This window comes from Actibacterium lipolyticum, from assembly GCF_900184935.1.
Taxonomy (GTDB): domain Bacteria; phylum Pseudomonadota; class Alphaproteobacteria; order Rhodobacterales; family Rhodobacteraceae; genus Actibacterium_A; species Actibacterium_A lipolyticum.
In genome coordinates this window covers 1,240,001-1,296,445 of record NZ_FXYE01000002.1, presented here as the reverse complement: position 1 = coordinate 1,296,445, position 56,445 = coordinate 1,240,001, and the positions used below count along the sequence as shown (strand labels likewise).

At 58.6% G+C, this 56,445-nt stretch carries 56 protein-coding genes and 1 tRNA gene (2 of these 57 only partly in view); 31 read left to right on the top strand and 26 right to left on the bottom strand.

All coding sequences use genetic code 11. The annotated features are described in order from the left end of the window. The 6 genes from pnp to COL8621_RS14950 form a co-directional block, all read right to left on the bottom strand. Positions 1-312: the 5' portion of a polyribonucleotide nucleotidyltransferase gene (pnp, locus tag COL8621_RS14975; protein ID WP_093968098.1), read on the bottom strand. It extends 1,827 nt beyond the left edge of the window; 312 of the gene's 2,139 nt are visible here — the first part of the coding sequence; its start codon is at positions 310-312; its stop codon lies off the left edge, out of view. A gap of 191 nt (positions 313-503) precedes the next feature. Beyond that, positions 504-773 (bottom strand): 30S ribosomal protein S15, encoded by a 270-nt coding sequence (gene rpsO, locus COL8621_RS14970; RefSeq protein ID WP_093968097.1) that lies wholly within the window; start codon positions 771-773, stop codon positions 504-506. A gap of 213 nt (positions 774-986) precedes the next feature. Continuing rightward, positions 987-1,286: a DUF5665 domain-containing protein gene (locus tag COL8621_RS14965; RefSeq protein WP_093968096.1), complete on the bottom strand. Its 300-nt coding sequence runs from the start codon at positions 1,284-1,286 to the stop codon at positions 987-989. A 65-nt stretch (positions 1,287-1,351) separates the two neighbouring features. After that, positions 1,352-2,299 carry a calcium-binding protein gene (locus COL8621_RS14960; RefSeq protein ID WP_093968095.1) on the bottom strand — a complete coding sequence of 316 codons (948 nt, stop codon included), beginning with the start codon at positions 2,297-2,299 and terminating at the stop codon, positions 1,352-1,354. A gap of 119 nt (positions 2,300-2,418) precedes the next feature. Further along, entirely contained in the window at positions 2,419-3,321 is a 903-nt protein-coding gene (locus COL8621_RS14955; RefSeq protein WP_093968622.1) for an alpha/beta hydrolase, read from the bottom strand. Between the two features lie 41 nt (positions 3,322-3,362). After that, on the bottom strand, positions 3,363-3,869 hold the full coding sequence (locus tag COL8621_RS14950) for a DUF1643 domain-containing protein (protein ID WP_093968094.1): 507 nt from the start codon (positions 3,867-3,869) through the stop codon (positions 3,363-3,365). Positions 3,870-4,209: 340 nt separating this feature from the next. Here COL8621_RS14950 and COL8621_RS14945 point away from each other — a divergent pair, with 340 nt between their 5' ends. After that, entirely contained in the window at positions 4,210-6,522 is a 2,313-nt protein-coding gene (locus tag COL8621_RS14945; protein ID WP_093968093.1) for a Hint domain-containing protein, read from the top strand. A 3-nt stretch (positions 6,523-6,525) separates the two neighbouring features. On the opposite strand, the gene truB is transcribed toward COL8621_RS14945, so the two are convergent. Genes truB through rbfA form a run of 3 tightly spaced genes read right to left on the bottom strand, consistent with a single transcriptional unit; the run spans position 6,526 to position 8,631 of the window. Further along, the gene (truB, locus tag COL8621_RS14940) at positions 6,526-7,431 is read right to left on the bottom strand and encodes a tRNA pseudouridine(55) synthase TruB (protein WP_093968092.1); all 906 of its coding nucleotides are present in this window, start codon (positions 7,429-7,431) and stop codon (positions 6,526-6,528) included. A 56-nt stretch (positions 7,432-7,487) separates the two neighbouring features. Then, positions 7,488-8,231 carry a phosphodiester glycosidase family protein gene (locus COL8621_RS14935; RefSeq protein WP_093968091.1) on the bottom strand — a complete coding sequence of 248 codons (744 nt, stop codon included), beginning with the start codon at positions 8,229-8,231 and terminating at the stop codon, positions 7,488-7,490. Further along, positions 8,218-8,631: a 30S ribosome-binding factor RbfA gene (gene rbfA / locus COL8621_RS14930; protein WP_093968090.1), complete on the bottom strand. Its 414-nt coding sequence runs from the start codon at positions 8,629-8,631 to the stop codon at positions 8,218-8,220. The genes COL8621_RS14935 and rbfA overlap by 14 nt, the downstream gene beginning before the upstream one ends. 101 nt (positions 8,632-8,732) lie before the next feature. Here rbfA and dapB point away from each other — a divergent pair, with 101 nt between their 5' ends. After that, complete coding sequence (dapB, locus tag COL8621_RS14925; protein WP_093968089.1) at positions 8,733-9,542, top strand: 4-hydroxy-tetrahydrodipicolinate reductase; 810 nt, start codon at positions 8,733-8,735, stop codon at positions 9,540-9,542. A gap of 4 nt (positions 9,543-9,546) precedes the next feature. Here dapB and COL8621_RS14920 read toward each other — a convergent pair whose 3' ends face one another. Both COL8621_RS14920 and COL8621_RS14915 read right to left on the bottom strand, forming a co-directional pair. Then, entirely contained in the window at positions 9,547-9,948 is a 402-nt protein-coding gene (locus tag COL8621_RS14920) for an NUDIX domain-containing protein (protein ID WP_093968088.1), read from the bottom strand. Continuing rightward, positions 9,932-10,108 (bottom strand): DUF1674 domain-containing protein, encoded by a 177-nt coding sequence (locus COL8621_RS14915; RefSeq protein ID WP_093968621.1) that lies wholly within the window; start codon positions 10,106-10,108, stop codon positions 9,932-9,934. The genes COL8621_RS14920 and COL8621_RS14915 overlap by 17 nt, the downstream gene beginning before the upstream one ends. A 78-nt stretch (positions 10,109-10,186) precedes the next feature. Between COL8621_RS14915 and COL8621_RS14910 the strand changes: the two genes are divergently transcribed. The 11 genes from COL8621_RS14910 to COL8621_RS14860 all read left to right on the top strand — a co-directional run bounded on the left by COL8621_RS14910 (position 10,187) and on the right by COL8621_RS14860 (position 24,039). Continuing rightward, a complete protein-coding gene (locus tag COL8621_RS14910) occupies positions 10,187-11,467 on the top strand; it encodes an RsmB/NOP family class I SAM-dependent RNA methyltransferase (RefSeq protein WP_093968087.1) in 1,281 nt (426 codons plus the stop codon). Between the two features lie 125 nt (positions 11,468-11,592). Then, positions 11,593-13,350, top strand: a complete 1,758-nt coding sequence (locus COL8621_RS14905) for a heparinase II/III family protein (RefSeq protein ID WP_235823893.1) — start codon at positions 11,593-11,595, stop codon at positions 13,348-13,350. A gap of 22 nt (positions 13,351-13,372) precedes the next feature. Then, positions 13,373-14,962, top strand: a complete 1,590-nt coding sequence (gene purH / locus COL8621_RS14900) for a bifunctional phosphoribosylaminoimidazolecarboxamide formyltransferase/IMP cyclohydrolase (protein WP_093968086.1) — start codon at positions 13,373-13,375, stop codon at positions 14,960-14,962. Between the two features lie 7 nt (positions 14,963-14,969). Further along, positions 14,970-15,440, top strand: a complete 471-nt coding sequence (gene lspA / locus COL8621_RS14895) for a signal peptidase II (RefSeq protein WP_093968085.1) — start codon at positions 14,970-14,972, stop codon at positions 15,438-15,440. A 53-nt stretch (positions 15,441-15,493) separates the two neighbouring features. Further along, on the top strand, positions 15,494-16,021 hold the full coding sequence (locus COL8621_RS14890) for a DUF3035 domain-containing protein (RefSeq protein ID WP_093968084.1): 528 nt from the start codon (positions 15,494-15,496) through the stop codon (positions 16,019-16,021). 89 nt (positions 16,022-16,110) lie between these two features. Next, positions 16,111-17,454, top strand: coding sequence for a M16 family metallopeptidase (locus COL8621_RS14885; protein WP_093968083.1), 1,344 nt, complete (start codon positions 16,111-16,113; stop codon positions 17,452-17,454). Continuing rightward, positions 17,451-18,764, top strand: a complete 1,314-nt coding sequence (locus tag COL8621_RS14880; protein WP_370804651.1) for a M16 family metallopeptidase — start codon at positions 17,451-17,453, stop codon at positions 18,762-18,764. Before COL8621_RS14885 ends, COL8621_RS14880 begins: the two co-directional genes overlap by 4 nt. A gap of 87 nt (positions 18,765-18,851) precedes the next feature. Further along, the gene (gene mutL, locus COL8621_RS14875; RefSeq protein ID WP_093968082.1) at positions 18,852-20,702 is read left to right on the top strand and encodes a DNA mismatch repair endonuclease MutL; all 1,851 of its coding nucleotides are present in this window, start codon (positions 18,852-18,854) and stop codon (positions 20,700-20,702) included. Further along, positions 20,699-21,868: a DNA recombination protein RmuC gene (locus tag COL8621_RS14870; protein WP_093968081.1), complete on the top strand. Its 1,170-nt coding sequence runs from the start codon at positions 20,699-20,701 to the stop codon at positions 21,866-21,868. The genes mutL and COL8621_RS14870 overlap by 4 nt, the downstream gene beginning before the upstream one ends. A 274-nt stretch (positions 21,869-22,142) precedes the next feature. Then, on the top strand, positions 22,143-23,555 hold the full coding sequence (locus COL8621_RS14865) for a hypothetical protein (RefSeq protein ID WP_141137899.1): 1,413 nt from the start codon (positions 22,143-22,145) through the stop codon (positions 23,553-23,555). Positions 23,556-23,646: 91 nt separating this feature from the next. Beyond that, positions 23,647-24,039: a DUF3775 domain-containing protein gene (locus COL8621_RS14860; RefSeq protein WP_093968079.1), complete on the top strand. Its 393-nt coding sequence runs from the start codon at positions 23,647-23,649 to the stop codon at positions 24,037-24,039. Positions 24,040-24,084: 45 nt separating this feature from the next. Here COL8621_RS14860 and COL8621_RS14855 read toward each other — a convergent pair whose 3' ends face one another. Next, positions 24,085-25,227, bottom strand: a complete 1,143-nt coding sequence (locus COL8621_RS14855) for a saccharopine dehydrogenase family protein (protein ID WP_093968078.1) — start codon at positions 25,225-25,227, stop codon at positions 24,085-24,087. 143 nt (positions 25,228-25,370) lie between these two features. Beyond that, positions 25,371-25,652: a DUF1330 domain-containing protein gene (locus tag COL8621_RS14850; protein ID WP_093968077.1), complete on the bottom strand. Its 282-nt coding sequence runs from the start codon at positions 25,650-25,652 to the stop codon at positions 25,371-25,373. A 100-nt stretch (positions 25,653-25,752) separates the two neighbouring features. Here COL8621_RS14850 and COL8621_RS14845 point away from each other — a divergent pair, with 100 nt between their 5' ends. Beyond that, positions 25,753-26,631 (top strand): LysR family transcriptional regulator, encoded by an 879-nt coding sequence (locus tag COL8621_RS14845; protein ID WP_093968618.1) that lies wholly within the window; start codon positions 25,753-25,755, stop codon positions 26,629-26,631. Here COL8621_RS14845 and COL8621_RS14840 read toward each other — a convergent pair. Together COL8621_RS14840 and COL8621_RS14835 are read right to left on the bottom strand one after the other, a co-directional pair. Further along, the gene (locus tag COL8621_RS14840; RefSeq protein WP_093968076.1) at positions 26,626-27,327 is read right to left on the bottom strand and encodes a response regulator transcription factor; all 702 of its coding nucleotides are present in this window, start codon (positions 27,325-27,327) and stop codon (positions 26,626-26,628) included. The two genes, COL8621_RS14845 and COL8621_RS14840, sit on opposite strands and share 6 nt — an antisense overlap. Further along, positions 27,324-29,249 carry a hybrid sensor histidine kinase/response regulator gene (locus COL8621_RS14835; RefSeq protein ID WP_093968075.1) on the bottom strand — a complete coding sequence of 642 codons (1,926 nt, stop codon included), beginning with the start codon at positions 29,247-29,249 and terminating at the stop codon, positions 27,324-27,326. The genes COL8621_RS14840 and COL8621_RS14835 overlap by 4 nt, the downstream gene beginning before the upstream one ends. Positions 29,250-29,451: 202 nt before the next feature. On the opposite strand from COL8621_RS14835, the gene COL8621_RS14830 reads away from it, so the two are divergent. The 8 genes from COL8621_RS14830 (at position 29,452) to COL8621_RS14795 (ending at position 39,516) form a co-directional block, all read left to right on the top strand. Continuing rightward, entirely contained in the window at positions 29,452-31,425 is a 1,974-nt protein-coding gene (locus COL8621_RS14830) for a long-chain fatty acid--CoA ligase (protein ID WP_093968074.1), read from the top strand. After that, a complete protein-coding gene (locus tag COL8621_RS14825) occupies positions 31,422-32,240 on the top strand; it encodes an ABC transporter ATP-binding protein (RefSeq protein ID WP_093968073.1) in 819 nt (272 codons plus the stop codon). Before COL8621_RS14830 ends, COL8621_RS14825 begins: the two co-directional genes overlap by 4 nt. Positions 32,241-32,249: 9 nt before the next feature. Then, positions 32,250-33,236: a branched-chain amino acid ABC transporter permease gene (locus COL8621_RS14820; RefSeq protein WP_093968072.1), complete on the top strand. Its 987-nt coding sequence runs from the start codon at positions 32,250-32,252 to the stop codon at positions 33,234-33,236. 3 nt (positions 33,237-33,239) lie between these two features. After that, entirely contained in the window at positions 33,240-34,316 is a 1,077-nt protein-coding gene (locus COL8621_RS14815) for a branched-chain amino acid ABC transporter permease (RefSeq protein WP_093968071.1), read from the top strand. 78 nt (positions 34,317-34,394) lie between these two features. After that, complete coding sequence (locus tag COL8621_RS14810; RefSeq protein WP_093968070.1) at positions 34,395-35,678, top strand: ABC transporter substrate-binding protein; 1,284 nt, start codon at positions 34,395-34,397, stop codon at positions 35,676-35,678. Positions 35,679-35,744: 66 nt separating this feature from the next. Continuing rightward, the gene (locus COL8621_RS14805; RefSeq protein ID WP_093968069.1) at positions 35,745-36,569 is read left to right on the top strand and encodes an ABC transporter ATP-binding protein; all 825 of its coding nucleotides are present in this window, start codon (positions 35,745-35,747) and stop codon (positions 36,567-36,569) included. A 37-nt stretch (positions 36,570-36,606) separates the two neighbouring features. Continuing rightward, a complete protein-coding gene (locus COL8621_RS14800; RefSeq protein ID WP_093968617.1) occupies positions 36,607-37,824 on the top strand; it encodes a phenylacetate--CoA ligase family protein in 1,218 nt (405 codons plus the stop codon). 51 nt (positions 37,825-37,875) lie between these two features. Continuing rightward, entirely contained in the window at positions 37,876-39,516 is a 1,641-nt protein-coding gene (locus COL8621_RS14795; RefSeq protein WP_093968068.1) for a peptidoglycan-binding domain-containing protein, read from the top strand. Between the two features lie 11 nt (positions 39,517-39,527). On the opposite strand, the gene COL8621_RS14790 is transcribed toward COL8621_RS14795, so the two are convergent. The 3 genes from COL8621_RS14790 to COL8621_RS14780 form a co-directional block, all read right to left on the bottom strand. Then, the gene (locus COL8621_RS14790) at positions 39,528-41,345 is read right to left on the bottom strand and encodes a PHA/PHB synthase family protein (protein WP_093968067.1); all 1,818 of its coding nucleotides are present in this window, start codon (positions 41,343-41,345) and stop codon (positions 39,528-39,530) included. A 163-nt stretch (positions 41,346-41,508) separates the two neighbouring features. Beyond that, positions 41,509-41,634: a type B 50S ribosomal protein L36 gene (ykgO, locus tag COL8621_RS14785; RefSeq protein WP_010141322.1), complete on the bottom strand. Its 126-nt coding sequence runs from the start codon at positions 41,632-41,634 to the stop codon at positions 41,509-41,511. Between the two features lie 71 nt (positions 41,635-41,705). Further along, positions 41,706-41,780: transfer RNA gene (locus COL8621_RS14780), tRNA-Val, on the bottom strand. Positions 41,781-41,928: 148 nt separating this feature from the next. On the opposite strand from COL8621_RS14780, the gene COL8621_RS14775 reads away from it, so the two are divergent. Next, positions 41,929-42,789: an N-formylglutamate amidohydrolase gene (locus COL8621_RS14775; protein ID WP_093968066.1), complete on the top strand. Its 861-nt coding sequence runs from the start codon at positions 41,929-41,931 to the stop codon at positions 42,787-42,789. Positions 42,790-42,791: 2 nt separating this feature from the next. Here the strand turns inward: COL8621_RS14775 and COL8621_RS14770 are convergent, their stop codons facing one another. Beyond that, positions 42,792-44,045, bottom strand: a complete 1,254-nt coding sequence (locus tag COL8621_RS14770; RefSeq protein WP_093968065.1) for a DNA polymerase IV — start codon at positions 44,043-44,045, stop codon at positions 42,792-42,794. Positions 44,046-44,160: 115 nt separating this feature from the next. Here COL8621_RS14770 and COL8621_RS14765 point away from each other — a divergent pair, with 115 nt between their 5' ends. Both COL8621_RS14765 and COL8621_RS14760 read left to right on the top strand, forming a co-directional pair. Continuing rightward, positions 44,161-45,054: an SPFH domain-containing protein gene (locus tag COL8621_RS14765; protein WP_093968064.1), complete on the top strand. Its 894-nt coding sequence runs from the start codon at positions 44,161-44,163 to the stop codon at positions 45,052-45,054. After that, positions 45,054-45,320, top strand: a complete 267-nt coding sequence (locus COL8621_RS14760; RefSeq protein WP_093968063.1) for an NfeD family protein — start codon at positions 45,054-45,056, stop codon at positions 45,318-45,320. The genes COL8621_RS14765 and COL8621_RS14760 overlap by 1 nt, the downstream gene beginning before the upstream one ends. Before the next feature lie 4 nt (positions 45,321-45,324). Here COL8621_RS14760 and COL8621_RS14755 read toward each other — a convergent pair whose 3' ends face one another. Then, positions 45,325-45,696 (bottom strand): winged helix-turn-helix transcriptional regulator, encoded by a 372-nt coding sequence (locus COL8621_RS14755; RefSeq protein ID WP_093968062.1) that lies wholly within the window; start codon positions 45,694-45,696, stop codon positions 45,325-45,327. Positions 45,697-45,801: 105 nt separating this feature from the next. On the opposite strand from COL8621_RS14755, the gene COL8621_RS14750 reads away from it, so the two are divergent. Next, a complete protein-coding gene (locus COL8621_RS14750) occupies positions 45,802-46,428 on the top strand; it encodes an NAD(P)-dependent oxidoreductase (RefSeq protein WP_093968061.1) in 627 nt (208 codons plus the stop codon). Here COL8621_RS14750 and pyrF read toward each other — a convergent pair. Continuing rightward, positions 46,425-47,156, bottom strand: coding sequence for an orotidine-5'-phosphate decarboxylase (pyrF, locus tag COL8621_RS14745; protein ID WP_093968616.1), 732 nt, complete (start codon positions 47,154-47,156; stop codon positions 46,425-46,427). The two genes, COL8621_RS14750 and pyrF, sit on opposite strands and share 4 nt — an antisense overlap. A 215-nt stretch (positions 47,157-47,371) precedes the next feature. Here pyrF and COL8621_RS14740 point away from each other — a divergent pair, with 215 nt between their 5' ends. Then, positions 47,372-48,211, top strand: coding sequence for a spondin domain-containing protein (locus COL8621_RS14740; protein ID WP_093968060.1), 840 nt, complete (start codon positions 47,372-47,374; stop codon positions 48,209-48,211). Between the two features lie 109 nt (positions 48,212-48,320). On the opposite strand, the gene COL8621_RS19040 is transcribed toward COL8621_RS14740, so the two are convergent. Then, a complete protein-coding gene (locus tag COL8621_RS19040; RefSeq protein ID WP_141137898.1) occupies positions 48,321-48,575 on the bottom strand; it encodes a hypothetical protein in 255 nt (84 codons plus the stop codon). A 10-nt stretch (positions 48,576-48,585) separates the two neighbouring features. Then, entirely contained in the window at positions 48,586-48,780 is a 195-nt protein-coding gene (locus COL8621_RS14730) for a hypothetical protein (protein ID WP_093968059.1), read from the bottom strand. Between the two features lie 332 nt (positions 48,781-49,112). On the opposite strand from COL8621_RS14730, the gene clpB reads away from it, so the two are divergent. Beyond that, positions 49,113-51,728: an ATP-dependent chaperone ClpB gene (gene clpB, locus COL8621_RS14720; protein WP_093968057.1), complete on the top strand. Its 2,616-nt coding sequence runs from the start codon at positions 49,113-49,115 to the stop codon at positions 51,726-51,728. 65 nt (positions 51,729-51,793) lie between these two features. Here clpB and COL8621_RS14715 read toward each other — a convergent pair whose 3' ends face one another. The 3 genes from COL8621_RS14715 to COL8621_RS14705 all read right to left on the bottom strand — a co-directional run bounded on the left by COL8621_RS14715 (position 51,794) and on the right by COL8621_RS14705 (position 53,472). Then, positions 51,794-52,285, bottom strand: a complete 492-nt coding sequence (locus tag COL8621_RS14715; RefSeq protein ID WP_093968615.1) for a fasciclin domain-containing protein — start codon at positions 52,283-52,285, stop codon at positions 51,794-51,796. A 56-nt stretch (positions 52,286-52,341) separates the two neighbouring features. After that, complete coding sequence (locus COL8621_RS14710; protein ID WP_093968056.1) at positions 52,342-52,830, bottom strand: fasciclin domain-containing protein; 489 nt, start codon at positions 52,828-52,830, stop codon at positions 52,342-52,344. A 195-nt stretch (positions 52,831-53,025) separates the two neighbouring features. Continuing rightward, the gene (locus COL8621_RS14705; RefSeq protein ID WP_235823928.1) at positions 53,026-53,472 is read right to left on the bottom strand and encodes a DUF302 domain-containing protein; all 447 of its coding nucleotides are present in this window, start codon (positions 53,470-53,472) and stop codon (positions 53,026-53,028) included. Between the two features lie 120 nt (positions 53,473-53,592). Between COL8621_RS14705 and COL8621_RS14700 the strand changes: the two genes are divergently transcribed. The 3 genes from COL8621_RS14700 to msrQ all read left to right on the top strand — a co-directional run. Next, positions 53,593-55,092, top strand: coding sequence for an FMN-binding glutamate synthase family protein (locus tag COL8621_RS14700; RefSeq protein ID WP_093968055.1), 1,500 nt, complete (start codon positions 53,593-53,595; stop codon positions 55,090-55,092). Between the two features lie 64 nt (positions 55,093-55,156). Then, complete coding sequence (gene msrP, locus COL8621_RS14695; protein ID WP_093968054.1) at positions 55,157-56,074, top strand: protein-methionine-sulfoxide reductase catalytic subunit MsrP; 918 nt, start codon at positions 55,157-55,159, stop codon at positions 56,072-56,074. Continuing rightward, positions 56,074-56,445, top strand: partial view of a protein-methionine-sulfoxide reductase heme-binding subunit MsrQ gene (gene msrQ / locus COL8621_RS14690; protein ID WP_093968053.1) — the 5' portion only. Its footprint extends 234 nt past the window's final position; the window shows 372 of its 606 coding nt (coding positions 1-372); it begins with the start codon at positions 56,074-56,076; the stop codon falls past the right edge of the window. Before msrP ends, msrQ begins: the two co-directional genes overlap by 1 nt.

Below are 56,445 nucleotides of genomic sequence, written 5' to 3'. Positions count from 1 at the left end.
TACGAACAGCGGGCGGATCGGACGGTCGATCAGGCGCGCGGTCAGTGTTTCTTTTTCGGTTGGGCGCGCTTCGCGCTTGAAAAAGCCGCCCGGAACTTTACCGGCAGCATAGTATTTTTCCTGATAGTGAACCGTCAGCGGGAAAAAGTCCTGCCCTGGTTTTGGTGCCTTGGCAAAGGTCACGTTTGCCATGACCGAGGTTTCGCCAAGCGTGGCGATGACAGAGCCATCAGCCTGACGGGCAACTTTGCCCGTTTCCAGCGTGAGGGTTTCGTCGCCCCACTGCATCGATTTTGTTGTTACGTTAAACATTTCGTTTCCTAACTTGGGTGCGGGACCCTCCCGATCACCCGATTGCGTACGGGGCCGTTTGCCCCGTGGTCTCTGTTCTTGTTCATCCTGCCTGCCCCTGAGACCTGGTGGGAAAGGCTGCGGACGGTCCGGCGATTGCCGGCTTGAAAAAGCAAGACGCGCCCCCCGTTGGGGAGGCGCGACTTAAGGTCTTAGCGGCGAATGCCGAGGCGTTTGATGAGGTCCGTGTAACGGGCCTCTTCCTTGCCCTTCAGGTAGTCCAGAAGTTTCCGGCGCTGAGCAACCATCATAAGAAGGCCGCGGCGGGAATGGTTATCTTTCTTGTGGGACTTGAAGTGCTCGGTCAGAGTCGTGATCCGCGAGGTCAGGATTGCAACCTGTACTTCAGGCGAACCGGTGTCGCCTTCTTTGGTTGCGTATTCTTTGATCAGGCGGTTCTTTTCTTCTGCAGTAATCGACATCGGGGTCTCCTTTGTTAAGGGTGAATGGCGCAGGCCGGGATGTCGTCCAGCAAGGCCCGTGGAGAGTCACCCGCCGGGTTTTCCAGCGGATGCGCGCGTATAGGTGAATTTTGACAAAAAGGAAAGGCCTAACCATGGCGGCGGCATGCCGCGTGCGGCCTGCCCGATGTGCCTGCCGTATCGGCCAAAGATCGGGCGGCTATTTGTGACCTGTCAGCGGGAGGGTTCCGTCCGGCTTGCCTCAATCTCTTGAGCGATGATCGTGGCCCAATCCCCGATGATCGGGATAAAGTTGATTTGCGCCAGCATGAATGCCGCGACCGACACAAGGATCGTTGCGCCAACGACCGTACCCAGACCCATCGCAAGGCCGCGCAAGAAGTTGTAGCCTAGCATCCGAAAATAGGAATCGTGGGCGACGACAAACCGGTGCTTGTTCAACTTGTCGATCTCTTCGCGCAAGATAACGATTTCTGCGGTCAGCCTGTCGGATTCTGATGGGTTGTCGGTCACGTCGAAGTGCCTTTCAGTAACGTCCGGCCGACATTATCTGCGCGACGCGCCTTCGCCAAGCCCGGTTACGCAGCAACGCCCATCGCCTGAGCCAAGGTGCTTTCGGCCACCAGCGAAACCTGCGTTGGGTCCAGATCTGCGGCACCCGTGATTTCAACCAGCGGCAAACCGTCAAGCATCAGCATGATGGTGTCGGGGTCTTCGTTGACCTCCTCAAACCACAGTTCGGGGTCGGGGTGCGCGGCGTCATCGTAAAGCACCACCAATGCGTCCTGCGTGCTGTCAAAATCTACGATCAGGGCGGGGCCCCCTTCGCTGATCCAATCGCCAAGGGTGAACACGTCAGAGCCGTCACCGCCAGTGGCATAGTCATCACTGCCCAGCACCAACAAATCGTCGCCAGTTCCGCCGTTTAGGTAATCACGCGCAGCGTCATCCGACAGCGCGCCATCGTCGCTGTTGATGCCGATCAGCGTGTCATTTCCGCTGTTGCCGTTCAAAACGTCGGTGCCGTTCCCGCCCGTCAGGACGTCATCATCGTCACCGCCCATTAAGCTGTCGTCGCCGTCGTCCCCCTGCAGGGTGTCAGCACCGGGGCCGCCGATGGCAACGTCGCCACCATCGCCGCCCACGATCATGTCATCGCCAGCGTGGCCCGTCAGCGTGTCATCGCCCGCCCCGCCGTCCAAATAGTCATCGCCAAGGTCGCCCAGCAATTCGTCGTTGCCGTCACCGCCCAGAAGCCAATCGTCGTCTTCGGCACCGTCCAGCAGGTCGTCACCATCGCCGCCGTCGATCTGATCGTTCCCCATGCCGCCATATGCAACATCGTCGCCCATATAGGCGAAGATCGAATCTGGCCCGTCGGTTCCGGCAAGCGTGTCACTATCCCCCGCGCCTTCGATTATGTTGTCGTCATCATTGTCTTCGGAATCTTTAGACGGTGTGCTGTTCGAAAAATCGATCGAAACGCTCGCCATCAGAAGACCCAGCAAACCTGCCAAGCCAAACATTTCCCTAACCCCTTCTTTCGTTCCGCGCGCCGAAGGGCGACTACGGAATGCACCAAGGTCAGGCTAAGCGCATCGCGGCCCACCGCGTATCGAAAACTGTTCAGATGGTTATCAGGGGGTTAGCCGCGCGCGTCGCGGAAATAGGGAAGGAAGGTCGCCAGCACAGCGTCTGGGTTTTCTTCCATCGCGAAATGGCCGCTGACACAGGACGCATCCTCCATCACCGGGGCCCAATGCGCCCACAGCGCCGCCGGGTCGCCGGTTTGCGCGGGAAACCCGCTTTCCGCCCACAGGAATTTCAATGGACAGGCAAGGGTGCGCCCAGCCGCGCGGTCGGCATCGTCAAGCTGACGGTCGATCGTTGCGCCGGCGCGATAGTCCGCGCACATCGCCGCGATACGGGCCGGGTCGTTTGCCTGACGCCGGTACGATGCGATGGCGTCGGGCGTGAAGCAATCCAACGACTTTTGCAGGGTCCAGCGTTGCAATGTCTGGTCGATATACCCAACCGGGTCCGCACCGATCAGGTGTTCGGGGATTGGTGCAGGCTGGGCAAGAAAGGTCCAGTGATAGGCCTTCAGCGCAAGATCCGCATTCCACGCGGCCCAGAAATCCCCGGTTGGGACGATTTCGATAATGCCGATTTTAGTCACGCGATCAGGATGATCCAGCGCAAGGCGATAGGTCACCCGGCCTCCTCTGTCGTGACCCAGAATGGCGGCCTTTTCGATGCCAAGCGCGTCCATCAACGCGACAATGTCGGTTGCCATTTCGCGCTTGGAATAGGCGCTGTGATCGGCCGTGTCTTTTGGCGCCTCGCTTTCGCCATAGCCGCGCAGGTCGGGGACGATGACGTGGAAATGTTTCGCAAGTTCGGGGGCGATTTTAACCCAACACATGTGGTTCTGTGGATAGCCGTGCAGCAGGATCAGGGGCGCGCCAACCCCTGCTTGATGCACCGAAAGGTGAATGCCGTTCACCGCAACGCGTGACTTAGTAAAACCCGGAATCCGTGATGTCATTTGCATTCCCCCCGCAGCTGCAGGTTAGGCATGCGTTTTGCTTACGTCCAGCGTTCCGGTTGCTGAGTATAGGCGATGTAAAGCGGATGTTTGGGGTGACCGGCCTTGGTTAGGCCAAGGTGGAACAGCGGAAGGTCGGTGCCGCGCAGCAGCGCCTCCATCTTTTCGCCGCGGCCAAGGTGTTCGCCGTGGGCACCCCACGCACAGATCACCTGATCGGCCCATGGGCAGCTTTCCAGAATCGCGGTGTCATTCTCTGGCCCGACAGGGTCGGCGGCTGCGCGCATCTTTTTAGGGTCGGTATCGCGCCAAGCGAAGATGTTGGTGACGCGAAACCCGCCAAACCCCAAAGCGCGCGCGCGTCGTTCACAGCGTTCAACGGTGGGGTCGTTCTGCACCTCTGTCGCGGTAGAGGGGTTCAGCATGATAAACAGCGCCTTACGCCCCTCCGGCTCCCAGATGCGGGTCAGGGTATAACGGTACCTTTCGCAGTCGGAATAAACAGCGGTGGAGGCAGCGTCGCCTTTCAGATGGGTGCGCGTGATCATGCTGCTTTTTGCGACAATCCCCCCGTGGATACAACCGCGGACCGCCACCGTGCCGAAACGCGAGGAGAATCACCCTGTTGAGTTGTGTCAAAAATTTGCGCTCAACTTATGGGCAATTCGGAAAATGGGCGGGCAAACGTGCTAAAACCTATACGAAAGAGACATATTTAGCTCAAAATACTTGTTTGTTCAGCGCAAAAACGCCGTAAATTTCCAATAGATATTTCAGCAGGCCGGGTGTGGCCGACGTGTCTGGTCAATTGTTTAGGCCACAAGTTTGAAATTCCTCATTTAGTCGCCGTGTTTTGGCGGGTTGAGGGCGTAACGAGAGCATGTTGAAGTGGTAAACAACACAAGCACGAACCCAGCGACAGAACAGGACCAGACCCTTACTGGTTCGGCGACCGAAGATAACCTTTCGGGCGGTCTGGGGAACGACATCATTTCTGGTGGCGCAGGTGATGATGTTCTGCGTGGGGACTCTGCACCTGTTGGTGCGTGGCATTACGAAGCTTTCGATTACAACTTCCTCGAAATCGCCGGGCAGGCCTTTGATATCGAAAGCGGCACCCGGATCGGGTCGGGCTATGTCACCGACTTCGATGTTTCGAACCTGACAAATACTCTTCGCGGTACGCCGGGCGCTGATCCTAATGATTTCGGCATCGTCCTGACCACCACGCTGGACGTAAGCGCGACAGGCGGCGGCACCTATCGGATCGCCACGGCGTCGGATGACGGCTCTACGGTTCAAATCTTCGATTCCAGCGGGAACTTGGTGCAGTTCACGAACCAAGACGGTTCGACCGCTGATTTCATGGACAACGATTACCATCAGGGCACAACGACCCGGTATGGCGATGTTGTGTTGGACCCGAACGAAACCTACACGATCCAGATCCGGTATTGGGAAAACGCTGGCGGTGACGAACTGACAGCCACGATTACCGGGCCAGATACGGCGGGTACCGAAAACCTTTTGACATCCAGCATGCTGGGCACACCGCCCGGCCCGGAATATAGCGTGACGGGTACGCCTGCTGGTGTGGAAGGTAACGACACCATCGAAGGTGGTGGCGGCAACGATACCATCTATGGCGACGGCGGCGATGATATCATCTATGGCGATACCGCAGGTACAGCTGACGGCGTGGTCATCTATGAAGAAAACTTCGACACAGGTGCCCCCGGTTGGACGGCCACGACGGTAACCGACAACCCCAGCCTGACAGACAACTCTGACCCATATTTCGGCTCTGTTTTGGGGCGGGTTCAGGGCACGACGACAACGAACGACGTTGAACTGTCGCGCACGGTCAACCTTGATCCCGGATATACCAGTGCGATCATCGAATTCGATTTCCACCGGATCGACAGCTGGGACAACGAAGCAATCCAGTTCTATGTCGACGGACAAGAGATCTTTTCGACCACGTTCTGGGCCAACGATTATTCTGGAATAACCTATACCAGCTCGGTCGTCGTTAACGGTGCCACCTATAACCTCACCATGGAGGCGACCGGCCCCGCTGATAATCTGGGTTACGCAGGTGGGCAAACCTATCTGGTCGACCAGACGTTCCATGTACGGATCGAGGTTGTGAATGCGCCTGATTCACTTGTGTTTGGCATTGGGTCGACCCTTGATCAGGCCATCTCTGACGAAAGCTACGCGCTTGATAACTTCATCATCGCCTCTACGGATGATCTGACGATCGATCCCTCGGCCATTGTTGCCGGCGGTGGTGCAGACACGATTTACGGTGGCGACGGCGACGATATTATCTTCGGTCAGCAGGGCGATGACTTCATTTCCGGCGATGCCGGTGAAGACCGCGTTGACGGCGGCAGCGGCGCCGACACGATCAACACTGGCGATGATCGGGATATCATCATTGCAGGTGCTGGCGATGTCGTTGACGGCGGCGAAGGCGGTGATGACTTTGACCGTTTGTTCGTCGACGATCCGGGCGCGGTCGTTACCTATGATGCCAACCCGGAAAACGGGACCGTAACGTTCAGTGACGGGTCTACGATGACCTTCACGAACATCGAAAAGGTGATGGTGCCCTGTTTCACCCCCGGTGCGATGATTGAAACCGCCCGTGGCGACGTATTGATCGAAAATCTGCGCGTGGGCGACATTGTCGTGACGCGGGATCATGGCCTTCAGCCCGTGCGCTGGATCGGTCAGCGGCTGGTCGATGGCCCGATGCTGGCGTTAAGCCCATACCTGCATCCGATCCGCATTCACGCGAACGCGCTGGGCGACGGGTTGCCCCGGCGCGATGTCATCGTTTCGCCGCAGCATCGCATGCTGATAAGCAGTGCTGCGACCCAGCTTTACTTCGCTGAAGAAGAAGTGCTGGTCGCCGCCAAGCATCTGACCCATCTGCCGGGCATTGAACGCGTGGAAGTGGCCGAGGTGTTCTATATCCACCTGATGTTCGACGCGCATGAAATCATTCGCGTTGATGGCGCATGGAGCGAAAGCTTCCAACCCGGCGAAGCGCTTCTTCACAGCGTCGATCAGGACATTCTCGAAGAGCTGTTCGAACTGTTCCCCAGCCTTGCGACGCGACATGGCCGCGAAGCTTATACCAGCGCGCGCCGCACGCTTAAGCGGTACGAAGCGTCAGTTGTTTATGCGTAAACGTTACTGGTTGAAGACCCGGCTGGGGTGAAGTTCACCTGCTTTGTAAACCCCAACGGCGACAGCTTTGCCATCCAACGATGCCCAAGCCTCGTCGCCGTATTCCACGTCAGAGGTCAGAACCATGCCGGGGTTGCCATTGCGCAACCGTGTGGCGCCTTCGGGCGTGCACATCAGTTCGGGCAAGTCGGCCAAGCCTTCTTCCAGCGGCTTCAGGTATTGATCCAGATCCGGGGATTTCGCCTGTTCTTGGATCAAATCCATCGTGATGCCATCTTCGGCGTCGAATGGGCCGGACCACAGGCGCCGCAGCTTTAGCACATGACCGTGGCACCCCAACGCTTCGCCCAGATCGCGGGCGATAGACCGGACATAACCACCCTTGCCACAGACCATATCCAACACAACATGATCGGCATCGGGGCGTGACACGAAGCTAAGTTCATCCACATACAGCGGGCGGGCGGCGATTTCGAAGTCTTCGTCGTCGCGGGCCAGTTTGTACGCGCGTTCACCATCAATCTTTACGGCGCTGAACTTGGGCGGCACCTGCATGATATCTCCGGTAAAGCCGGGCAGGGCGGCGGTAATCTGTTCATCTGTTGGGCGGGCATCGCTTTCGGCAATCACTTGGCCTTCGGCGTCGTCGGTGTTGGTTGCCTGACCCAGCCGCACAGTAAAACGATAAGCTTTCAGCGCGTCGGTGATATAGGGCACGGTCTTTGTCGCCTCGCCCAGCGCGATGGCCAGAACGCCGGTCGCTTCGGGGTCTAGGGTACCTGCGTGGCCCGCCTTTTTGGCGTCAAACGCCCAGCGCACCTTGTTGACGACCGCGTTCGAGGTAACCCCGGCGGGTTTGTCGACAATCAGCCAACCAGAAATATCGCGTCCCTTGCGGCTGCGGCCCATGTGCCCGACTCCGTTTTGATATGAGGCCCGCGTGCTATCGAAGCGGGCGGTGCCCGTCAACGGGTCTGCGGTGAAACTGTACCGATGATCGGCCCCAATGCGAAACCGGCATCACTGCGCCCGATGTCAGGCGCGTAAATGCGCGAGACATTGCCATCCAGAAACAGCGCATTTGGGGTTTTCAGTTCGTCACGAAACAACCGCCCGAATTCGTGGAATGTAACAGCGCGGTCCGAAATCGCGAAATGGACCAAGCCATCGGCCCCGACGCCAACGCCATTGCGGATATAACGCGACGTGCTGTCGACCAGAAACCGGGGGTGAAGTTTGCCGTCGATCACCAGCATTGGGCCGGATTGAGTGGCGTGAATGCACGCGGGCGGCGCGGCGACATATTCGCGGGTTTCGATCACGTCCGCTTTGCCATCGGTGATGCACAAAAGCCCGTTTGGCAGCAGGCCGAAATTCCCCGGCCCGGCGGATGCGATGACGCGGTGCTGTTCGACGCCGTCTTCGATGTACAGGCCAACGGCAGATCGGTCTTTGTGATACATCCCGGCGTTCATTGCGAAGGTCAGGGTCTTGCCCTGCTCTTGGACAAGGTTGCGCACGCGGCCAAAGCTGCCCAATACGGCACCGTCTTCATCCAAGCGGAACAGGCGAAGCTCTTCTTCGGCGGGGTTTACCGTGCAGACCGTATAGGGGGTGCCGTCATGAGTGACGGGCGCGCAGGCGGCGCTGACCAGCGATGGGCCAAAGGCGACGACAAGGGCAAGGAGAAGCCGATTAAGCCTCGTCATCCTCGTCCTCTTCCAGATCGCGGCGCACGTTATCTTGGGACAACAGGCGGCGGGTTTCGTCCATACGGTCGAATGTTTCGTCGATCTCAAACCGGATCTCGGGCGAGAATTTCAGCGTCAGGGCCTTGGACACCGACCGGCGAAGTTCCGAACGGTTGCGGCGCAGCGCAGACAACGCCTCTTCCGCGCCTTGGCCGCCAAGGGGCAGCACAAACGCGGTTGCGATCTTCAAGTCGGGCGAGGTTCGCACTTCGCCCACGGTGATCGACATGCGGTTGAGGTCCGGGTCGTGAACATCGCCACGCGCCAGAACGTCAGACAGGGTACGCCGGATCAGTTCGCCTACGCGAAGCTGCCGTTGCGAGGGGCCACCGCCCGTGTTGAACCTATTCTTTGCCATATGCCCGATCTAGGGGATGCACTGCCGCTGTGCAAGCGAGGCTTTGCCAAGCCGCCCCTGCTCGGCTAAACGGGGCCGAAGCGAATAGATGGGAGAGTGCGATGACCGATCGGCCTGGAATTGTGATTACTGGTGCCTCTGGCCGGATGGGTCAGATGCTGATCCGCACTGTGTTGGAAAGCGATGCCGCACGCCTTGTTGGCGCTGTGGAACGCGAAGGCAATGAATGGGTTGGCCGTGACGTTGGCGAAATGATCGGAGAACGCGAACTGGGTGTTTCCATCACCGATGACCCGCTAGAGGCGATGGCCAAGGCCCAAGCCGTGATCGATTTCACCTCTCCGGCTGCGACAGTTGAATTCGCGGGCTTGGCTGCGCAGGCGCGTGCCGTCCACGTGATTGGCACAACCGGCCTGACGGATGGTGACATCCAAAAAATCGGTGCCGCCGCCCGCCACGCGGTCGTTGTGCGCGCAGGTAACATGAGCCTTGGCGTGAACCTTCTGGTGCAGCTGACCAAAAAGGTCGCCGCCGCATTGGACGAAGATTTCGACGTTGAAGTGATCGAGGCGCACCACCGCCACAAGGTCGACGCGCCATCGGGCACGGCACTGATGTTGGGCGAAGCGGCTGCCGAAGGGCGCGGCATCGACCACGCATCCAACATGGACAGCGGGCGTGACGGCATCACCGGCGCACGTGAACGTGGCAAGATCGGCTATTCCGCGATCCGGGGCGGCGATATCGTCGGGGAACATGACGTTCTGTTCGCAGGCGAAGGCGAACGCGTGATCCTGCGCCACATAGCAACCGACCGCCGCATCTTTGCCCGTGGCGCGCTGAAGGCCGCATTGTGGGGGCAGGGTAAGCACCCCGGCGAATACAGCATGGCAGATGTGCTTGGTTTCTGAGGGGCTACTGTTTCCTGTCGCGTAGAAACCCAAGCGCTTGTCGGAATGTTGCGTGCCAGTCTGCGCCGGGTTCTGCGTTTAGGGGATGCCAGAAGAATTCGAACATCAGGCCGTCATCATCGGCGCAATGATGCACCCAGTTTTCCGGCAGTGGTGCGGTGGCGCAGTCGACGAAGGCCCAGATTTGGCCGGGCGCGACCATCGCTAAACCGATGTCGTTGGTCGCGGTGGCCTGTACTCCGCTTTCCTCAAAAAGCTCTCGTTTCGCTGTTTGAGGCGGGGTTTCGCCCGCGTCTGGGCGGCCTTTGATAAGTTGCAGACCAGCTTTGGGGTGGCGAAAGGCAAGAACCTCCAGCCCATCCCGCTGTCTAAGAACGACCGCGCAGACCCTAGAAATCGATGGCAATGCCCTTCTTCTCCCAATCGCCGTAACGCACGGGTTCGGGGCCGTCGCGCCCGCCCAGCTCTTTCGGGAGGGCCTTGCTGGCCTTCTTGCGGCGCTCTTCGGCTTCGGCCAAGGCGCGGATCGCTTCGGGGGTTAGGTCTTTTTTCACGTCATCGGTCATGGCATAGCGTCCTTGTGGGCTTGCTTTCCTTGATATACGCCGTGGCGGATCGGCGGCAAGCGCATAGGGGATCATCACATGGCAGAAGGCTTTGACAAAGCGCGCGGCAAGGCAGTGGAACTGCTGAACCTAGTGTTGGAAGAGCACCGGCAAATGGCCGAGCTGACCGGCGAAGATGGCCCACTGGGCGATATGGAACCGTCCGAGCGTGCTCGTGCGCAACGCCTGACCCTAACGACCCTGCGCAATATGGGCCGCGCCGATGCGATGCTGAAGCCGCTGTTGCGTAAACCGCCACCACCTGCCGTTCACAACGTCCTGCGTATGGCAATTGTAGAGCTGTTAGAGAATGGCGCACCCGCCCATGGCGTGGTGAACAACGCCGTCGCGATCCTGCGGCGCAATCGTAAGACGCAGCATTTGACCGGCTTGGCGAATGCCGTTCTGCGTAAAGCATCTGACATGACGCCCGAAGACTGGGCCGCTTTGCCGATGCAAAAGATGCCCGGCTGGCTGCGTGGCCGTTTGGAAAGCACCTATGGCCGCGCCGGGGTCGAAGCGATGGAGGCCGCCCATGCAAAGGGTGCCCCGCTGGATCTGACGGCAAAGGGCGGCAATGGCGCTGAACTGGCCGAAGCGTCGGGCGGTCAGTTGCTGCCAACCGGAAGCGTGCGTTTAAGCGGCCCGGTACAGGTATCGGCCCTGCCGGGTTATGGTGAAGGCGAATGGTGGGTGCAGGACGCGGCCGCCGCCATCCCGGCCAAGCTGTTAAACGCGCAACCCGGTGAACGCGTGCTGGATATGTGCGCAGCCCCCGGCGGCAAAACCATGCAGATGGCCGCGGCTGGGGCCAGCGTGACCGCGCTGGATATTTCCGAACACCGCCTTGCACGGCTAGAGGAAAACCTTGCCCGGACCGAATTGGAGGCGAAGATCGTCGTTGCCGACGCGCTGACGTGGCAACCCGACGAACCGTTTGATGCCATTTTGCTGGATGCGCCGTGTTCGGCCACCGGCACAATCCGTCGTCACCCTGATTTGCCCTATGTCCGCACGGGCAAAGACATCAAACCGCTGTTCGCACTTCAGGCGCAGATGTTGGATCACGCGCTAGAGATTCTTAAACCCGGCGGGCGATTGGTGTTCTGTACATGTTCGCTGTTGCCTGAAGAGGGCGAGAATCAGTTGAAAAACGCGCTGGATCGCCATGCGGGCCTTCACGTCACGCCAATCACTGCCCCCTGGGTCGAAGATGGCTGGCGCGACGAACTGGGCGGATTGCGCCTGCGCCCCGATATGTGGGGCGAAACCGGTGGCATGGACGGGTTTTACATCGCTGTGCTGCAAAAATCCGCCTAACGGGTTGTGGCAAATCCGGCCTAGTTCGCGTTTTAAGATTATTCATCGGTGACTCAGCGCGGACCAAAATGTATCGTCGTGCAAAGAGCAGGTTCAACCGCCACGACAGAGCAGTACCCGATACCATGGAAGGCGACGCCCTAACGGAAAGCTGGCCCGCACGAGGCAGCCGCTGGATGAACCGCTTTCATGCGCGGCTCTCTACGCTTGCCAAACCGGCAACCGCTTTTAACTCTCAGCCAGATCCACTTAGCATCGGGTCGTTTGCCCGTGGTCGTCAGTTGATTGGCGGCAATTTCCTATTCGCCGGTTTCTTGGTCGAAGCGCCCGATACGGTCATCTGGGATTTGCCGATGCCGTCGTCGGGCTTCGAAGAAGCGCTGCATGGATTCGTGTGGCTGGACGATCTTGCGGCGGTGGGTGACGGTGCGGCGCGCAAGCGTGCGCAAGACTGGACCACGCTGTGGATTGAAACGCATGGGCGTGGTCGCGGCCCGGGCTGGACCCCGGATTTGACCGCGCGGCGGATCATCCGCTGGATCAATCACGCGATTTTCCTTTTAAACGGCCAAGACACCGAAGCGTCCGAGGCATATTTTCGTTCGTTGGGGCAGCAGACGATTTTCCTAAGCCGCCGCTGGAAAAGTGCCGCGCCCGGATTGCCCCGGTTCGAGGCACTGACAGGGCTGATTTATGCGGGGCTTTCGCTGACGGGCATGCAGCGCCATGTCACGACAGCCGCCAAGGCGTTGGCGCGCGAATGCCGCGAACAGATAGACGAGGCCGGCGGCATCCCCACCCGCAACCCCGAAGAGTTGCTAGAGGTGTTTACCCTGTTGAACTGGGCGGCGGCTGCATTGTCCGGCGCTGGGCAGGTAACGCCCAAAGACCATGTTCAAGCGATCGAACGGATCGCTCCAACATTGCGTGCGTTGCGCCATGCCGATGGCAGCTTGGCGCGCTTTCACGGTGGCGGGCGAGGGGCCGAAGGGCGATTGGATCAGGCGCTTGCCGCATCTGGTGTTCGTGCCAGTGCGGGGGCCGACCTTGCCATGGGATACGCGCGCCTGTCCGAGGGGCGCACGACCGTGATCTTCGACGCAAGCGCGCCGCCCAAACCGGCCGTTTCGCACAACGCGCACGCATCAACGTTGGCGTTTGAACTGACGTCGGGGCGTCGCCCGGTGATCGTCAGTTGCGGTTCTGGCGCTTCGTTCGGGGCCGAATGGCGCAGGGCGGGGCGTGCGACGCAATCTCATTCTGTGCTGGCGATTGATGGCTGCTCTTCCTCGCGCTTGGGAGAGACGCGGCGTCTGGGCAATACCACACGGGAGCTGTTGGCGGACTCGCCCAAAGAGGTGGTGGTGGAAAGGACCGGTGGGTCCAAGGGGCAATCCATCAACGGTTGGCTCGATGGGTACGCGCGGACACATGGCCTTATTCATGCGCGCCAGCTTGACCTAAGCTTTGATGGCCGCAGCCTAAGTGGCGAGGACACGTTAGGTGCCTTTTCCGCGCCGCATCGCAAAGCCTTCGACCGGGCGATGGACGGTGTCAAACTGGCCGGCGTTCCGTTTTCGGTTCGCTTTCACCTGCATCCAGATGTTGATGCGGCGTTGGATATGGGCGGATCGGCGGTTTCCCTTGCGCTGAAAAGCGGTGAAATCTGGGTTTTCCGCCATGACGGGCACGCCGACCTTCGGCTGGATCCAAGCTTTTACCTAGAAGCGGGGCGATTGAAGCCGCGTGAATCGCTTCAAATTGTCCTTTCTTCGCGTGTGTTGAACTATGCGGCGCAGATCAACTGGACGCTCGCCAAGGCTCAGGATACACCGCAGGGCGTGCGGGACCTGGTTCAGGACGAAGGCCCGCTGCCCGACTGAACAGAACAGGAAGCTGCCCTTCATGACCGACCTCGTGCCTATCCGCCGTGCGCTTATTTCCGTATCCGACAAGACTGGGCTGATCGATTTCGCCCGCGCCCTTGATGCGCGTGGGATCGAATTGCTGTCCACCGGTGGCACGGCAAAGGCGCTGCGCGAAGCGGGGCTAAGCGTTAAGGACGTGGCCGATGTCACGGGCTTTCCTGAAATGATGGATGGCCGTGTGAAAACACTGCACCCCAAAGTGCATGGCGGCCTGCTGGCCCTGCGCGACAACGAAGAACATGTTGCCGCGATGTCCGAACATGAAATCGCGCCGATCGATCTGCTGGTTGTGAATCTTTACCCGTTCGAAGCAACGGTTGCGGCTGGTGCCGCATATGACGACTGTATCGAAAACATCGACATCGGTGGCCCCGCGATGATCCGCGCCGCTGCTAAGAACCATTCTTTCGTGAACGTGGTTGTGGATGTCGAAGATTACGACGCCCTGCTGGCAGAGCTGAACGCGAACGACGATCAAACCACTTTGGCCTTCCGTCAGAAACTGGCGCAAACCGCATATGCCCGCACCGGTGCCTATGATGCCGCTGTTTCCACATGGATGGCGTCCGCGATCGGCGAGGCTGCCCCGCGCCGCCGCGCATTCGCTGGCACGCTGGCACAGACCCTGCGTTATGGCGAAAACCCGCACCAGACGGCGGCGTTTTACACCGATGGCACGAACCGCCCCGGCGTTGCGACCGCGAAACAGTGGCAGGGTAAAGAACTGTCTTACAACAACATCAACGACACCGATGCGGCGTTTGAACTGGTTGCGGAATTCGACCCAGCCAAGGGCCCGGCTTGTGCGATCATCAAGCACGCCAACCCATGCGGCGTTGCCCAAGGCGCGACCCTGCTGGATGCGTATAAGTCGGCGTTTGACTGCGACCGTACCTCGGCCTTTGGTGGTATCATCGCGTTGAACCAACCGCTGGACGTTGAGACCGCAAAAGAGATTACCGGCATCTTCACCGAAGTCGTTATCGCCCCCGGTGCATCTGATGAAGCACGCGAAGTGTTTGCAGCGAAGAAAAACCTGCGCTTGCTGACGACCGAAGGCCTGCCAAACGTGCTGGATGGTGGTCTGACGGTGCGCCAAGTGGCCGGTGGCCTGCTTGTGCAAGACAAAGACGCTGGCTTCGTCGATATGGACGATCTTAAGGTTGTCACCGAAAAAGCCCCGACCGAAGAGCAGATGCGCGACCTTCTGTTCGCTTGGAAAGTGGCCAAGCACGTTAAATCCAACGCGATCGTATACGTCAAAGACGGCGCAACCGTTGGTGTCGGCGCGGGTCAGATGAGCCGCCTAGACTCTGCCCTTATCGCCGCCAAAAAGGCCGAACGTATGGCCGAAGCGATGGGCCTGCCTCAGCCGCTGACCATTGGCAGCGCGGTCGCATCGGATGCGTTCTTCCCATTCGCTGACGGCCTGCTAGAGGCAGCTGCGGCGGGCGCGACCTGCGTGATCCAGCCGGGCGGTTCGATGCGCGACAACGAAGTGATCGATGCCGCGAACGAAGCCGGGTTGGCGATGGTGCTGACCGGTATGCGCCACTTCCGGCACTAAGCAAACCATGCGTTTGATGGCCATAACCGCCCTTGTGGTGTTCCTGTTGGATCAGGCGACGAAATATTACGTCGTCTTCTACCTGAACCTGCAAGAGCGGCTGGCCATCGACGTGTTGCCGCCTTTCCTGAATTTCCGCATGGCGTGGAACCAGGGCGTGAATTTTGGCCTGTTTGCCAACGATGCCTCGACCATGCGGTGGGTGCTTGTTGGCTTGGCGGTTGCCATTTCCGTGTGGCTGGCGATCTGGGGTATGCGTGGGCAACACAAACCCATCGTGCTGTTTTCCATCGGTGTTCTGATTGGCGGCGCCATTGGGAATGCGGTTGACCGTGTGCTGCTTGGCGCGGTGGCTGATTTTCTGAACATGTCCTGTTGCGGTTTCCGCAACCCGTTTTCGTTCAATGTGGCCGATATTGCGATCTTTGCGGGTGCAATCGGTGTGGTGATCTTCGCCGGAGAGAAGAAGACCACGTGACGTGCCCGCAGCCATGCGATAAAGAGGGCGGAAGACGAATGAGGGAGCCCGGAATGCGTGGTGCGCGGCTAACAGTTTTGATGGTGCTGACAGCAGGGCTGGCGCTTGCCGGATGCTCTGGCGATAAACAGCCGGAATTGATGAACATCCGTTCGACCAATTCGACCCCCGATGAGTTCGCAATTCTTCCGGTGAAGCCGCTTGAGATCCCCGAAGATCTTGCCGCTTTGCCTGCGCCCACCCCCGGTGGCGCGAACCGTACTGACCCATCACCGGCGGCTGACGCGATTGCGGCGCTTGGTGGTAATCCGGCCCGCTTGGCGCAAACCGGTGTGCCGTCGTCAGAGTCTGCATTGGTGTCACAGGCCACGCGTTTTGGCGTGGCAGGCGACATTCGCCAAACGCTTGCCGCCGAAGACCTTGAATTTCGCCGCAAGAACGATGGCCGCCTGTTAGAGCGGTTGTTCAACGTATCGGTCTATTACCGCGCCTATCGCGCGCAATCGCTTGACCAGCACGCAGAGCTTGCCCGTTGGCGCCGCGCCGGTGCGCGCACCGTTGGTGCCCCGCCAAGCCAATAGTGCCGAACGGTCACATCCTTGTTGAGTGGCCTTGCACCACAGCAACTTTAGCGTAGCTTATGGCGGAACCTGTTTCCGGAGTTTTGTCTATGCCGCGCCTTTTTGGCCTATGCCTCAGTTTTCTGACGGTCCTATCCACCGCCGCCAAGGCGGATGATGTCACCAGCTTTCAACTTGATAACGGCATGGATGTTGTCGTCATCGAAGATCACCGCGCCCCGGTGGTTGTTCACATGGTCTGGTATCGCGTCGGTGCTGCGGATGAACCGCCCGGCCGTTCGGGCATCGCGCATTTTCTGGAACACCTGATGTTTAAGGGCACCGATGCATACCCCGATGGGTCGGTGTCTGACATCGTGGAGGCCAACGGCGGGTCGGACAACGCGTTCACGTCCTACGACTACACCGGATATTATCAGCGCGTCGCCGCCGACCGTCTTGGCCTGATGATGGAGCTTGAAGCCGATCGCATGACGGGCCTGACCCTAAGCGAAGCGGACGTCCTGACCGAACGTGACGTGATTCTGGAAGAGCGTAACCAACGCACCGAAAACAGTGCGGGCGCTTTGTTCGGCGAACAAAGGCGCGCGGCGCAGTTCATGAACCACCCTTATGGCATCCCGATCATTGGCTGGCGCGCGGAAATGCAGACGCTTTCACGCGATGATGCGTTCAATTTTTACCACACCTACTATGCGCCCAATAACGCCATTCTTGTTGTCGCTGGGGATGTAACCCCCGAACAGGTCCGCGATTTGGCCGAAACATACTATGGCCCACTGACCCCAAGCGACGCATTGCCTGTTCGTGCTCGCCCACAAGAGCCCCCGCAACTGGCTGAACGGCGCATCCGTTTTGCCGACCCTCGTGTGGCGCAGCCTTATGTGATCCGCACCTATCTGGTGCCCGAACGGGACCCGGGCGATCAAGAACAAGCGGCGGCGTTGGTCTTTCTTTCGAACTTGTTGGGTGGCGAAGGGGCGACCTCGCTTCTGGGTGAAAAGCTTCAGTTTGAAACCCAGCAGGCGCTTTATACGTCGGCCTTTTATGACGGCCTATCGATGGACGACACGACCTTTGGCCTTGTCATGGTCCCCGCACAGGGCGTTTCCCTGCAAGAGGGCGAGGACGCCATGGATGCTGTCATCGCCGAGTTTATGGAAACCGGTGTGGATCTGGAAAAATTCGAAAGCCTGAAGACGCAAATTCGGGCCGCGAATATCTATGCCAAAGACAACGTACAGGGCCTGGCCCGCAATTACGGAGAGGCGCTGTCAGTGGGTCTGACCGTGCAAGACGTCCAAGACTGGCCCGCCATTCTGGATGCCGTAACGCCAGACGATGTGATGGAAGCCGCGCGCACGATTTTTGATCGGCGCAATGCCGTAACCGGCTGGCTGGAACGCGAAGACACCACCGAGGTGACACAATGATCCGTTTCGTATTTGCCTGCCTCGTTTCGGTGGTGGCCGCGCTTCCGGTGCGCGCGTCTGTTGATATCCAAGAGGTAACATCGCCCGGCGGGATCAACGCTTGGCTGGTCGAAAGCCACGAAATCCCTTTTGTCGCGCTGGAAATTCGGTTCCAAGGCGGGGCTAGTCTTGATGCGCCGGGCAAGCGTGGAGCGATCAATTTCATGACTGGCTTGTTGGAAGAAGGCGCCGGTGACATGGACGCGCGCGCATTCGCCGCCGCCCGTGACGCGCTGGCGGCCAGTTTTGATTTCGATGTGCACAACGACGCGCTTTCGATCTCGGCCGAGTTTTTGACCGAAAACCGGGACGCCGCGATGGCGCTTTTGCATCAGGCGTTGATTGATCCGCGTTTTGATCAGGATGCCGTGGAACGCGTGCGCGGGCAGATCGTTTCGGTGATCCAGTCGGATGCGAAAGACCCAGACAAGATCGCAAGCACCACGTTCAGCGCGCTGGCCTTTGGCGACCACCCTTATGGCACCTCGTTGAATGGGACCGAAGAAACCATCGCCGCCCTTACGCGCGATGACATCGTCGAAGCCAAAGACCGGGTGATGGCGCGGGATCGGCTGTTCGTTTCGGCCGTGGGTGACATTTCGGGCGACGAACTGGGCGTGCTGCTGGACAAGCTGTTTGACGGCCTGCCCGAAACCGGCGCACCCTTTCCGGGCAAGGCTGAATACCAGCTTTCGGGCGGTGTGACCGTGGTGCCATTCGACACGCCGCAATCGGTTGCCGTGTTTGGGCACCAAGGAATCGAACGACACGACCCGGATTTTTTCAGTGCCTTCGTACTGAACGGGGTTCTAGGGTCCGGCGGTTTCGGGTCGCGCCTGATGGAAGAGGTCCGCGAAAAGCGCGGCCTGACCTATGGCATCTACAGCTATCTCTATTCGATGGATTTGGCAGAGCTGGTTCTGGGCCAAGTTGCCTCTGGCAATGACCGTATCGCCGAAGCGACAGAGGTTGTTCGCGCCGAATGGGCCAAAGTCGCCGCCGAAGGGATCACGCAGGAAGAACTGGATGCGGTCAAAACCTATCTGACGGGCGCTTATCCGCTTCGGTTTGATGGCAACGGCCCGATTGCGAACATCATGGTCGGCATGCAGATGGAAGGGCTGGGCGTCGATTACATCGCCACGCGGAACGACAAGGTGAATGCCGTTTCCTTGGAAGATGTAAAGAAAATGGCCGCCCGCCTTTTGGACGCAGACGCGCTGCATTTCGTTGTTGTTGGCACGCCCGAAGGGCTTGAAACCACCAACTGACATGCGAATTCTGGCGCCGGAGCCCCTGTTTCCGGCGTCAGAAACAGGCATGGTCGAATCGGCGTTGGGCGTGCTAATTATAGTGGTATGAACTCGCCCCACCCCAATATAAGCGCCGATCGGCCCGTTATTCGCCAATTGGACGATGCCGCAATCAACCGCATCGCTGCGGGTGAAGTTGTTGAACGACCAGCCTCGGCAGTGAAAGAGCTGGTTGAAAACGCGCTGGATGCCGGTGCCCGCCGGATCGAGGTTGCGGTTGCCGACGGTGGCAAGACGCTGATCCGCGTAACGGACGATGGTCACGGCATTGCGGCACAGGATTTGCCGCTGGCCCTGTCGCGCCATGCCACGTCAAAGATCGACGGAAGCGACCTGCTGAATATTCACAGTTTTGGTTTTAGGGGCGAAGCCTTGCCATCGCTGGGTGCGGTTGGACGGCTGACCATTACGTCCCGTGCTGGCGACGAAGCGGCGACAATTTCGGTTTCCGGCGGCGCGATGGCCCCCGTCAAACCCGCCGCGCTTAGCAAGGGCACCGTGGTTGAGCTGCGCGATCTGTTTTATGCGACGCCCGCGCGGCTGAAATTCCTGCGATCTGATCGGGCAGAGATGCAGGCCATATCTGACGTGATCAAACGGCTGGCGATGGCGGAACCGTTTGTCAGCTTCATCTTGCGCGATGTCTCTGGCGGCGGCGAAGGGCGCGTGACGTTCCGCGCCGACAGCGAAACCGGCGATATGTTTGACGCATTGCGCGGGCGCCTGTCGCGTGTGCTGGGGGCTGAATTCGCCGACAATGCGCTGCCAATTGATGCCGAACGCGAAGGGCATCACCTGACGGGCTATGCCGCCTTGCCGACCTATTCGCGTGGCTCTTCTGTGGCGCAATACCTGTTTGTGAATGGCCGCCCTGTGCGTGACAAGCTGTTGATCGGTGCGTTGCGCGGGGCCTATTCTGATTTCCTTAGCCGTGATCGCCACCCCGCTGCGGTGTTGTTCATCGACCTTGATCCCCACCGCGTTGATGTGAACGTACACCCCGCAAAGTCCGAGGTCCGTTTCCGCGACCCCGGCGTTGCGCGTGGGCTGATCGTTTCGGCGCTGCGCCATGCGTTGGCCGAAGCTGGGCACCGGGCATCGACCACTGTTGCAGACGCGACCCTTGGCGCGATGCGGGCAGAGCCGACCGGTGGTTTTCCCCCGCGGGTTTACCAGATGGACCGTCCCTCGCACGGGGCGATGACAGCCAGCTATGCCGCCCAAGCGCCAGAGGCCCCTTCGATGGGGTTTGCAGAGGCTTCCTTCCCCTCGGCCCGCGTTGAAGAGGTTGCGGAACCCGCACAAGAACCCGCGCACCTGCCACTGGGTGCTGCCCGCGCGCAGGTCCACGAAAACTATATCATCGCGCAGACGGCGGATGGCATCGTGATCGTCGACGGCCACGCCGCGCACGAACGGTTGGTGTATGAAAAACTGAAACGTCAGATGGCCGAAAACGGCGTTGCCGCGCAGGCGCTTTTGATCCCGGAAATTGTCGAGATGTCCGAAGGTGACTGTGCCCGGCTGTTGGAAATTGCCGATGATCTGGCGCAGCTTGGGCTTGGGCTGGAACCGTTCGGCGGCGGCGCGATTGCCGTGCGTGAAACCCCCGCCATTCTGGGCGAGGTGAACGCAAAGGCGATGCTGCGCGACATTCTGGATGAATTGGACGATATGGGCGACAGCCAAACGGTGAAGTCGCGGATCGAAGCGATCCTATCGCGTGTTGCCTGCCACGGTTCCATCCGCACGGGCCGCTGGATGCGCGGCGAAGAAATGAATGCCCTGCTGCGCGAGATGGAGGCAACGCCCCATTCCGGCCAATGCAACCACGGGCGCCCCACGTATGTGGAGCTGAAATTGTCAGATATTGAGCGGCTGTTTGGGCGGACATGATACAAATTGGTGACCAAACTTTCGCGTGGAATGACCCTATCGTTCTGGCCGCTGCAGCCGGGGCATTTGTGGTGTTTCTGGTTTTGCTGATGCTGTTTATGACGGTTCGTCGTGCGGGCCGTTCGGCAGATATGGCCGCGCCGATGATTTATCAGATGGATCAACTGGGCCAGCGGGTTCAGATGCTTTCTGACGGTCAGCAGCAACTGGCCGGTGGGCTGAACCACGTTTCAGAAGCGCAAGCCGCAAGCCAGACGAACATGCTGCAACTGATGGAACGGCGGCTGGCCGAGGTGACCAAAACCATGGGGGAAAACCTGCATGGAACCGCCACACGCACCGCACGCAGCCTAGGAGAGTTGCAGCAGCGGCTTGAAACCATCGACAAAGCACAAGCGAATATCGAAAAGCTGTCGGGCGATGTGCTGAGCCTTCAGGACATTCTGTCAAACAAACAAACCCGCGGCGCGTTCGGCGAGATTCAGTTGAATGACATCGTGTCCAAGGCCCTGCCAAAGGACAGCTATACCCTGCAGGCGACGCTTTCCAACGGCAAGCGGGCCGATTGCTTGATCCACCTGCCGAACCCGCCAGGCCCCATTGTCATCGACAGCAAATTCCCCCTAGAGGCTTACGAGGCGCTGCGAAACGCCGACACCCAATGGGAATTGAACGAGGCCGCAAAGGCATTGCGCGTTTCGGTTAAGGGCCACATCAAGACGATTTCGGACAAGTACATTCTGGACGGTGAAACCGCCGACGGCGCGTTGATGTTCCTGCCCTCCGAAGCTGTCTATGCAGAGCTGCACGCGAATTTCCCTGAAATCGTGCGCGAAGGTTTCGAAGCGCGCGTTTGGATCGTATCGCCGACCACCTGCATGGCCACGCTGAACACGATGCGGGCGATCCTTAAGGACGCGCGGATGCGCGAACAGGCCGGTGCAATCCGCAAAACTCTGCGCCTTTTGCACCGGGATGTGGAAATCGTGGTTCAGCGCGTGGACAAGTTGAACACGCATTTCACCCAAGCGCGCGGGGATCTGGACGGGATTACCACAGCCGCAGAACGCGCAGGTAAACGCGCCGCAAAGCTGGATAATTTCGACTTCGAAGAGCTTTCCCCAGAGGAAGACAACCGCGTTGTGCCGCTGACCAAAGCGGACTGAACGCGCGCTCACACCCTGTCAAATTCGCGTGTCGCCGATCATTGCGCGGGCGATTTCGTGTAAGGTTTCTTCATTACAGAAATACATTTCCTTGCCCGTCTGCATTTTTCTGGCGGGCGCATTCCAGCGTTTTCACAAGTTTTATTTTAGGAGTTTATTGATGCGACACGCCCTTATTCCCGCCGTTTTGACGGCGGCCCTTTCAGCACATTCAGTCAACGCAGATTCACTTCGGTTTGAGGCAATCTGGCACTCGGGAACGGGGAGCAACATTGTGTCCGAACCGCTTGACCACGCGGCGTTTGTTCAGCGCGGTGACGAACTGACAAGCGACGGTCTGCGCCTGATTGACGTCGAAAGTGAGGTTGTTGACGGAACCCGCCTATATTCGGGTCTTTGGGTCAGTGGCAGCGGATCGAACCTGTTTGATGGTCCGATGGGCCCGATTGACCTGCGCGAACAGATGATTGCGCGCCGCGAGCAGGGCTTGCGGCTGGTTGATTTTGAGATTTTCCGCAGGACAAACGGCGGGCGCCAGTACCTTGCCGTTTGGCGCCCGGGTTCTGGCACCGAGATATTGACCGGCCCGATGGAGCAGGCCGCGTTCTTTGCGCGCGGTGAAAGCCTGACGGCAGACGGGCTGCGCCTGATCGATGTAGAGGTGGAGCGCCATCAGGGGCGCGTACTGTATTCGGGGCTGTTCCAAACCGGCACCGGGTCGAATTTCATCACCGCCCCCAGACGGCGCAGTGCTTTCGTCGCTCAACGCGATGAATTCGTGGCGAGTGGTCTGGAACTTGTCGATGTTGAACGGATTCGCCTGAACGGGGTGAACCAGTTCGTTGGCGTTTGGGCGTCCGGTCCGGGCGAAAGTCAGTTTTCCTTGCCGCGTACATTCGACAAATTTGTGGAGTTCGGTGTGGCAAAGATCGCCGATGGGTTTCGGACCATGGATATGGAGCTTCGTCTGAGAAGCGGCATGCCGGACGAGCCTGAAAGACCCGACCCCGACGATTCAGAAGACCCAACAGGCGAATTGCCAGATAACCCGCCAGAGATTTCCATCGTCAGTGGGGATGTCCTGACCGTTGACTTCAGCCTTGTCGAAGGGCTGGCCCAGCTTGAATTTCCGGCTGCGAACTTGCCTGAATGGTTGCCCCGCAATGACGGAGAGATTCTGCTGCCAGATGCATTTTGTGGGCTGAACCTACGTCGGGCCGATTCCATTTTCTGGCAGGTTCCGGGCGATGATGCGGTGGATGATTTCCCGTTTGTTTCAACCGAAGAGGTTGCCGCGCTTGGGGATGATTTCTTTTTGGGCGGGGTAGAGTTCGGCGGCCCGATTGGGGCCTGTGCCGGGCCGTTCATCCCGTGGCAATTCCCTCAGCCTTTCCTTGAGGATGCGCCGTTTTTCGAACCGCTGCCCAATATGACCCTTCGCATCCAGCTTGGCGGAGATGGTGAGGTGCGGTTCAAAGAAAACGGCACACCGAACGAAGAAATCCTGTCCCCTCGGGCGCTATACACGGACAGCACGTTCGCGGCATTGCTGGACATCCTAGAGACCTTTGACCCGACCAGCCCGAACCCGGCCTATTGCGACGGCATTGACGACTATTTCGTGCACCTTTGCCAAACGACCCCCGGCCAATGCCCGGTCGATGATGGCCCTCCCCCAACCTGCTGATCCACGAAGGAAGCGGCTTCGGCCGCTTCCCTCTTGTGCAATCGTGACAGAGGGCACAGACTGGTTTCAAGCAATACTGGAGGAGATCCTAATGCTTGATATCAGTCCAAAGAAAGTCGCTCACGTTGCGGTGCGGGCACGTGAGATTGATGCCAAGGTCGCCAGATGGGACAGCCCCGGCGACGTTGCGGATGCCGACACAATTCTGGAAGCACGCGCCGGTGATGCCACGGAAAGTGAGCTGCGGGCGTTCATCGAAAGCCTAAATTCGGACGAGCAGGCCAGCCTTGTTGCGGTCATGTGGATCGGGCGCGAAACCTTCGGCGTCGATGATCTGGCCGAGGCGATTCAGACTGCCAAAGACGAGGCCGACACGCCGACCGCCAACTACCTGTTGGGGATACCGCTTTTGTCTGACTACCTTGAGGCGGGCCTAAACGCGCTTGGTCACGATGTCAGCGATCTGGAAGACGATTTTTACTAACGCGTTCTATTCGGTCAGGTTGGAGGCTTGGCGCCTCCACCCCCATTATTTCAGATGATCAACGACCTGCACGTGTTGCGCCAGCCGATCAACGGTTTCCATCCACCGCTTGATCAATTTCGGGTCGTGCGGCGCGGCGCTGACGCCTGCGGGGATTTCATGGTTCTGCACAGCCTCAACCGCCAGTGAAACCGGCCCCGAAACCAACCGCGCCATCGCGGAACCGCGGGCATCGCCCCAGGCGTCCATCGTGTATGTCTTGTGATAAACCGGCACGCCTTCTTTGCTGGCCTTAAGGGCGACGCACATGACAACGCGGTCTGGTTCGCCTTCGCCATAGGCGTTTTCGGCCCAGAACTGATCAGACATTGCTTGCAGACGGGTTTCCCCGTCGGCGTCGTCCAGCGTTTCGATTTCTTCGAACACCTTGGCCCATGCGTCGGCCCAGCCGTTCAGGCGCATCGTGCCGCGCACGAATTCCTTTACCTTCCACGTCGGTTCGAACCCGTATTCCGCCATGAACGGCAGCGAGTCGCGATTTGGGTAAACCTCAAAACTTTCGGGTTGTTCCAGCGGCGCGATATAGCTTGTTAGCGCGTGCCAAGGCCGTTTTACTGAAAGTTCGGTAAAGTCGCGGATCGACCGGGACGGGGCGCGCAGCGCCTTAAGCACGCCAAGCGGTGACCAACTGAATTTGTACCGAAACGGGTTTGGCTGTTTAGGCACGCCGCCGCAGTAAGAAATGAACTCATACTCGTTCGCAGGGTCATAAGCCCCCGAGGCGCGATAATCGGCCATCAGCCAATGCGCCATGACGTGATCAATGCCGGGATCAAGCCCAACCTCGTTCACCAATGCGACGCCGGCGTCACGGGCCGAATCGTCCAGAGCGCGCATCTCGGGCGCGATATAGCTGGAGGATACGAAATGCGCGCCCTTGCTGATGGCCAGCTTTGCAAGTGGGACATGCCAGTCAGCGGGCAGCATAGAGACGACGATATCGCCCTTGCCCAGCACAGTGGCGAGTGCGTCTTTGTCGAACGGTTTGATGTTGTCGGTCAGGTCGCCCACGGCCTGGGTGGCTTTGTCGACGCTCCGGTTCCAGACGGTGACGTCGTGACCATTTTCAATCAGTTGCCTAAGGCCGGGAATTGCTGAAAGCCCGGTTCCGCACCAGTGAATGGTCATGTTCGCCCCTTTTGCTTATGTTTTGGTGCCGCCATCCAAACTGACAACTGTGAGGCGCGAGGGCAAGAATGACTTTGGCCAATTATGCCTTATGAGACAAGAGTATCACGCGCTTTTGGTCGCGTGATACGAGGTGGCAAGCCCTAGCCGACAAGGATGATGGATGAATCACCAGCTCCACGGCGCAAGGCATGAACTGGCGCAAGTTCGGGGTCGTTAATCCATGCCAAAGCCGCGTCTTTGTCGGGAAACGACAGCACTCCGGCCAAGTCAGGCAGACCAAGCGACCCTTCGAACGAGGTTGGCGTCTTAGAGGCAGCTTCAAGTTTGCCGCCGTGCTTGGTCAACGCGTCGCCCGCCTTGTCGCGATACGCTGCTAGGGAATCTGGATTGTCGATCTTGATGTAAACCAGTGCGTAAATCATCGGTTGGTCCTTTCCGGTTGAAGACAAGGCGACAGATAGGTCGCATCAGCGCATGCGAAAACGCGTGATTTTTCGTGTCGACCATGCAAAAATGCACGGCATGCGTGAGGATTGGGATAACCTAAGGACGGTGCTGCAACTGGTGCGCCACGGCTCGCTCGCGGGGGCGGCGAAGGCGCTGGGGGTTAGTTACACCACGGTTTCGCGCCGGGTCGCAGCGGCAGAGGAGAGTTTTGGCACCCCGCTGTTTGAGCGGTTGCAGGCCGGCTATGCCCCGACCGAAGCTGGGCGAAGTGCCGCGCGCCACGCAGAACAGATGGAACAGGCCGAACTGGCCCTTCGCCGCGAATTGGCCGCGCGTGATACTGCGTTGACTGGCCCGCTGGTGATTACCGCGCCGCAACTTTTGATCGCGTCGCATCTGTGCCACGTCATTGATGCCTTCCTTGAAAAGCACCCGGGTGTGGAACTGACCATACGCGCCACGAATGAATTGTTGGACCTGAACAACCGCGAGGCCGATCTGGCCATTCGCATCAGTGACACACCGGGCGATGATCTGGTCGGGCGGCGGTTGGCGCGGCAACACACAGCTTCATTTGCATCGCCGGATTATGCCAGCAAACTGCAAGACAATCCCGGCGATATGATTGACTGGCTTGGCTTCACATTCTGGCAAGATCCGCCCAAAGCCGCGATGGCGCTGAACCCCAACCAACGGGTGCGGATGCGGTTTGACGATATGTCTGCGCTGATTGGTGCGGCGCAGGCCGGGCTGGGCGTGGCGCGAATGCCGATGTTTGTGGGGCGTGCGGCAGGCGGTTTGATGCAGGTGCCGATTTTGCCGCCACAGCAGTATCACGATATTTGGGTGCTATCGCATCGCGACCTGAAAGACGCGGCCAAGTTGCGGGCGTTCAAGGATATGCTGGTGCCGTATTTCGCGGCGCATAAGGATGATTTCGTGGGTGTTTCATGACCACGAAACATCGCCAAGAAAGATATACCCGGCCCCATAGATCGTTTTAATCAGGCGCGGGTTTCGCGGATCTTCGTCAAGCTTGGTACGCAGGCGTGAAATGCGCACATCCATCGCGCGGTCAAAGCTTTCGCCAGCGGCCCCACCAAGGCTTTCCTGCATTTGAGCGCGTGATACCAGCCGCTTTGGGCTTTCCAGAAATAGGCGCAGAACTTCGCCCTCGGCATGAGAGAATGGAACCTCGCGCCCATCCGAGGCTTCCAGAACATAGCGATCGAAATACGCGACCCAGCCTTCGAAATGCGCGGTTGTGGCGGCGGTTCCCGCCTCCCTCCCTTTGCGCAGGCGCGCGCGGACGCGGGCGACAACCTCGGCCGGTTCGAAGGGTTTGATGATGTAATCGTCAGCGCCAAGTTCCAGCCCCGTCACACGGTCCTGCACCTGTGCCCGCCCCGAGATGATGATGATCGACGCGCCAGATTCCAGCGCCAAACGATGCACCAACGCCAGCCCGTCTTTGTCGGGCAGGCCAAGATCAACAAGGCAGACATCGGGCGCGGTGCGCGACAAGGCGGCCTCAAACTCTGTGGCGCGCCCAAAGCTGGCGGTGCGAAAACCGGCCTCGCCCAATGCGTCTGACAGCATTTGGCGGATTTGCGGTTCGTCATCCAAAATGGCGATCATCGGTGCGCTCATGCGGCTTGCTCCGTGGTTAGGAACCCGGCAAGCGCGTCTTGCGTGAAGGGCTTTGTGATTAGCGGATAGCGTGCGGCGGCGGCACGGCGGATTTCATCAGATGGCGGAAGCGAAGTCATCAACAGCGTGCGCGCCGGGTGCTGCCCGTCGGCTAAGGCGTTCAGCAGGTCAAACCCGGTGCGTGACCCGCCAAGCATGATGTCTGACAAGATCAGATCGATGCCGGGTATTTCGGCCAACTGTTCTGCTTCATCCGCACTGGCGGCTTCGATGACGTTGTGGCCGATCTGGGTCAGCATCTCGCGGACGATTTCGCGGATATCGGGCGAGTCTTCGACCAAAAGCACCAGCTTAGGCTCTGTATCTTCAGAGGCACGGCGCAGCGGCAGGCTTAGCGTGACAAGCGCGCCGTGATCCGTATTTGACAGTTTTAACCGCCCGCCGCACAGCTTTGTCACATCATAAACCATCGACAGGCCCAACCCCGATCCTTCTTCGCCTTTGGTGGTGAAAAATGGGTCAAGAGCCCGTGTTAGAGCCTCTTCGCTAAACCCCGGCCCGGTGTCTGCGACGGTGATTTCGACCCAAGTGTCACCAAGAGAACGGGCCGACAAGGTGATCTGACCGGGGGCATCGCCGATGGCGTCGCGCGCATTCAGGATGAGGTTCAAAAGGGAATCTTGCAGCCCTCCAGCATCCAACATCAGAGGGCTGGGAAATAGATCGGTCGCGACGGTTAGCGTAACGCCATTGGGCAGCGTCGGCGCGGCCATCGTATGCAGGTCGGCCAGAAACGCGGGCAGGTCGGTTGGCGTGGGGTGCATGGCCCGCCGCCCCGTGATGGAGGCGATGCGGTTCAGCAAATCGCCACCGCGCCGTGCGGCGGCTTGGGTCGCGGTAATCAGTTCTTGCGCGTCAGCGGTGGGCGCGATGCGGGCCAACCGTCCCTGAAGGCCAAGGATGATCGTCAAAAGATTTGCGAAGTCATGCGCCAGCCCGCTGGTCAACTGTGCGGCCAGTTCACGTTTACGGGTTTGGGCCAATGCGGCGCGGGCCTGTGCTTCGTCCGTGACATCCATCGACAGGATATAGACGCCAAGAACGGTGCTATCGGGGCCGATTTCCGGGGTGAAGGCGGCGCGGATACGGCGGCCGCTTTCTTCGTGGTTGAACTCAAACACGCTGGCCTCTCCAGCAAGGGCGCGGTCCAAGTTCGGCTGGATACGGCTAAACGCTTCGTCGCCAAGGGCATCGCCGATGAACGAGCCGACAATGTCGGAGGGCCGGCTTGGCATCACCGCGTTTAGTTTGCGGTTTGAATAAGTGTAACGCCCATCTGGCCCGACATGCGCGATGTGGGCGGGCATCATTTCCGTCACCATCCGGGTGCGGGCTTCCATTTCGGTCAGTTGGCGCTTTGCTTCTTCCAGCGCGGCGTTGCTGGCGGCAAGTTCGCGGTTGGTTTGTGACAGTTGTTCAGCATGGGAAAGCAATTGGCCAGACAGTTCGACAGACCGCGCGCGCAACAGCTTTTCCTGCCGTTTGATGCCTGTGATGTCGGTATAAACCGTGACCCAACCCCCTTGGGGAAGAGGGCTACCTTCTACCGAGATTGTGCGGCCATTCGCGCGGGTGCGTTCCATGTAATGGGCCTGAAACGCGCGGGCCTGTTCAACGCGGGTGGCGATGAAACCTTCGGGGTCGTCAACTTCGCCATATTCGCCGCACTCAACCAAATAACGGATCGTGCCCTCGAATGATGCACCGGGCGTGACATGTTCGACGGGCAGGTTGAACATTTCGCGAAAGGGGCGGTTGCTGATCACAAGCGTCAGGTCGGCGTCATAGATCGAAAGCGCCTGCTGAATAAGGTTCAGCCCGGCTTCTGTCATGCGCGTGCGTTCGGTTTCTGATGACGCCATTGCGACCTCCCGTTCCTGATATGGCTAGCACTGCCAAAAGGTGGCGAAAAGGGGCACTGGCGCGCCGTTACAATTCGTAAGGATTGGGAAAAAGTCAGGAAAAGTTTGACGGCGACTCAGAAAAGGTCACGCTAAGTGGACGTAAGAATCGCACCAATAGCGATCAGCGTCGTCGGATCATCCGACGCAGGGAGGAGAAAACTTGGCACCTGAAAAGACGCCCGCGGGCGAATTGTGTTCTGTGCCCGCGCTGCTTGCACGCAATGCGCGTGTACATGGCGCAAGCACGGCATATCGCGAAAAAGAGTTTGGCATCTGGCAAAGCTGGACCTGGATCGCCGCCGCCGAAGAAATTCGTGCGATGGCGCTTGGCTTTCTGGCCCTTGGGTTGGAGCGGGGCGATTTCGTTGCCATCATCGGTCGCAACCGGCCGGCGCATTACTGGTCGATGATTGCTGCACAGATGTGCGGCGCGATCCCGGTTCCGCTGTACCAAGACGCGGCCGCCGACGAGATGGCCTATGTGCTGGAACACTGCGGCGCGCGCTTTGTCGTTTGCGGTGATCAGGAGCAGGTCGACAAGGTGCTAGAGGTGCACGACCGTGCGCCGGCGATTGAACAGGTGCTGTACAACGACAAGCGGGGCCTGCGGAAATACGATCACACCAACCTGAACTGGCTGCATGACATTCAGGCCGAAGGCCGCGCGGCGCACACGCGTCTTGAGACGGAGCTGGACGCACGCATCGCCGAACTGACGTATGACCACACTTGTGTGATGCTCTATACCTCGGGGACGACGGGCAAGCCAAAGGGCGTGGTCCTATCGAACCGCAATATCATCGAAACGGCCAAGGCGTCGTCGGCGTTTGATCATCTGACTGATAAGGACGAGGTTCTGGCCTATCTGCCGATGGCATGGGTGGGCGATTTCATCTTCTCAATCGGTCAGGCGATGTGGACGGGGTTCTGTGTGAACTGCCCTGAAAGCGCCGAAACGATGATGACAGACCTGCGCGAAATCGGGCCGACGTATTACTTTGCGCCGCCGCGTGTGTTCGAAGGTCAGCTGACCAATGTGATGATCCGGATGGAGGACGCAGGCCGGTTCAAAAAACGCCTGTTTGACCATTACATGGCCGTCGCCCGCCGCGTTGGCCCCGACATTCTGGACGGCAAGCCCGTAAGCGGGATGGACAGGTTCCGGTATTGGCTGGGCGACAAATTCGTCTACGGCCCACTGAAAAACACGCTGGGCTTTAGCAACGTGCGTGTCGGTTACACCGCGGGCGAGGCGATCGGGCCAGAGATTTTTGATTTCTACCGCTCACTCGGGATCAACCTGAAACAGCTTTACGGCCAGACCGAAGCAGGCGTGTTCATCACCCAGCAGCCGGATGGTCAGGTGCGTTCTGACACTGTTGGCGTGCCAAGCCCGGGTGTTGAGGTTCGGATCGCCGATAACGGCGAGGTCTTTTATCGCAGCCCCGGCGTTTTCGTCGAATATTACAAGAACCCTGAAAGCACCGCATCGACCAAAGATGCCGAAGGTTGGGTTGCCACGGGTGATGCTGGCTTCTTTGAAGAAGGCACAGGGCATCTGCGCATCATCGACCGCGCCAAAGACGTCGGTAAAATGGCTGACGGCAGCCTGTTCGCCCCGAAATACGTGGAAAACAAGCTGAAGTTTTACCCCGATATTCTGGAGGCCGTGGTCTTTGGTTCGGGTCGCGACACCTGTACCGCGTTCATCAACATCGACCTGACGGCGGTGGGCAACTGGGCCGAACGGAACAACATCGCCTATGCTTCGTATCAAGAACTGGCCGGGCATCCGCGCGTTCTTGATACGATCCAGTCCCATATCGAAGAGGTGAACCGAAGCGTTGCCGAAGACCCGATGCTTTCGGGCTGTCAGGTTCACCGCTTCTTGATCCTGCACAAGGAACTGGACGCGGATGATGGCGAACTGACCCGCACCCGCAAAGTGCGCCGCAACATCATCGCAGAGAAGTTCGATGACCTTATCAACGCGCTTTATAACGGGTCCGAAACGGTCTTCACCGAAACCGAAGTGACGTATGAGGACGGGCGCAAAGGCTCCATCAAGGCGACGCTGACGATCCGCGATGCGGCGGTCAGTGAACCCCAGCACAAAAGGATGGCGGCGGAATGAAAGACATGAGCGAAGGCTATACCACCGCTGATGGTCGCAAAATCGGCGGCACGATGATGGAGATGAAAAACATCACGCTGCGGTTCGGCGGTGTGGTGGCGATCAAAGATATCAGTTTTGATATCCGCGAGGGTGAGATCCGCGCGATCATCGGGCCGAACGGCGCCGGAAAATCATCGATGCTGAACGTCATCTCGGGGTTCTATATCCCCAGCGAGGGCGAGGTTTGGTTCCACGGTTCCAAGCGCCCGCAGATGAAGCCGTATCAGGTGGCACAACAGGGCATCGCGCGGACGTTCCAGAACATCGCGTTGTTCAAAGGCATGTCCACGCTGGACAACATGATGACGGGTCGAATGACCCGCATGAAGTCAAGCATGGCGCAACAGGCCATGTGGTGGGGTAAGGCCCAGAAGGAAGAAAGCGAACACCGCGAGGCGGTGGAAAAGATCATCGACTTCCTTGAAATTCAGGCGATCCGCAAGACGCCAGTAGGGCGGTTGCCCTATGGCCTCCAAAAGCGGGTTGAGCTGGGCCGTGCCTTGGCCGCCGAGCCAAAGCTTTTGCTGCTGGATGAACCCATGGCGGGCATGAACGTCGAGGAAAAAGAGGACATGAGCCGCTTTATTCTGGATGTGAACGACGAATTCGGCACCACAATTGCACTTATCGAACATGACATGGGCGTGGTGATGGATCTGTCAGACCGCGTCGTCGTGATGGATTACGGCAAGAAAATCGGGGACGGCACGCCTGATGAGGTGCGCAACAATCAAGACGTGATCGACGCCTATCTTGGCGTGTCGCACGATTAGGGGAAGCAGATGCCAGACCAATTACTCTTTGCGATAGAGGTCACGCTGAACGGCCTGATGGCCGGTGTGATGTATGCGCTTGTGGCGCTGGGCTTTGTGCTGATCTTCAAAGCCTCGGGAATTTTCAACTACGCCCAGGGCGTGATGGCGCTGTTTGCGGCGCTGACGCTGGTGGGGCTGCAAAACGGGCAGGTGCCATTTGCGCATCTGATCAACGCGATATTCGGGACCGATGTGCATCACTTCGGCTGGCACTTGCCCGCCTTCGTGGCGATCATTCTGACCATCGGGGTGATGATCCTGTTGGCGATTATCGTTGAACGATACGTTCTGAAGCACCTCGTGAACCAAGAACCGATCATCCTGTTCATGGCGACCATCGGCCTTGCCTATTTCATGGAAGGGTTCGGGGACATGATGTGGGGGTCCGAAATCAAGAAGCTTGATGTCGGCCTGCCGCAGGGTATTTCGGAAAGCATCGATGCGACGACCTATAACTGGTTCGGATACGGTTTCTTCATCGACCGTCTGGATATCGTGGCAACCGTGATTGCGGCGCTGTTGGTGATTAGCCTGACGTTGTTCAGCCAATATTCCAAACAGGGCCGCGCGTTGCGGGCCGTGGCCGATGACCATCAGGCGGCACTGTCTGTCGGCATCTCGCTGCGGTTCATCTGGGTGCTGGTCTGGTCCATCGCTGGGTTCGTGGCACTGGTTGCGGGTATCATGTGGGGCGCGAAGTCGGGGGTGCAGTTCAGCCTTTCCCTGATCGCGTTGAAGGCACTGCCCGTTCTGATGCTGGGCGGCTTTACGTCGATCCCCGGTGCGATTGTGGGGGGGCTGATCATCGGCGTGGGTGAAAAGCTGTTCGAATTTGCCATCGGCCCAATGATCGGCGGCGCGACTGAAAACTGGTTCGCCTATGTGCTGGCGCTTCTGTTCCTCGTCTTCCGGCCGCAGGGCCTGTTTGGCGAAAAAATCATCGAGAGGGTTTGAGGCATGTTTTACCGCGAAGCAGGCGATTTCAAAACGTCCTACACGGACGACAGCCAGACCTTCCCGATCAAGTTTGACCGTTGGCGTTACTATGCCGTGCTGGCGGTGGCGTTCGGGGTGATCCCATTTATCATCGACGATTATTGGGCGAACGCAGTTCTGGTACCGTTCCTGATCTATGCCATCGCGGCGATTGGGCTGAACATCCTGACCGGCTATTGCGGGCAGGTTAGCCTTGGCACGGGTGGTTTCATGGCTGTGGGGGCTTATGCCTGCTACAAGCTGATGACCGGTTTTCCTGAGATCAGCATCGTATTCCACGTGATCGGCGCTGGGTTCATTACGGCGGGCGTTGGTGCCTTGTTCGGCCTGCCCAGTCTACGGATCAAGGGGTTCTATCTGGCGGTGGCAACACTGGCGGCGCAGTTCTTCCTTGTGTGGCTGTTTAACAAGGTGCCGTGGTTTTATAATAACTCGGCTTCGGGCCAGATCTCTGCGCCAGAGCGTACAGTGTTTGGTATTGCCGTGACCGGCCCCAACACGGAAGCCTGGGCAAAATACTTGATCTGCCTGTGTTTCGTGGTGGTTCTGGCATGGGTCGCGCGGAACCTGACGCGCGGCACCATCGGGCGCAGCTGGATGGCGATCCGCGACATGGATATCGCCGCCGAAATCATCGGGGTGAACCCGCTGAAGGCCAAGCTGACAGCCTTTGCCGTTTCGTCCTTCTTTATCGGAGTCGCCGGTGCGCTGTTTTTCAGCGTCTACCTTGGCGCCGTTGAGGTGGGCGAGGTGTTCGGCATTCAGAAATCGTTCTTGATCCTGTTCATGGTGATTATTGGCGGGTTGGGTTCGATCTTTGGGTCGTTCGCTGGGGCGGCGTTTATGGTGCTGATGCCGGTTCTTCTGAAGAACGTGCTGGTTGGTCAGTTGGGCTGGCCCACCGATTTGGCCGCGCATCTGGATTTCATGATCGTGGGCGCGCTGATCGTCATCTTCTTGATCGCCGAGCCGCACGGGCTGGCACAGCTGTGGCGGCTTGCGAAAGAGAAACTAAGGTTGTGGCCCTTCCCGCACTAAGGCGGGGCCGGAAATGAACAGACCGGGGCAAACCCCGGCACGAACAACGACATCGATATCCTTGGGAGGAGACCAACGATGAAAACGAAACTGGCAACTCTGGCACTGACGGCTGTGATGGCCGCAAGCCCCGTGATGGCGGAACTTGTGTTCCCGTCGCTGTCATACCGTACTGGCCCTTATGCTGCGGGCGGCATTCCTTACGCTGACGGCTATGCCGACTATTTCAACCTGCTGAACGAACGTGACGGCGGCATCGGCGGCGTGATGACAAAGGTCATCGAATGCGAGACCGGCTATAACACCGAAAAAGGTGTGGAATGTTACGAGTCGACCAAGGGCGAAGGCGCGTTGGTCTATAACCCACTGTCGACCGGCATCACCTATCAGTTGATCCCGAAAGTTACTGCTGACGGTATTCCGCTTTACACGCCGGGCTATGGCCGGACTTCGGCTGCGAACGGCAAGGTGTTTTCGAACGTCTTTAACTTCCCTGCCAACTATTGGAACGCGGCTTCGTTGGCGGTGAACCACCTGTTGGACATCAACGGTGGCGACATCAAGGGTAAGAAGGTTGCGCTGGTCTATCACAACTCCGCCTACGGCAAAGAGCCGATCCGCACGCTGGAAGAGCTGGCCGCGAAGCACGGTTTCGAACTGAAGGCGATCCCGGTCGATCACCCCGGCCAAGAGCAGAAATCGCAGTGGCTTCAGATCCGTCGTGACAAGCCTGACTATGTTCTGATGTGGGGCTGGGGCGTGATGAATCAGGTTGCCATTCAGGAAGCCGCAAACATCCGCTTCCCAATGGAAAACTTTGTTGGCGTTTGGTGGTCAGGTGGCGAACATGACGTGACCCCGGCTGGCGACTCGTCCAATGGCTATAAGGCTGTGACGTTCCACAATGTTGGTACTGACTTCCCAGTCTTCGACGAAGTGAAAACCCATCTGGTTGATGCCGGTAAGGCGGCGGGTGCTGCCAACAACATCGGTACCGCACTTTACAACCGCGGTTTTTACGCAGCCATGCTGTTGGCGGAAGCTGCCCGTAAGGCACAGGAAATCCACGGTACGCCTGACATCACGCCGGCAATGATGCGCGACGGGATGGAAGCGTTGGAAATCACCGAAGCCCGCATGGCCGAACTGGGCATGCCAAACTTCGGTCCGGCGTTTGCGGTTAGCTGTGAAAACCACGGCGGTCCGGGCACCGGTGCGATCCAGCAATGGGATGCTTCGGCCAAAACGTGGAGCTTGATCTCGGAATTCGGTGGATCGGACATGGATGTTATCCAGCCGCTGATCGATGCCGACAGCGAGGCCTATGCCGCGGAAAACAACATCACTCCGGGTTGTAACTAAGTACACCCGCCCCCGGCTTTAGGGCCGGGGGCGACTTCTAAATTCATCTAAGCAGGACGCCATCAGATGCTTGACACCGGACAGACCAAAGAGACGCTGCTTGAGGTCAACAATATTGAGGTGATCTATAATCACGTGATCCTTGTGCTGAAGGGCGTATCGCTTAGCGTGCCCAAGGGCGGGATCACCGCGCTTTTGGGCGGCAACGGCGCGGGTAAGACGACCACGTTGAAAGCGGTTTCCAACCTTCTTCGTTCCGAACGGGGCGAGGTGACAAAAGGAACGATCAGCTATCGTGGCGAACGCGTGCAGGATCTGAACCCGTCTGACCTTGTGAAAAAAGGTGTCATTCAGGTGATGGAAGGCCGTCACTGTTTCGAACACCTGACCGTGGAAGAGAACCTTTTGACCGGCGCATATACCCGTGGTGACGGGCGCGGCGCGATCGCAGCGGATCTTGAAATGGTCTATTCCTATTTTCCGCGCCTGAAAGAGCGGCGCAAAAGTCAGTCTGGCTATACCTCGGGCGGTGAACAGCAGATGACGGCGATTGGCCGCGCGCTGATGTCCCGGCCTGAAACGATTTTGCTGGACGAGCCGTCCATGGGACTGGCCCCGCAGCTTGTCGAACAGATTTTTGAGATCGTGAAATCGGTGAACGAACAGGAAGGTGTGACCTTCCTTCTGGCCGAACAGAATACCAACGTCGCACTGCGATATGCGCATTACGGGTACATCCTTGAAAGCGGACGTATCGTGATGGACGGCCCCGCGGCCGAGTTGCGTGAAAACCCCGACGTGAAAGAGTTCTATCTTGGCGTGTCCGAAGAAGGGCGCAAAAGCTTCCGCGATGTGCGTTCTTACCGTCGCCGCAAGCGTTGGCTGTCGTGATGAACCCGTCGGTTTCAATGTTAAAAAGGACAGCCTGATGGCAGATTATTTCGATGATCTCGAAACCCGAAGCGCGGATGCTCGGGCGGCGGATATTGCGGTTGCCCTTTCGCGTCAAATCGCGCGTGCGCAGGCGTTGCCGGGGTATGCCGACAGTCTTGGCGGTGTGGATGCCAACGGTATCACCGACCCGGCGTCCTTGGCCGAACTTCCGGTTCTGCGCAAAGCGGAACTGGTGCAAAAGCAGCAAACCCAACCGTTGGGCGGCTTTACCGGGCCGTTAAGCGGCTTTCATCATGTGTTTCAGTCACCCGGCCCAATTTACGAACCCGGCATGACCACCAATGATTGGTGGCGCATGGGGCGGTTCCTGAACGCGGCAGGGATTGGCGCGGGCGATATCGTTCAGAATTGCTTTGGCTATCATCTGACGCCTGCTGGTATGATCTTTGAAAACGGCGCGCGTGCGGTTGGGGCCACTGTATTGCCTGCCGGAACCGGCCAGACCGAACTTCAGGCGACGGCTGCCGCTGAAATCGGGTGCACCGCCTATGCTGGCACGCCCGATTACCTGAAGCTGATCCTTGAAAAGATGGACGAGGCCGGCCTTCCGAATTTCTTCAAAACTGCGGTTGTCGGGGGCGGCGCTCTTTTCCCGTCGTTGCGACAGTATTACGTGGATCGCGGGATCGCTTGTCTTCAATGCTATGCAACCGCCGATCTGGGTAATATCGCCTATGAAAGCCCCGCGATGGAGGGGATGATCGTCGATGAGGGGGTGATCGTGGAAATCGTCACTCCGGGCACCGGTAACCCAGTCGCCGACGGCGAGGTGGGCGAGGTTGTCGTGACGACCCTGAACCCTGACTATCCGCTGATCCGTTTTGCGACGGGTGATTTGTCGGCCGTTATGGCTGGCGAAAGCCCCTGTGGTCGCACCAACACCCGTATCAAGGGCTGGATGGGGCGCGCCGACCAGACGACCAAGATCAAGGGCATGTTCGTGCGCCCCGAACAAGTTGCCGCGCTTGTCGCCAAGCATGACGAAATCAGCCGCGCGCGCGTAATCGCCACGCGTGACGGAGAGATGGATGTCATGACAGTGCAGGTCGAAACCGATGCCACCGATCCGTCGGCTTATGCTGCCAGTGTTGCGGCGGTATTGAAAATGAAGGGTCGTGTGGAAATAGTTGATCCGGGAAGCCTTCCCAACGATGGTAAGGTGATCGACGACCAACGCGATTACAACGCCTGAGGAACCTGACCGGCATCGCAGGCGTTTCCTTTCCAACAAGGGGAGAATTCCATGCGCCGCATTCTGATGACCACCACCGCTGCAATCCTGCTAAGCAGCCCGCTTTTCGCCGCCGATCTGGCCTATATTGTCGGCAACGAAGACTATGACAACTTTAGCGATGTTCGGGGCGGTGAAGACGCGGCGGATGCGGTCGATGCCTTTGCCAAGCTGCCGTTTGATACGGTCGTCCGTGCCGATGCGACAGCGACAGATATCGCCGCGTCGCTGGCTGAATTCGTTGAACGTGCGGGTGACGCCCAGCGGGTTGTCGTTGTTTTGTCCGGCCTCTTTGTCCACTCGGACCGGGATGCTTGGTTGCTGCCCGTGGATTCCGAAACACCCAACCTTGCGACTCTGCCCCAGACCGCGCTGCCGATTTCGACAGTGCTGACCGTGCTGTCCCAGCACCAGGGGCAGGCGATTTTGCTGTTGGGGGCCGATGATGACGACGACGCGCAAGGCCCGTACCTGCGCGAAGGAATCGGTAATATGGATGTGCCGCATGGAGTGACCGTGTATCAAGGCGGCCCCCGCGCGGTCGCTCGTTTTGCGGAAGATCGGCTGGCGGTTCCGGGAACTGCGCTGACCTCATCCGCGTTCAATGCGGGGTTGGTTGGTTCGGGGTATATCCCGCAAGACCGGGTTTTCATCGCAAAAGACATCGCTGAACCGGCGCCAGTGGCAACCGATGATACGGCAGAGATGGCGTATTGGGACGCCACCGTCGCCCAAGACTCTGAGGATGGGTATGCGGCCTATTTGAAACGTTATCCTGATGGTGAACACGCGGCGCTGGCGCAGGCCAAGATCGAAGAAATCCGCGCCGAACCCAACCGTGCCGCGCGGTTGGCGGAAGAGGCGCTGAACCTCAATCGTGATCAGCGCCGTGAAATTCAGCGGGACCTGTCCATCCTTGATTACAACCCCCGTGGCATCGACGGAATTTTCGGGCCAGGATCGCGCGGGGCCATCACCAAGTGGCAGCAGGAAAACGCCTTTGATGCGACCAGCTATCTGACGCGTGATCAACTGACGCGGCTTGATGCGCAGGCCGAAAAACGTGCCGCAGAACTGGAAGCAGAGGCAGAAGCCCGCCGGGTTGAACAAGAACGACAGGACCGGGCCTATTGGGCGGAAACTGGTGCCGCCGGGGACGAGGCGGGCCTGCGTGTGTATCTGAAACGTTATCCCGACGGGGTCTTCGCCGAAGTCGCCCAAGAACGTCTGGCCGTTATTGACGAAGGCAAGCGCGCCGAGGCCGCCGCACAGGATCGCGCGGCGTGGGATGTTGCGGTGCAGGCCAATACCGAAGCGGCCTATCGCGATTATCTGACGGCAATGCCAAGCGGCGCCTTTGCCGAAGACGCCAAAGCCCGCATCGCCGAGATGACGCAGGCAGATCAGAACGCCGATGAGATTGCCCGGGCAGAACGGATCGAACAGAACCTGCGCCTGAACTCTGGCACCCGCCGTTTGATCGAAGAACGGCTTCAGGCGCTGGGGCTGAAACCCGGCGCGGTTGACGGCGTGTTCGATGATAAGACTCGCCGCGCGATCCGCCGCTATCAGACGGCCCGCCAGATTACGGTGACTGGTTATCTGAACCAGGAAACCGTGGTGCGCCTGATGGCGGATTCGATCTTTAAGTAAGTTGGTCGCGCCTATTTTTGAAAGACATAGGTCCCCGGTGCGGGGGCCAAGATGGGCAGGCCCTGTTCCGGGTCGCCCATCTGGGGCGGATGAACCAGATCGGGGCTGCTTTTCCCGTTCAGCCAGTTGGCCCATTCATCCCACCACGAACCGTCTTTGGCCGGATGCTTTTGCGCCCATGTGTCGGGGTCCATATACAGCTTGCCCGGTGCGCGGTGACCGATCCGGTAATGTCGCCCGCGATGCCCCGGTTCACTTAGAATCCCGCCGTTATGGCCGCCCTTTGTAAGCACGAACGTCAGATCTGAATCGGTGAACAGCGCGGTTTTATAGGCCGACCGCCACGGCGCGATATGGTCCCGTTCGGTTCCCAACACGAAAAAGGGCGCGCTGATATCTTTCAGGGCAATGACCTTGCCTTCGACAGAAAAGCGCCCGCCTGTCAGGCGGTTTTCAAGAAACAGACTTCGCAGGTATTCAGAATGCATTCGGTATGGCATTCGGGTGGCATCCGCGTTCCAGACCGAAATGTCGAACTGGGCGTCGTCTTGGCCAAGCATGTAGCGGCGCACGGCGCGGGTCCAGATCAGGTCTTCGGCGCGTAGGGCGCGAAATGCTCCGGCCATCTGTTCCTGCTTTAGATAGCCCTGATCCCACATCATATCTTCCAGATAGGCGACCTGACTTTCATCAAGGAACATCATCAATTCGCCTGCTTCTGTGAAATCCGTTTGCGCCGCCAAAAGCGTAATAGAGGCAAGCCGGGCGTCGTTTTCCCGTGCCATCGTGGCCGCAGCGATGGAAAGGATTGTGCCACCCAGACAGTACCCGCAGGCGTGGATCTTTTGGTCAGGGACAATCTGACCAACAGCATCCAGCGCCGCCATCACGCCAAGACGGCGATAATCATCAAGGGAAAGGTCACGCTGTTCGGCCGACGGATTGCGCCATGAAATCGCAAAGACGGTGTAACCCTTGGACACCAGATAGCGGATCAAAGAGTTTTCGGGGCTAAGATCAAGGATGTAGTATTTCATGATCCATGCGGGAACGATCAGGATCGGCTCTGCTTTGACCTGTTCGGTTTGCGGGGCGTATTGGATCAGCTCAAACAGCTCATTTCGGAAAACAACTTCGCCGGGGGTGCAGGCTAGGTTGTGGCCGACCTGAAACTTGGCTTCCTCGGACGCAGGTGTGCCGGACAGTTTCGCCAACATGTCTTTGGTGAAGTTCTGCGCGCCTTCGACAAGGTTTTGCCCGCCGGTTTCCGCCGTAACCTGCAATATTTCTGGGTTCAGCAGCGGGTAGTTGGAAGGCGAAAACACATCAAGGAATTGCCGCGTCATAAAACCCACGCGATCGCTTGAATGTTTGCGCGTGCCACGAACTTCGGATGTTGCGTGTTCCCACCAGTCTTGGGTTGCCAGAAACGATTGCTTCCACAGATTGAACGGCGGCTTGTTCCAGCCTTCGTGACTGAAACGGTGATCGTTTTGGTGCGGGGTGAACGGCGCCGCGGCCCCAGTCTGTCCGCAATAAAGCGCAAGTTTGGTCAGGTTGGCCTGCGCGCGTTCGGCCAATTCCACCTGACGGCCCGGTGCGCGGGATAAGTGCATCAGCCAGTCTGCCAGCGCCGCCGCAGCAGCATGGGGGGACACCCCGTTGGTTAGCCGCGCCTGCATCGCCCGCGACGCCCGGTCGAGCGTTTCATAGGGGTGCGGTGTTGGTGTGTTCCCGTTCGGCACGGGCGGAACAGGTTTTGAAACTGCTGGCAGGTTGGGAACAAGCGCAATGTTCGGCGACGCGGTGTCTGTGTGCTGGGTGGTCATGCGAATCTCTGAGCAGTTGGCAGGGCGTTGAGGTGGCATCCGACAGGGCCAACCTCACAGATTCGCGGCAGGGTCACTTTGATCAGGCGCAATAAGCGCATGTTTGAAACGAAAAAAGCCGCCCCACGAAGGGACGGCTTTTAAATTTTGATCCGTTGATCGCTTAGCCCTGACGGGCTTTAAAGCGGCGCTGCGTCTTGTTGATGACGTAGACACGGCCCTTGCGGCGCACGACGCGACAGTCGCGGTGACGCTGCTTAAGCGAGCGGAGCGAGTTCCTGACCTTCATGGGTCTTCTCCTCATTCGCGGCGCTGCGTGCGCCTAGGTTGCACTATCTGTCTGTAAAGACAGCAAATTCATGGTGGGCGGTACTGGGATCGAACCAGTGGCCACTACGATGTCAACGTAGTGCTCTACCGCTGAGCTAACCGCCCGTCACCGCCAGATCCCGTCGTCCCCAAAAGATAAGGACGCGGAGGGACCGCGTCGGTTCGCGTGTCTATAAAAGGAGTCGGAAAAGGGTTCAAGGGCTTTTGGCAACTTCCTATTTGTCGTTATAAAGTTATCGAGTCAGGAGTAGGTATGTCCAAGTCGCCGTATTCCCTTTTAATGCCCGACGCGCGCACCACAAGTGTCGTGTTTTCTTCGCCGCACAGTGGGCGAGAATATCCTTGGGCATTCCTAAGAAAATCGGTTCTGGATGAACATGCGGTGCGATCTTCCGAAGACGCATTTGTCGATTTGCTGTTCTCGGATGCGCCATCCATGGGCGCGCCGCTGCTCTCCGCCTGTTTGCCACGGGCCTATGTCGATCTGAATCGCAGCCCGGATGAGCTGGATCCGGCGTTGATTGAGGGGGTCAAGAAAAGCTCTCATAATCCGCGGGTCAGTTCGGGGCTGGGCGTGATTCCACGTGTTGTTGCGAATGGTCGTGCCATTCAATCCGGCAAAATGGGGTTAAGTGAGGCGCAGGCGCGATTGGACGAACATTGGCATCCTTACCACAGTAAGCTTCAGGAATTGTTGGATGAAAGCCGCGATACCTTTGGCGAAGCCATCTTGATCGACTGTCACTCTATGCCGCACGAAGCGATTGATGGGATCACCCGGTCGGGCCAGCCGCGCCCCGAAGTCGTGTTGGGGGATCGGTTCGGCGCCGCCGCCCACGGTGACATTATGGAACGGCTAGAGGCTGCCTTCGTAAAGGCGGGGCTGAAGGTCGCGCGTAACGCACCCTTTGCAGGGGCTTACATCACGCAGCATTATGGCCGCCCGTCGAAGTCGCAGCATGCCGTGCAAATCGAAATTGACCGTTCGCTTTACATGAACGAACAGATGGTCCGCCCGAATGGCAACTTCCAAAATTTCCGCCGTGTGATCGCCTCTGTCATCGCTGAGATTGTGGCCATTGGGCGGGATGAACTGCCAATGGCCGCTGAATAAGGTCAGCGTAGCGCGCGGCCTTTTAGAATCGCGTCGCGACCAAACTTTTTGCGAATCTCGTCAGTGGCGCGTTCGGCTTTTGCGCGTTGTTTCGCCTGCGGGTCCAGCAAATCACCCGATGAATCGGCGGCTTCGGCGGCGGAAATGTCGGCCAAACCGACACCAATCAGCCGATATGGGCCTTGATCCCCAACCTGATCAAACAAGTTCCGCGCGGTACGATAAAGGCGATCAGCCATCTGCGTGGCATCATGCAGGGAGGTGCGCCGGGTAATCAGGCTGTGGTTTGAACGTTTCAGTTTAAGCACAACGACGCGCCCGGCTTTGCCCTTGGCCTTGGCGCGGTCGGCAACCTGTTCGGCCAGCCGCCAGATATGCCCATCAAGGATATCAAGGCTGGAGGTGTCTTCGAAAAAGGTGGTCTCTTTCGAGATGCTTTTCAGCGGTGCATGGGCCGAAACCCGGCGCTTGTCTTCGCCGCGTGCAAGGTGCCACAGACGTTCGCCGAAGCCACCGAACCGCGCTTCCAGATCACGTTTTTCCCAACGGCGCAGGTCCGCGAAGGTGCGTATGCCGGCCCGTTCCAGCGAAGATTGCGCCGCTGCGCCAACGCCCCAGATCATGCGGACGGGTTTGTGTTCCAGAAACGCCATGGTTTCGGCTTTGCCGATCACGGAAAACCCACGTGGCTTATCCAGGTCCGACGCGACTTTGGCCAAGAATTTGTTGTGGCTAAGCCCGATGGAGCCGGACAGGCCCAGTTCATCTTCCATCCGTTTCAGCAGCTTTGCCAGCATGACCGCGGGCGGGGCACCGTGCAGCTTTTCCGTGCCGGTCATGTCCAAAAACGCTTCGTCCAAGGATAGGGGTTCGATTGAGGGGGTCAGCTCCTCCATCATCGCGCGGATCTGTTTGGACACTTCGGCATAGACGGACCCGCGCGGTTTGATCACCACCGCGTCAGGGCAAAGCTTCAACGCCTTGAACATGGGCATCGCCGATCGCACGCCCCTGATACGCGCCACATAGCACGCGGTTGAAACCACACCACGCCGCCCACCGCCGATGATGACCGGCTTGTCGGCAAGTTCCGGATTGTCGCGTTTTTCGACGCTGGCATAAAAAGCGTCGCAATCCATATGCGCGATGGTCAGCCCGAACAGTTCGTCATGCGCAGTCACCCGCGGGCTGCGGCAATCGGGGCAGCGCGGCGCGTTTTCAAAAACGCTTAGGCAGTCACGGCAAAGGGCTTGCATCGGGTGTGTCCGGGTAGTGTCAGTTCGAAGTATAACCCCCAACGCTCCGCGAAAAGGAGTTTAGTTTGGCGGCCACTGCTGGGATACTGCGCGAAAATAGAATTGGGTAAAAATTATGGATCTTCAATCGGTATTGGCAGATTTGGTTGGTGGGAATCTGGTGATCCTGCTGCTTGCAGCCTTTGTTATTCTTTGCATCCTGCTGGGGGTCCGGGTTGTTCCGCAGTCTGAAAAATATGTGGTGGAGCGGTTCGGCCGTCTGCATTCGGTGCTTGGCCCCGGCTTGAACCTGATCGTGCCGTTTCTTGATCGCGTGGCGCACAAGGTGTCGGTTCTGGAACGACAGCTGCCCACGGCCTCGCAAGATGCAATTACATCTGACAACGTGTTGGTTCAGGTGGAAACCAGCGTCTTTTACCGCATTCTAGAGCCTGAAAAGACAGTCTATCGTATTCGCGATGTTGATGCGGCGATCTCGACCACGGTGGCGGGTATCGTGCGTGCCCAGATCGGCATGATGGAACTGGACGAGGTGCAATCCAACCGCGCCGAATTGATTTCGACGATCAAAGGGTCGGTCGAAGATGCGGTGGATGACTGGGGCATCGAAGTGACGCGTGCCGAGATTTTGGACGTGAACCTTGATCAGGCCACCCGCGAGGCGATGCTGCAGCAGTTGAATGCAGAACGCGCCCGCCGCGCCAATGTGACAGAGGCCGAGGGTAAAAAACGCGCCGTCGAACTGTCTGCCGACGCAGAGCTTTACGCGGCTGAGCAGGTTGCCAAAGCCCGCCGGATTTCGGCCGAGGCAGAGGCGTTCGCGACAGAGGTTGTTGCCAAGGCAATCGCAGAACACGGTATCGAAGCGGCGCAATATCAGGTCGCGCTGAAGCAGGTCGAGGCGCTGACCGTTGTTGGGCAGGGTTCTGGCAAGCAGACCGTGATCGTTCCCGCCAACGCGCTAGAGGCGTTTGGCGATGCGTTCAAAATGCTGAAAGGTCGTGGGTAATGTGGGCGCTTTGGTGGGTCTGGCTGGCTGGCGCGGTTGTGCTGGCCATCCTCGAAGTTCTCGCTCCGGGTTTTGTCTTTTTAGGGTTTGCCATTGGGGCGGCCGCGACGGGCGGGCTTTTGGCGCTTGGTCTGACGCCGCATTGGGCGACTTTGGCGCTGATCTTTGCGCTGGTTTCGCTGGCGGCTTGGTTTGCCTTGCGCAAGGTCTTCGGGCTGAAGGGTGGCCAAGTGAAAACCTTCGACACTGATATCAACGATAATTAAGCTTTCAGGCCGCTGCCGTCCGACTGTCGTATTCGGCGCGGGCAATGCGCACGGCGGCCTGATTTTCCACCGCCCATTGGCGCATAAGTTCGGTGCGTTCAACCAAGCTGTGGCCCATATCCGTTAGGGCGTATTCGACCTGCGGGGGCGACAGGGGCAGTACCGTGCGGCTGACCAGCCCGTCACGTTCCAAGTGGCGCAGCGTGACCGAAAGCATCCGCTGCGAAATCCCATCCACCACGCGCCGCAGGGCATTAAACCGGCATGGCCCGCGCGACAGTTCCATCATCACAAGCAGGCTCCACGCGTCGCCCATGCGGTCCAGCACATCGCGGATCGGGCAGTCAAAGTTTTCGCTTCGTCGTGCGGGGGGCATGGCGGTTCCCTTCTTGATACTATGAGACCAAAGAATGCGTATTACGCAGGTGGTGCCGTCTTCGTATGTAGTTACTTATCGTAACTTAATACGGATGAGGTTAAAATGAAACTGTTTCTAATTGGCGCGAGCGGGATGATCGGTTCGCGAATTCTGGCCGAGGCGACCGCCCGAGGCCATCAGGTTGTGGCGGCAAGCCGTGCGCCCGAAAACATCGTTCAGGGAGCAGGCGTGACGCCGGTAAAGGTTGATGCGACAGACGCAGATGCATTGCAGGCCAAGGCGGCAGAGGCTGACGTGATCCTTTCCGCGTCGTCCCCGCGTTCGACGGGCGATGCGGTTGCGGATGCCACTGCCCTTGGCGCGGCGCTTATTGGCGCGGCGTCCAATCTTGGGAAGCGGGTCGTCGTTGTCGGTGGTGCAGGTACGCTGAACTTGCCGGATGGCACACCGGTGCTGAATGTGCTGCCGCCCGAAATTGTGCCAGAGGCAACGGGTATGAAGGCGGTTCGCGATGCGCTGGCCCAAAGCACGCTGGATTGGTCGTTTGTCGCGCCAGCAGCACAGATTGCACCTGGCGCGCGGACAGGCACGTTTCGCGTCGGCGGCGACGTATTGTTAAGCGACGCCGAAGGCACCAGCGCGATTTCCGCAGAAGACTATGCCATTGCCTTCATGGACGAGGTGGAAACCCCCGCCCATATCAAACAGGTGTTCACAGTCGCCTATTAGAACCGGTTTGGTGCCGGTGCTTTCACCGAGGCAAGTTCTGCCTGAACGGCCTGCGCGGCAGTGCGCGGGTCGTCAGCGCGCCAGATCGGGCGGCCCACAACGATGTGATCTGCACCGTCCGTAACCGCCTGCGCCGGGGTTGCCACACGTTTTTGGTCGCCCAGTTCAGCACCGGCAGGGCGCACGCCCGGCGTTACAATCAACTTGCCTTCGGCCTGTGGCAGGGCGCGGATCAGGGCCGCTTCGTGCGGCGAGGCGATAAGGCCGTCCGCGCCAGCCTCCAGCGCGATAGCGGCGCGTTCCAGAACGATGTCTTGGACATCGCCGGGCTTGATCAGGTTCGCATCCAGATCGGCGCGGTCCATCGACGTGAGGATCGTGACGGCAAGGATTTTCGTGTCAGAGCCACCTTTCCCTTCGGCCGCGGCACGCACGACATGCGGGTCGCCGTGGACGGTTAGGAAATCAATGTCGAACTGAACCAGACCACGCACCGCTTTTTCAACCGTGGCGCCGATATCGAAAAGCTTCATATCAAGGAAGATGCGCTTGCCGTGTTCGTCTTTCAGTTCTTGCGCAAGGGCCAGCCCACCGCCAGTAAGCATCCCAAGACCGATTTTGTAGAACGACACGGCATCGCCGATTTGTTCTGCCATCTGAAGCCCAGACAGGGCATCGGGCACATCAAGGGCAACGATAAGGCGGTCATTTGCGGTTTGGGCGGTCATGGGCGCACTCCTTTTACGGGGCGTCGATAGCGGGCGGTTGGGTAAATGGCAACGTTCTGGGCTGGCCCGATGATCAATCACAAACGCGTTTTCACAGAAAAGAGACCGCAAGTTCATTTGCCCGAAGCGCCCTTTGATCAGAGGATTTTTCCTGCGGCCCACCGGTTTTGGTGGGGCCATAATTTCACAACGATCCAATTTTCGTGGGGAAAATCATGTTGAACATAAGACAGGGCCGTATGGCGGCTTTTGCCTTGGCTATCGCCAGCGGAGGAGCCATTGCGGCACCTGCTGCGGCGACGACCTTGGAAATAACAATCACCAACAATGCGCCCATCGGTGGATTTGCGATCACGCCATTGTTTGGCGCGTTTCACGATGGGTCTTATGACCCGTTCGATGTGGGCAGCGCAGCCAGCGCCGGATTGCAAAGTATCGCAGAGCTGGGTGATGTCAGCGGCCTTCCGGGGGAACTTGCTGCCGCTGATCCGAACGCGACAAGCGTGGTGATCGCCGCACCTCAAAGCGGGCCGCCCACCATCGACCCCGGTGAAAGCACAAGCGTGACGATAACGCTGAACCCGACCGAGGAACTCTATTTCAGCTTTTTGTCGATGATCGTTCCGTCAAACGACACCTTTTTAGGAAGCGATGATCCGACGGCTCATCAGTTGTTCGATTCTGCCGGGCTTTACACAGGGGACGTCACGATTGACGTGACCGGCAGCTTCCTGTTTGACGCCGGGACAGAGGTAAATGACCCTTTGCGCGGCCCGGCCTTTGTGATCGGACAAGAAGCAACGGCAGGCGCGGCAGAAAACGGCACGGTTCAGCGGGCTTCTAGTTTGTTGGATTTCGCTGGTGTTCAGACACCGCTTGGCCCGTTGGATGGTGGCTTGATCGATTTCACCGCTAACCCCGGTGCGTTTTCAATCGCCACGATTACCATCAGTCAGGTCGCACCAGTGCCGCTTCCTGCGACGGGGCTGCTTTTGCTGGGTGGATTCGCCGTATTAGGTGCCAGCCGGATGAAGCGGCGTAAGGCACGGACGTAGGCGCAAATAAAAAAGGGCACAGCCTGGAGGGAATGGCCGTGCCCTTTTAGGAACCACTTAACTGCGAATTACCTACCCGATAACGCTAGGGGGGAGGGAAGCGAAGGTATCAGGCTGCGGGGGCAGCAAAGCGGTTTTTCGTAATCTCGGAACTGCGTTCGTTCAGTTTTTTGGCGTGTTCGATCAAATAGGACCGAAGCGCGCCGGGTTTGCGGTGCATGTCGCGCGGGGCGAAGGCCATCACGTCCATTTCATAGGGAACCGGACGAAGCGTGTCTTTTACAAGCAGCGTTACAATCGCTTCGACCATGCCGAAGTCGCGGGCATAACGGGCCTTTTTTACGCGGGCATTCAGAATACGCATCGATACTACCTCAGGTTCTAGCCGCTTGAGCGGCGTTCATTACCGTGCGGACAATGCGATCATGCGACCAGCGCACATCACCGGGAATATCAACTTCTACGCGGCTGGGGGCTTGGCCCATCGCGCGGAACTCAACCGCACCGCGAAAGCGGTGTAGCGCTGCGTCATATGAAAGCGCGGCTATGCGGGTCTGTTCCTGAGTCATGTCAAACTCCTCTCGTCTACGCGGTAGGTTGGGTTTTGAGCTTTGATATTTAACAAACGGAAGGGCCGAAAAGTTCCGTCGTAGTTTCTTGTGCCCTTCACGAACCCTTGAATCGGGTCGTTTGTCGCGCTCATTCCACCGTGTTTCATGGAACCTAGTATTTCGGCGACTCGCGCAAAAGGAGAACTATCGCGGTTTTTTCCCCCAGTGACGTTACGCATCTTGAACACAGGCGCATCAAACGCCACATCCAGATCAAGGCTTGTGAATGGGTCGTGCCGCATAGTCGGGCGATCTAAGGGGCAAGCGCTTATAGAAAAGGAGAATTGCCGATGGACATGGAGAAGTTCACGGAGCGGTCACGCGGTTTCCTTCAGGCCGCACAAACCATCGCTATGCGGGAAAGCCATCAACGGTTGGCGCCCGAACATCTTTTGAAAGCATTGATGGATGACGATCAGGGGCTTGCCAGCAACCTGATCAAACGCGCGGGCGGGTCGCCCGAACGCGTGGTAGAGGCTGTGGATGCAGCCCTGACAAAAATTCCGAAAGTTACCGGCGACGCGGGCCAGACCTATCTGGATCAGTCCACCGGCAAAGTGCTGGACGAGGCGCAGAAGCTTGCCACCAAGGCAGGCGACAGCTTTGTGCCGGTTGAACGCATTCTAACGGCGCTGGCCGTGGTGAAATCCAAGGCCAAGGACGCGTTGGATGCGGGTTCGGTTACGGCGATGAACCTCAATTCCGCGATCAACGACATTCGCAAGGGCCGCACCGCCGATACGGCAAGCGCCGAAGAAGGCTATGACGCGCTGAAGAAATACGCGCGCGACCTGACCGAGGCGGCCGAAGAAGGCAAGATCGACCCGATCATCGGACGGGACGAAGAAATTCGCCGCGCCATGCAGGTGTTGTCGCGCCGGACCAAGAACAACCCTGTTCTGATCGGTGAGCCGGGCGTGGGTAAAACCGCGATTGCCGAAGGCCTTGCCCTGCGGATTATCGATGGCGACGTGCCCGAAAGCCTGAAGAACAAAAAGCTGATGGCGCTTGATATGGGCGCGCTGATTGCTGGCGCGAAATATCGCGGTGAGTTTGAGGAGCGTCTGAAGGCGATCCTGAAAGAGATCGAAGCCGCCGCAGGTGAGATCATCCTGTTCATCGACGAAATGCACACGCTGGTTGGCGCGGGCAAAACCGATGGCGCGATGGATGCCGCCAACCTGATCAAACCCGCCCTTGCGCGTGGTGAGCTGCACTGTATCGGTGCGACCACGTTGGATGAATACCGCAAGCACGTTGAAAAAGACGCGGCCCTTGCCCGCCGGTTCCAGCCTGTGATGGTGGATGAACCGACGGTGGAAGACACGATTTCCATCCTGCGCGGTATTAAAGAAAAGTATGAACTGCACCACGGTGTGCGGATTTCGGACTCGGCGCTGGTGTCGGCGGCGACGCTTTCGCACCGCTATATCACGGACCGTTTTCTGCCGGACAAGGCGATCGACCTGATGGACGAAGCCGCCAGCCGCCTGCGGATGGAAGTGGACAGCAAGCCAGAAGAACTGGATGCGCTGGACCGTGAAATCCTGCAAAAGCAGATCGAAGCCGAAGCGTTGAAGAAAGAGGACGACAAAGCCTCCAAAGACCGGCTTGAGAAGTTGGAGGAGGAGCTTTCCAACCTTCAGCAACGCTCGTCTGAAATGACGGCTCAGTGGCAGGCAGAACGCGACAAGCTGGAAGGCGCGCGCGATCTGAAAGAGCAGCTGGATAAAGCGCGGGCCGAGCTGGACCATGCCAAGCGCGAAGGCAATCTGGCCAAAGCTGGGGAGCTTTCCTATGGCGTGATCCCCGAGCTTGAGAAAAAGCTGGCCGATGCGGAAGAGGCCGATGACGACGTCATGGTCGAAGAGGCCGTGCGCCCAGAACAGATCGCCCAAGTGGTCGAACGCTGGACAGGCATTCCAACCAGCAAGATGCTGGAAGGGGAGCGTGACAAGCTGCTTCGTATGGAAGAGGAGCTTGGCAAGCGCGTGATCGGCCAGAAATCAGCGGTAACTGCGTTGTCCAACGCGGTGCGCCGTGCGCGGGCTGGCCTGAACGATGAAAACCGGCCGCTTGGTTCGTTCCTGTTTCTTGGGCCAACCGGTGTGGGTAAGACCGAACTGACCAAGGCCGTGGCCGAATACCTGTTCGATGACGACAACGCGATGGTGCGGATCGACATGAGTGAATTCATGGAGAAACACGCGGTCGCGCGTCTGATCGGTGCCCCTCCGGGGTATGTTGGGTATGACGAAGGTGGCGTGTTGACCGAAGCCGTGCGTCGCCGTCCGTATCAGGTTGTGCTGTTCGACGAGGTCGAAAAGGCCCACCCGGATGTGTTCAACGTACTGTTGCAGGTTCTGGACGATGGTGTGCTGACCGATGGTCAGGGCCGCACGGTGGACTTCAAACAGACGCTGATCATTCTGACGTCGAACCTTGGCTCGCAGGCGCTTAGCCAGCTGCCCGAAGGGGCTGACAGTGCGGATGCCAAGCGCGATGTGATGGATGCCGTCCGGGCGCATTTCCGGCCAGAGTTCCTGAACCGTCTGGATGAAACCATCATCTTCGATCGGCTTAGCCGCGGCGATATGGATGGGATCGTCAAGATTCAGCTGTCTCGTTTGGCCAAGCGTCTGGCCGGGCGGAACATTACGCTGGACCTGGACGAAGGCGCGACGAAATGGTTGGCCGACGAAGGGTATGACCCAGTTTTCGGTGCCCGCCCGTTGAAGCGCGTCATCCAGCGTGCGCTGCAAGATCAGTTGGCCGAGCGGATACTGGCCGGTGACGTGATGGATGGCGACACCATCACTGTGACTGCTGGGACCGAAGGGTTGATCATCGGCGATAAGGTCGGGGCCACGAACCGGCTCAAGCCCGACGATGCAGTCGTTCACTAAATGACCTGATGAAACGAAAGCCCCCGCAACCGGTGTTGCGGGGGCTTTTTTGTTTTGCGGCTGCCTTATTTCGGTAGCAGAACAGCGTCGATCACGTGGATGACGCCGTTTGAGGCAATAATGTCGGCGCTTGTGACGTTCGACTTGTTCACTTTGACGCCGTTGGTGCCATCAACGTGGACAGTGTCGCCCTGCACGGTTGCAACATTCAGGCGTTGGCCTGCCAGTTGGTCAGACGTAATCGCGCCGGGCACGACATGGTAGGTAAGGATCTGTACCAGCTGATCTTTGTTTTCGGGCTTCAGCAGCGTCTCAACCGTTCCAGCAGGAAGTGCGGCGAAGGCGGCGTTGGTTGGGGCGAAGACTGTGAACGGGCCATCGCTTTTCAATGTGTCGACCAATCCGGCTGCTTGGACAGCGGCGACGAGGGTTGAAAAGTCGTCGTTCGACGCGGCGATATCGACGATGTCTGGTGTTGAGGTCATCGGCGTACAGGCGGCCAATGCGCCCGCGAAACCAAGTGCGGCAATACCTTTAAGTGCAATTCTTCGGTTCATTGTAAAAGTCCCTTGATTGTTGTTGGTGGCGGGCGGGGTGTCCCGCCCGCAGGTCATTACATTGCGGATGGTGGAAGGATGACCGCGTCGATCACGTGGATCACGCCGTTAGAGGCTTCGATGTCGGCCTGCACGACGTTGGCCTTATCAACCATCACGCCGCCTTCGGTCATGATCGTCACTTCGGACCCTTCGGCGGTTGCGGCCATCATGCCGTTGCTAAGGTCGGTGGACATCACTTTGCCGGGTACGACGTGATAGGTCAGGATCGCGGTCAGCGTGCCTTTGTTTTCGGGCTTCAGCAGGTTTTCAACCGTGCCTTCAGGCAGGGCGGCGAAGGCGTCATCCGTGGGGGCGAACACGGTGAAGGGGCCATCACCCTTCAGCGTTTCGACCAAGCCTGCGGCCTGTACGGCGGCGACAAGGGTGGTAAAGCTGCCCGCTTCGACAGCGGTATCAACGATGTCTTTGGAATGGCCACCAGCAAAGGCTGGCGCGCAAAGCATGGCCGTGGCGGCGAGGGTCAAAAAGGTTCGGCGGATCATATCAAATCTCCCTTGGGTGCAAGACGGCCCATTCTGAGCAATCAAACGACTTACGGGAGGGGCGTGCACTTGGATGACCGGCAATTTCCGCGCATCGGCCTTGACGAAAAAAGACCGAGCGCTAAGCCCGGCCTTTCCGTTTTTTCCAATCACAGTTTTGTGTGTGATGGTGACCCGTTGTGAAGTGATCCGCGGTTATTCGACCCCGGCGGCTTCTTTCGCGATGCTATCCATCAGGGCCTGAATTTCCTGCATCGGACCTTCGGGGAAGGTGCGATATCCCACCACTGTTTCACCCGGCGCATCGGGGCGGGTGTAAATGAAGATGTCATAGGGGCAGAACTGAATGTTGGTGTAATCCGCCTCCATCACCTTGCGCGAAAGCGCGGCAGAGCAGAAGCTGAACACATCGGCCTTGGTGAACAGCGTTACATCCGAACCAACGTCGCCCTTTGTGCGTTCCAGCATATCGCCGGTGTGGCTGACGCTGTCGATCACAAGTCCCTGACCAATGACCGCGTTTTCCAGTGCAAAGACGACATCATCAAAGCTGTCGCTGGTGGTGTAAGTGACGGCGTCTTGTGCGAAAGCGGGCGCTGTGATCAGCGCGGCTGCTGTTAGTGCGAGCAAATTTTTCACAATATCCTCCCATATGCCTCTGAGTCTCACAGAGGGTTGTCGAAGTCTTTCACTCAACGCAGTGTAAGCTCAAGCAGAACAACGACCATGATCAAGGTCAAATGAAAGCAGTAGGAATTTGTGATGAACTGGGTTGCGCGTGTGTTGGAGTATTTGGCGCTGGGCTTTGTGCTGGTGCTGGGGGTGTTGGTTTTAGCCGCCGTCGTGCTGTTTGTGATCGACAGGCTGCAAACGGGGGATGCTGTCCGCCGCAACTATCCTGTGATTGGGCGGTTCCGGCATTTGTTCACCACTCTGGGCGAGTTTTTCCGGCAGTACTTCTTTGCGATGGACCGCGAAGAAATGCCGTTCAACCGTGCGCAGCGGGACTGGGTCGGCCGTGCTTCGCAGGGGAAGGGGAACACGGTGGCGTTTGGGTCAACGCGGAACCTGAATGTGCCGGGCACAGCGATTTTTGTGAACGCAGCTTTCCCGCCATTGGACAACCAATTCGCCTCGACTGAACCGATGTTGATCGGCCCTCGCGCGCGCGTTCCTTATAGTGCCCCTTCAATCTTCAATATTTCGGGGATGAGTTATGGTGCCATTTCGCGACCCGCTGTCGAGGCATTAAGCCGAGGCGCGGCAGAGGCGGGCGTTTGGTTGAACACCGGGGAAGGGGGGCTTTCGCCCTATCACCTGATCGGTGGCTGCGACATCGTCTATCAGATCGGCACGGCGAAATACGGGGTCCGGGATGAGTTCGGCCGTTTGGACGATGACAAGCTAAGGGCCGTCGCCGCACATGATCAGGTGAAGATGTTCGAGATCAAGCTGGCGCAAGGTGCCAAGCCCGGTAAGGGCGGCATCCTGCCCGGCGCAAAGGTCAACGAAGAAATCGCGCAGATCCGCGGCATTCCCGAGGGCAAGGACAGCTATTCCCCAAACCGGCATGTCGACATCGACAGTTGGGACGACCTGCTGGACATGATCGCCCATGTCCGCGAGGTGACGGGAAAGCCTGTTGGTTTCAAAACCGTGGTGGGCGCGGCGGAACCCTTTAAAGAGCTGTTCCGCCTGATCCACGAACGCGGCGAAGACTCGGCGCCGGATTTCATCGCCATTGATGGCGGCGAGGGCGGAACCGGTGCATCGCCCATGCCGCTGATGGATTTGGTCGGTGTCCCGATCCGCGAGGCGATGCTGATCGTTTCGGACCTGCGCGATGCGTATGGGTTTCATGATCGCATCCGCTTAATCTCTAGCGGGAAGCTGGTGAACCCCGGTGATGTGGCTTGGGCAATTGCGGGTGGGGCGGACTTTGTCACCTCGGCGCGCGGGTTCATGTTCGCGCTGGGCTGCATTCAGGCGCTTAAGTGCAACAAGAACACCTGCCCAACCGGCATCACCACGCACGATCCGCATTTGCAAAAGGGTCTGGTGGTCGAAAGCAAATACAAACGCGTCGCCAGATACGCGCGTTCCGTCATCGATGAGGTAGAGATGATCGCGCATTCGGTCGGTGTGGCAGAACCGCGGCTGATGCGCCGGCGTCATGTTCGGATCGTACAGCCCGATGGGTCGTCACGCCCGATGAACGAAGTATTCCCACGCACCGATCTTGCCAACGAGAACGTGAGTTGAATTGTTTTCGGCCTTCGGGCCGCACGCCCTAAATGGTGATAGACGCAAATCTTTGAGGATTAATATGGCCCATCGCTGGAAGAGTGACCTGAACTGGTCTGACGTAACGCCGAAACAGGCATTTCTGAATCGGCGACAGCTTTTGACCGGCGCGGCAGCACTTGTTGCCAGCCCGGCGATTGCGGGCCTGGGTGGTGCGCCAAGCGCATATTCCACGACTGAAGCCCCAAATACGCTTGAGGAGATCACGAACTACAACAACTTCTATGAGTTCGGGACCGATAAGGAAGACCCGGCGCAAAACGCAGGCGGGCTTACGACGGATCCATGGGCGGTTCAGATTGACGGGCTGGTGGACAAGCCGGGTTCTTATGATCTGGGCGATCTGTTGTCCGGTGTTTCGCTAGAAGAGCGTATCTATCGGTTCCGCTGTGTTGAGGCGTGGTCGATGATCGTGCCGTGGGTCGGGTTCGAGTTGAGCACGCTGCTGGCGCGCGTGGGCGTTCAACCCTCTGCCAAATACGTTTACTTCGAAACGCTGGTTCGCCCCGAAGAGATGCCCGGCCAGCGCCGCCCACTTTTGGATTGGCCCTATCGCGAAGGGCTTCGGTTGGATGAGGCGATGAACCCGCTGACCATTCTGGCGACCGGGCTGTATGACGAACCCCTGCCAAACCAGAACGGCGCGCCGCTGCGTTTGGTGGTGCCGTGGAAGTATGGCTTTAAGTCGATCAAATCCATCGTGCGCATCTCTTTGATGGATAAGCAGCCTGAAACCACTTGGAACATGATCAATGCACGTGAATACGGGTTCTATTCCAACGTGAACCCAACTGTGGATCACCCACGGTGGAGCCAAGCGACCGAACGGCGCATTGGCGGCGGGCTTTTCTCTAAGCGGCAAGAGACGCTGATGTTCAATGGCTATGGGGAAGAAGTTGCAGACCTTTATGCCGGCATGGACCTGAAGAAGCTTTATTGATGCCTGTATCAGATCGGATCAACGCCACGCTTCGCAAGGTTCCAGCGTGGCCGCTTTATATTGTCGGCCCGCTGCCGGGGCTTTGGGTGTTCTGGCTGGGCCTGACCGGTGGCTTGGGCGTTGAGCCGATCAAAGCGCTAGAGCATGAGCTGGGTCAGTTCGCTCTGAAGCTGCTTGTTGTTGGATTGGCGATCACGCCACTGCGCCGGTTCGCTGGATTGAACCTGATCAAGTTTCGCCGCGCCATCGGTCTGTTGGCGTTCTTCTATATTGTGGCGCATCTGGCGGTCTGGCTGTTTTTGGATGTTCAGGACGGATCACTGATCTGGAAGGACATCGTAAAGCGCCCCTACATCACGATCGGTATGGCG

Bases quoted from the DNA above. Each gene is read 5' to 3' on its own strand.
- rpsO (WP_093968097.1), bottom strand. From the start codon at position 773: ATGTCGATTACTGCAGAAGAAAAGAACCGCCTGATCAAAGAATACGCA.
- COL8621_RS14960 (WP_093968095.1), bottom strand. From the start codon at position 2,299: ATGTTTGGCTTGGCAGGTTTGCTGGGTCTTCTGATGGCGAGCGTTTCG.
- COL8621_RS14955 (WP_093968622.1), bottom strand. From the start codon at position 3,321: ATGACATCACGGATTCCGGGTTTTACTAAGTCACGCGTTGCGGTGAAC.
- COL8621_RS14950 (WP_093968094.1), bottom strand. From the start codon at position 3,869: ATGATCACGCGCACCCATCTGAAAGGCGACGCTGCCTCCACCGCTGTT.
- truB (WP_093968092.1), bottom strand. From the start codon at position 7,431: ATGGGCCGCAGCCGCAAGGGACGCGATATTTCTGGTTGGCTGATTGTC.
- COL8621_RS14935 (WP_093968091.1), bottom strand. From the start codon at position 8,231: ATGACGAGGCTTAATCGGCTTCTCCTTGCCCTTGTCGTCGCCTTTGGC.
- rbfA (WP_093968090.1), bottom strand. From the start codon at position 8,631: ATGGCAAAGAATAGGTTCAACACGGGCGGTGGCCCCTCGCAACGGCAG.
- dapB (WP_093968089.1), top strand. From the start codon at position 8,733: ATGACCGATCGGCCTGGAATTGTGATTACTGGTGCCTCTGGCCGGATG.
- COL8621_RS14915 (WP_093968621.1), bottom strand. From the start codon at position 10,108: ATGACCGATGACGTGAAAAAAGACCTAACCCCCGAAGCGATCCGCGCC.
- COL8621_RS14910 (WP_093968087.1), top strand. From the start codon at position 10,187: ATGGCAGAAGGCTTTGACAAAGCGCGCGGCAAGGCAGTGGAACTGCTG.
- COL8621_RS14905 (WP_235823893.1), top strand. From the start codon at position 11,593: ATGGAAGGCGACGCCCTAACGGAAAGCTGGCCCGCACGAGGCAGCCGC.
- purH (WP_093968086.1), top strand. From the start codon at position 13,373: ATGACCGACCTCGTGCCTATCCGCCGTGCGCTTATTTCCGTATCCGAC.
- lspA (WP_093968085.1), top strand. From the start codon at position 14,970: ATGCGTTTGATGGCCATAACCGCCCTTGTGGTGTTCCTGTTGGATCAG.
- COL8621_RS14890 (WP_093968084.1), top strand. From the start codon at position 15,494: ATGCGTGGTGCGCGGCTAACAGTTTTGATGGTGCTGACAGCAGGGCTG.
- COL8621_RS14885 (WP_093968083.1), top strand. From the start codon at position 16,111: ATGCCGCGCCTTTTTGGCCTATGCCTCAGTTTTCTGACGGTCCTATCC.
- COL8621_RS14880 (WP_370804651.1), top strand. From the start codon at position 17,451: ATGATCCGTTTCGTATTTGCCTGCCTCGTTTCGGTGGTGGCCGCGCTT.
- mutL (WP_093968082.1), top strand. From the start codon at position 18,852: ATGAACTCGCCCCACCCCAATATAAGCGCCGATCGGCCCGTTATTCGC.
- COL8621_RS14870 (WP_093968081.1), top strand. From the start codon at position 20,699: ATGATACAAATTGGTGACCAAACTTTCGCGTGGAATGACCCTATCGTT.
- COL8621_RS14860 (WP_093968079.1), top strand. From the start codon at position 23,647: ATGCTTGATATCAGTCCAAAGAAAGTCGCTCACGTTGCGGTGCGGGCA.
- COL8621_RS14855 (WP_093968078.1), bottom strand. From the start codon at position 25,227: ATGACCATTCACTGGTGCGGAACCGGGCTTTCAGCAATTCCCGGCCTT.
- COL8621_RS14850 (WP_093968077.1), bottom strand. From the start codon at position 25,652: ATGATTTACGCACTGGTTTACATCAAGATCGACAATCCAGATTCCCTA.
- COL8621_RS14845 (WP_093968618.1), top strand. From the start codon at position 25,753: ATGCGTGAGGATTGGGATAACCTAAGGACGGTGCTGCAACTGGTGCGC.
- COL8621_RS14840 (WP_093968076.1), bottom strand. From the start codon at position 27,327: ATGAGCGCACCGATGATCGCCATTTTGGATGACGAACCGCAAATCCGC.
- COL8621_RS14835 (WP_093968075.1), bottom strand. From the start codon at position 29,249: ATGGCGTCATCAGAAACCGAACGCACGCGCATGACAGAAGCCGGGCTG.
- COL8621_RS14825 (WP_093968073.1), top strand. From the start codon at position 31,422: ATGAAAGACATGAGCGAAGGCTATACCACCGCTGATGGTCGCAAAATC.
- COL8621_RS14820 (WP_093968072.1), top strand. From the start codon at position 32,250: ATGCCAGACCAATTACTCTTTGCGATAGAGGTCACGCTGAACGGCCTG.
- COL8621_RS14815 (WP_093968071.1), top strand. From the start codon at position 33,240: ATGTTTTACCGCGAAGCAGGCGATTTCAAAACGTCCTACACGGACGAC.
- COL8621_RS14810 (WP_093968070.1), top strand. From the start codon at position 34,395: ATGAAAACGAAACTGGCAACTCTGGCACTGACGGCTGTGATGGCCGCA.
- COL8621_RS14805 (WP_093968069.1), top strand. From the start codon at position 35,745: ATGCTTGACACCGGACAGACCAAAGAGACGCTGCTTGAGGTCAACAAT.
- COL8621_RS14800 (WP_093968617.1), top strand. From the start codon at position 36,607: ATGGCAGATTATTTCGATGATCTCGAAACCCGAAGCGCGGATGCTCGG.
- COL8621_RS14795 (WP_093968068.1), top strand. From the start codon at position 37,876: ATGCGCCGCATTCTGATGACCACCACCGCTGCAATCCTGCTAAGCAGC.
- COL8621_RS14790 (WP_093968067.1), bottom strand. From the start codon at position 41,345: ATGACCACCCAGCACACAGACACCGCGTCGCCGAACATTGCGCTTGTT.
- ykgO (WP_010141322.1), bottom strand. From the start codon at position 41,634: ATGAAGGTCAGGAACTCGCTCCGCTCGCTTAAGCAGCGTCACCGCGAC.
- COL8621_RS14775 (WP_093968066.1), top strand. From the start codon at position 41,929: ATGTCCAAGTCGCCGTATTCCCTTTTAATGCCCGACGCGCGCACCACA.
- COL8621_RS14770 (WP_093968065.1), bottom strand. From the start codon at position 44,045: ATGCAAGCCCTTTGCCGTGACTGCCTAAGCGTTTTTGAAAACGCGCCG.
- COL8621_RS14765 (WP_093968064.1), top strand. From the start codon at position 44,161: ATGGATCTTCAATCGGTATTGGCAGATTTGGTTGGTGGGAATCTGGTG.
- COL8621_RS14760 (WP_093968063.1), top strand. From the start codon at position 45,054: ATGTGGGCGCTTTGGTGGGTCTGGCTGGCTGGCGCGGTTGTGCTGGCC.
- COL8621_RS14755 (WP_093968062.1), bottom strand. From the start codon at position 45,696: ATGCCCCCCGCACGACGAAGCGAAAACTTTGACTGCCCGATCCGCGAT.
- COL8621_RS14750 (WP_093968061.1), top strand. From the start codon at position 45,802: ATGAAACTGTTTCTAATTGGCGCGAGCGGGATGATCGGTTCGCGAATT.
- pyrF (WP_093968616.1), bottom strand. From the start codon at position 47,156: ATGACCGCCCAAACCGCAAATGACCGCCTTATCGTTGCCCTTGATGTG.
- COL8621_RS14740 (WP_093968060.1), top strand. From the start codon at position 47,372: ATGTTGAACATAAGACAGGGCCGTATGGCGGCTTTTGCCTTGGCTATC.
- COL8621_RS19040 (WP_141137898.1), bottom strand. From the start codon at position 48,575: ATGCGTATTCTGAATGCCCGCGTAAAAAAGGCCCGTTATGCCCGCGAC.
- COL8621_RS14730 (WP_093968059.1), bottom strand. From the start codon at position 48,780: ATGACTCAGGAACAGACCCGCATAGCCGCGCTTTCATATGACGCAGCG.
- clpB (WP_093968057.1), top strand. From the start codon at position 49,113: ATGGACATGGAGAAGTTCACGGAGCGGTCACGCGGTTTCCTTCAGGCC.
- COL8621_RS14715 (WP_093968615.1), bottom strand. From the start codon at position 52,285: ATGAACCGAAGAATTGCACTTAAAGGTATTGCCGCACTTGGTTTCGCG.
- COL8621_RS14710 (WP_093968056.1), bottom strand. From the start codon at position 52,830: ATGATCCGCCGAACCTTTTTGACCCTCGCCGCCACGGCCATGCTTTGC.
- COL8621_RS14700 (WP_093968055.1), top strand. From the start codon at position 53,593: ATGAACTGGGTTGCGCGTGTGTTGGAGTATTTGGCGCTGGGCTTTGTG.
- msrP (WP_093968054.1), top strand. From the start codon at position 55,157: ATGGCCCATCGCTGGAAGAGTGACCTGAACTGGTCTGACGTAACGCCG.